Source organism: Chryseobacterium sp. CCNWLW53 (genome assembly GCF_037083525.1).
GTDB lineage: Bacteria > Bacteroidota > Bacteroidia > Flavobacteriales > Weeksellaceae > Chryseobacterium > Chryseobacterium lathyri.
Genome location: NZ_JBAOJR010000003.1, coordinates 230,687 through 288,357, shown reverse-complemented (window position 1 = coordinate 288,357; position 57,671 = coordinate 230,687). Strand labels below are relative to the sequence as shown.

General features: G+C 37.0%; 58 protein-coding genes and 1 riboswitch (2 of these 59 running past the window's edge). Of the genes, 38 read left to right on the top strand and 20 right to left on the bottom strand.

The features are described 5' to 3' along the window. Nucleotides 1–499 carry the 3' portion of a ribonuclease HII gene (locus V6R96_RS10355; protein WP_111955237.1) on the top strand. It extends 86 nt beyond the left edge of the window, so only the last 499 of its 585 coding nucleotides appear in the window; its start codon lies off the left edge, out of view; its stop codon occupies nt 497–499. A gap of 61 nt (nt 500–560) precedes the next feature. Here the strand turns inward: V6R96_RS10355 and yidC are convergent, their stop codons facing one another. From yidC to V6R96_RS10335, 4 genes are all read right to left on the bottom strand, one after another. After that, complete coding sequence (gene yidC, locus V6R96_RS10350) at nt 561–2,357, bottom strand: membrane protein insertase YidC (RefSeq protein ID WP_111955239.1); 1,797 nt, start codon at nt 2,355–2,357, stop codon at nt 561–563. A gap of 179 nt (nt 2,358–2,536) precedes the next feature. After that, a complete protein-coding gene (locus tag V6R96_RS10345; RefSeq protein WP_111955241.1) occupies nt 2,537–4,144 on the bottom strand; it encodes a CTP synthase in 1,608 nt (535 codons plus the stop codon). 324 nt (nt 4,145–4,468) lie between these two features. After that, nucleotides 4,469–5,038 carry a YceI family protein gene (locus V6R96_RS10340; protein WP_336378995.1) on the bottom strand — a complete coding sequence of 190 codons (570 nt, stop codon included), beginning with the start codon at nt 5,036–5,038 and terminating at the stop codon, nt 4,469–4,471. A 61-nt stretch (nt 5,039–5,099) separates the two neighbouring features. Then, on the bottom strand, nt 5,100–5,438 hold the full coding sequence (locus tag V6R96_RS10335; RefSeq protein ID WP_336378996.1) for a hypothetical protein: 339 nt from the start codon (nt 5,436–5,438) through the stop codon (nt 5,100–5,102). Between the two features lie 126 nt (nt 5,439–5,564). Here V6R96_RS10335 and radA point away from each other — a divergent pair, with 126 nt between their 5' ends. Continuing rightward, entirely contained in the window at nt 5,565–6,914 is a 1,350-nt protein-coding gene (gene radA / locus V6R96_RS10330; RefSeq protein WP_111955249.1) for a DNA repair protein RadA, read from the top strand. Between the two features lie 78 nt (nt 6,915–6,992). Next, complete coding sequence (locus V6R96_RS10325) at nt 6,993–7,589, top strand: ACP phosphodiesterase (protein ID WP_336378997.1); 597 nt, start codon at nt 6,993–6,995, stop codon at nt 7,587–7,589. Between the two features lie 539 nt (nt 7,590–8,128). On the opposite strand, the gene V6R96_RS10320 is transcribed toward V6R96_RS10325, so the two are convergent. Continuing rightward, on the bottom strand, nt 8,129–8,629 hold the full coding sequence (locus V6R96_RS10320) for a DUF6702 family protein (protein WP_336378998.1): 501 nt from the start codon (nt 8,627–8,629) through the stop codon (nt 8,129–8,131). A 69-nt stretch (nt 8,630–8,698) separates the two neighbouring features. Between V6R96_RS10320 and V6R96_RS10315 the strand changes: the two genes are divergently transcribed. Next, nucleotides 8,699–9,277: a HupE/UreJ family protein gene (locus V6R96_RS10315; RefSeq protein WP_111955255.1), complete on the top strand. Its 579-nt coding sequence runs from the start codon at nt 8,699–8,701 to the stop codon at nt 9,275–9,277. Between the two features lie 67 nt (nt 9,278–9,344). After that, on the top strand, nt 9,345–11,732 hold the full coding sequence (locus V6R96_RS10310; RefSeq protein WP_336378999.1) for a M1 family metallopeptidase: 2,388 nt from the start codon (nt 9,345–9,347) through the stop codon (nt 11,730–11,732). Between the two features lie 259 nt (nt 11,733–11,991). Here the strand turns inward: V6R96_RS10310 and V6R96_RS10305 are convergent, their stop codons facing one another. Further along, nucleotides 11,992–12,690, bottom strand: a complete 699-nt coding sequence (locus V6R96_RS10305; RefSeq protein ID WP_111955259.1) for a LytTR family DNA-binding domain-containing protein — start codon at nt 12,688–12,690, stop codon at nt 11,992–11,994. Next, nucleotides 12,690–13,796: a histidine kinase gene (locus V6R96_RS10300; protein ID WP_336379000.1), complete on the bottom strand. Its 1,107-nt coding sequence runs from the start codon at nt 13,794–13,796 to the stop codon at nt 12,690–12,692. The genes V6R96_RS10305 and V6R96_RS10300 overlap by 1 nt, the downstream gene beginning before the upstream one ends. Nucleotides 13,797–13,947: 151 nt before the next feature. Between V6R96_RS10300 and V6R96_RS10295 the strand changes: the two genes are divergently transcribed. From V6R96_RS10295 to V6R96_RS10255, 9 genes are all read left to right on the top strand, one after another. Continuing rightward, entirely contained in the window at nt 13,948–14,640 is a 693-nt protein-coding gene (locus V6R96_RS10295; RefSeq protein ID WP_336379001.1) for a DUF2490 domain-containing protein, read from the top strand. Nucleotides 14,641–14,658: 18 nt separating this feature from the next. After that, complete coding sequence (locus V6R96_RS10290; RefSeq protein ID WP_336379002.1) at nt 14,659–15,945, top strand: citrate:proton symporter; 1,287 nt, start codon at nt 14,659–14,661, stop codon at nt 15,943–15,945. A 224-nt stretch (nt 15,946–16,169) separates the two neighbouring features. Continuing rightward, nucleotides 16,170–17,390: a cation:dicarboxylate symporter family transporter gene (locus V6R96_RS10285; RefSeq protein WP_336389751.1), complete on the top strand. Its 1,221-nt coding sequence runs from the start codon at nt 16,170–16,172 to the stop codon at nt 17,388–17,390. An 81-nt stretch (nt 17,391–17,471) separates the two neighbouring features. Continuing rightward, nucleotides 17,472–18,191, top strand: coding sequence for a hypothetical protein (locus V6R96_RS10280; RefSeq protein ID WP_336379004.1), 720 nt, complete (start codon nt 17,472–17,474; stop codon nt 18,189–18,191). Nucleotides 18,192–18,451: 260 nt separating this feature from the next. Continuing rightward, nucleotides 18,452–18,586: a hypothetical protein gene (locus V6R96_RS10275; RefSeq protein ID WP_262510822.1), complete on the top strand. Its 135-nt coding sequence runs from the start codon at nt 18,452–18,454 to the stop codon at nt 18,584–18,586. A 173-nt stretch (nt 18,587–18,759) separates the two neighbouring features. Further along, on the top strand, nt 18,760–19,038 hold the full coding sequence (gene groES / locus V6R96_RS10270) for a co-chaperone GroES (RefSeq protein ID WP_034723531.1): 279 nt from the start codon (nt 18,760–18,762) through the stop codon (nt 19,036–19,038). 119 nt (nt 19,039–19,157) lie between these two features. Further along, nucleotides 19,158–20,783: a chaperonin GroEL gene (gene groL, locus V6R96_RS10265; RefSeq protein ID WP_336379005.1), complete on the top strand. Its 1,626-nt coding sequence runs from the start codon at nt 19,158–19,160 to the stop codon at nt 20,781–20,783. A gap of 251 nt (nt 20,784–21,034) precedes the next feature. Next, complete coding sequence (locus V6R96_RS10260; RefSeq protein ID WP_336379006.1) at nt 21,035–22,429, top strand: AAA family ATPase; 1,395 nt, start codon at nt 21,035–21,037, stop codon at nt 22,427–22,429. A 1-nt stretch (nt 22,430) separates the two neighbouring features. After that, nucleotides 22,431–23,300, top strand: a complete 870-nt coding sequence (locus V6R96_RS10255; RefSeq protein WP_336379007.1) for a DUF4435 domain-containing protein — start codon at nt 22,431–22,433, stop codon at nt 23,298–23,300. Nucleotides 23,301–23,471: 171 nt separating this feature from the next. On the opposite strand, the gene V6R96_RS10250 is transcribed toward V6R96_RS10255, so the two are convergent. Further along, nucleotides 23,472–23,780 carry a helix-turn-helix transcriptional regulator gene (locus tag V6R96_RS10250; protein ID WP_336379008.1) on the bottom strand — a complete coding sequence of 103 codons (309 nt, stop codon included), beginning with the start codon at nt 23,778–23,780 and terminating at the stop codon, nt 23,472–23,474. 502 nt (nt 23,781–24,282) lie between these two features. Between V6R96_RS10250 and V6R96_RS10245 the strand changes: the two genes are divergently transcribed. The 11 genes from V6R96_RS10245 (at nt 24,283) to V6R96_RS10195 (ending at nt 31,941) form a co-directional block, all read left to right on the top strand. Further along, nucleotides 24,283–24,807, top strand: coding sequence for a hypothetical protein (locus V6R96_RS10245; protein WP_336379009.1), 525 nt, complete (start codon nt 24,283–24,285; stop codon nt 24,805–24,807). A gap of 116 nt (nt 24,808–24,923) precedes the next feature. After that, nucleotides 24,924–25,514: a hypothetical protein gene (locus V6R96_RS10240; RefSeq protein ID WP_336379010.1), complete on the top strand. Its 591-nt coding sequence runs from the start codon at nt 24,924–24,926 to the stop codon at nt 25,512–25,514. A 23-nt stretch (nt 25,515–25,537) separates the two neighbouring features. Further along, nucleotides 25,538–26,059 carry a hypothetical protein gene (locus V6R96_RS10235; RefSeq protein ID WP_336379011.1) on the top strand — a complete coding sequence of 174 codons (522 nt, stop codon included), beginning with the start codon at nt 25,538–25,540 and terminating at the stop codon, nt 26,057–26,059. Further along, nucleotides 26,031–26,702, top strand: a complete 672-nt coding sequence (locus V6R96_RS10230) for a DUF2461 domain-containing protein (RefSeq protein ID WP_336379012.1) — start codon at nt 26,031–26,033, stop codon at nt 26,700–26,702. Before V6R96_RS10235 ends, V6R96_RS10230 begins: the two co-directional genes overlap by 29 nt. A 102-nt stretch (nt 26,703–26,804) precedes the next feature. Beyond that, nucleotides 26,805–27,323, top strand: a complete 519-nt coding sequence (locus V6R96_RS10225; RefSeq protein WP_336379013.1) for a DinB family protein — start codon at nt 26,805–26,807, stop codon at nt 27,321–27,323. A 51-nt stretch (nt 27,324–27,374) separates the two neighbouring features. After that, nucleotides 27,375–27,866 carry a tetratricopeptide repeat protein gene (locus tag V6R96_RS10220; RefSeq protein ID WP_336379014.1) on the top strand — a complete coding sequence of 164 codons (492 nt, stop codon included), beginning with the start codon at nt 27,375–27,377 and terminating at the stop codon, nt 27,864–27,866. A gap of 172 nt (nt 27,867–28,038) precedes the next feature. Next, on the top strand, nt 28,039–28,587 hold the full coding sequence (locus V6R96_RS10215) for a dihydrofolate reductase family protein (protein ID WP_336379015.1): 549 nt from the start codon (nt 28,039–28,041) through the stop codon (nt 28,585–28,587). Between the two features lie 26 nt (nt 28,588–28,613). Beyond that, on the top strand, nt 28,614–29,405 hold the full coding sequence (locus tag V6R96_RS10210) for an alpha/beta hydrolase (protein WP_336379016.1): 792 nt from the start codon (nt 28,614–28,616) through the stop codon (nt 29,403–29,405). Between the two features lie 24 nt (nt 29,406–29,429). Beyond that, nucleotides 29,430–29,783: a DUF2200 domain-containing protein gene (locus V6R96_RS10205; RefSeq protein WP_336379017.1), complete on the top strand. Its 354-nt coding sequence runs from the start codon at nt 29,430–29,432 to the stop codon at nt 29,781–29,783. Between the two features lie 156 nt (nt 29,784–29,939). After that, nucleotides 29,940–30,065, top strand: a riboswitch (FMN riboswitch). A 92-nt stretch (nt 30,066–30,157) separates the two neighbouring features. Then, nucleotides 30,158–30,805: a 3,4-dihydroxy-2-butanone-4-phosphate synthase gene (gene ribB / locus V6R96_RS10200; protein ID WP_336379018.1), complete on the top strand. Its 648-nt coding sequence runs from the start codon at nt 30,158–30,160 to the stop codon at nt 30,803–30,805. Between the two features lie 137 nt (nt 30,806–30,942). After that, nucleotides 30,943–31,941: a T9SS type A sorting domain-containing protein gene (locus V6R96_RS10195; protein WP_336379019.1), complete on the top strand. Its 999-nt coding sequence runs from the start codon at nt 30,943–30,945 to the stop codon at nt 31,939–31,941. Nucleotides 31,942–32,131: 190 nt separating this feature from the next. Here V6R96_RS10195 and V6R96_RS10190 read toward each other — a convergent pair whose 3' ends face one another. Beyond that, entirely contained in the window at nt 32,132–34,219 is a 2,088-nt protein-coding gene (locus tag V6R96_RS10190) for a TonB-dependent receptor domain-containing protein (RefSeq protein WP_336379020.1), read from the bottom strand. 259 nt (nt 34,220–34,478) lie between these two features. Here V6R96_RS10190 and V6R96_RS10185 point away from each other — a divergent pair, with 259 nt between their 5' ends. After that, nucleotides 34,479–35,231, top strand: a complete 753-nt coding sequence (locus V6R96_RS10185) for a DUF3575 domain-containing protein (RefSeq protein WP_111955301.1) — start codon at nt 34,479–34,481, stop codon at nt 35,229–35,231. A 108-nt stretch (nt 35,232–35,339) separates the two neighbouring features. Beyond that, nucleotides 35,340–36,632: an MFS transporter gene (locus V6R96_RS10180; RefSeq protein WP_336379021.1), complete on the top strand. Its 1,293-nt coding sequence runs from the start codon at nt 35,340–35,342 to the stop codon at nt 36,630–36,632. A 55-nt stretch (nt 36,633–36,687) separates the two neighbouring features. On the opposite strand, the gene V6R96_RS10175 is transcribed toward V6R96_RS10180, so the two are convergent. Continuing rightward, complete coding sequence (locus V6R96_RS10175) at nt 36,688–36,900, bottom strand: hypothetical protein (protein ID WP_034702111.1); 213 nt, start codon at nt 36,898–36,900, stop codon at nt 36,688–36,690. Nucleotides 36,901–37,296: 396 nt separating this feature from the next. Between V6R96_RS10175 and V6R96_RS10170 the strand changes: the two genes are divergently transcribed. Together V6R96_RS10170 and V6R96_RS10165 are read left to right on the top strand one after the other, a co-directional pair. Beyond that, complete coding sequence (locus V6R96_RS10170) at nt 37,297–37,908, top strand: class I SAM-dependent methyltransferase (protein WP_336379022.1); 612 nt, start codon at nt 37,297–37,299, stop codon at nt 37,906–37,908. 226 nt (nt 37,909–38,134) lie between these two features. Continuing rightward, the gene (locus V6R96_RS10165) at nt 38,135–39,919 is read left to right on the top strand and encodes a M43 family zinc metalloprotease (RefSeq protein WP_336379023.1); all 1,785 of its coding nucleotides are present in this window, start codon (nt 38,135–38,137) and stop codon (nt 39,917–39,919) included. A gap of 68 nt (nt 39,920–39,987) precedes the next feature. On the opposite strand, the gene V6R96_RS10160 is transcribed toward V6R96_RS10165, so the two are convergent. The 3 genes from V6R96_RS10160 to truA form a co-directional block, all read right to left on the bottom strand. Further along, nucleotides 39,988–41,748, bottom strand: coding sequence for an ABC transporter ATP-binding protein (locus V6R96_RS10160; protein ID WP_336379024.1), 1,761 nt, complete (start codon nt 41,746–41,748; stop codon nt 39,988–39,990). A gap of 175 nt (nt 41,749–41,923) precedes the next feature. Beyond that, the gene (locus tag V6R96_RS10155) at nt 41,924–42,265 is read right to left on the bottom strand and encodes a hypothetical protein (protein ID WP_111955309.1); all 342 of its coding nucleotides are present in this window, start codon (nt 42,263–42,265) and stop codon (nt 41,924–41,926) included. 156 nt (nt 42,266–42,421) lie between these two features. Then, nucleotides 42,422–43,177, bottom strand: a complete 756-nt coding sequence (truA, locus tag V6R96_RS10150) for a tRNA pseudouridine(38-40) synthase TruA (protein WP_223560294.1) — start codon at nt 43,175–43,177, stop codon at nt 42,422–42,424. A gap of 88 nt (nt 43,178–43,265) precedes the next feature. Between truA and lpxK the strand changes: the two genes are divergently transcribed. From lpxK to V6R96_RS10120, 6 genes are all read left to right on the top strand, one after another. Next, the gene (gene lpxK, locus V6R96_RS10145; RefSeq protein ID WP_223560295.1) at nt 43,266–44,291 is read left to right on the top strand and encodes a tetraacyldisaccharide 4'-kinase; all 1,026 of its coding nucleotides are present in this window, start codon (nt 43,266–43,268) and stop codon (nt 44,289–44,291) included. Further along, nucleotides 44,275–45,090 (top strand): purine-nucleoside phosphorylase, encoded by an 816-nt coding sequence (locus tag V6R96_RS10140; RefSeq protein ID WP_336379025.1) that lies wholly within the window; start codon nt 44,275–44,277, stop codon nt 45,088–45,090. Before lpxK ends, V6R96_RS10140 begins: the two co-directional genes overlap by 17 nt. A 103-nt stretch (nt 45,091–45,193) precedes the next feature. Then, nucleotides 45,194–45,709: a thioredoxin family protein gene (locus V6R96_RS10135; RefSeq protein ID WP_223560297.1), complete on the top strand. Its 516-nt coding sequence runs from the start codon at nt 45,194–45,196 to the stop codon at nt 45,707–45,709. Continuing rightward, nucleotides 45,709–46,164, top strand: a complete 456-nt coding sequence (locus V6R96_RS10130; RefSeq protein ID WP_111955321.1) for a GNAT family N-acetyltransferase — start codon at nt 45,709–45,711, stop codon at nt 46,162–46,164. Before V6R96_RS10135 ends, V6R96_RS10130 begins: the two co-directional genes overlap by 1 nt. Before the next feature lie 43 nt (nt 46,165–46,207). Beyond that, nucleotides 46,208–47,302 (top strand): DNA polymerase IV, encoded by a 1,095-nt coding sequence (gene dinB / locus V6R96_RS10125; RefSeq protein ID WP_111955323.1) that lies wholly within the window; start codon nt 46,208–46,210, stop codon nt 47,300–47,302. Between the two features lie 45 nt (nt 47,303–47,347). Further along, nucleotides 47,348–48,820 carry an alpha-amylase gene (locus tag V6R96_RS10120; protein WP_336379026.1) on the top strand — a complete coding sequence of 491 codons (1,473 nt, stop codon included), beginning with the start codon at nt 47,348–47,350 and terminating at the stop codon, nt 48,818–48,820. A 73-nt stretch (nt 48,821–48,893) separates the two neighbouring features. On the opposite strand, the gene V6R96_RS10115 is transcribed toward V6R96_RS10120, so the two are convergent. The 3 genes from V6R96_RS10115 to V6R96_RS10105 form a co-directional block, all read right to left on the bottom strand. Further along, the gene (locus V6R96_RS10115) at nt 48,894–49,061 is read right to left on the bottom strand and encodes a hypothetical protein (protein ID WP_223560299.1); all 168 of its coding nucleotides are present in this window, start codon (nt 49,059–49,061) and stop codon (nt 48,894–48,896) included. A gap of 122 nt (nt 49,062–49,183) precedes the next feature. Beyond that, nucleotides 49,184–50,527, bottom strand: coding sequence for a carboxylesterase family protein (locus tag V6R96_RS10110; protein ID WP_336379027.1), 1,344 nt, complete (start codon nt 50,525–50,527; stop codon nt 49,184–49,186). 214 nt (nt 50,528–50,741) lie between these two features. After that, nucleotides 50,742–51,644 carry an AraC family transcriptional regulator gene (locus V6R96_RS10105; protein ID WP_223560301.1) on the bottom strand — a complete coding sequence of 301 codons (903 nt, stop codon included), beginning with the start codon at nt 51,642–51,644 and terminating at the stop codon, nt 50,742–50,744. Nucleotides 51,645–51,777: 133 nt separating this feature from the next. Here V6R96_RS10105 and V6R96_RS10100 point away from each other — a divergent pair, with 133 nt between their 5' ends. Both V6R96_RS10100 and V6R96_RS10095 read left to right on the top strand, forming a co-directional pair. Beyond that, complete coding sequence (locus V6R96_RS10100) at nt 51,778–52,182, top strand: cupin domain-containing protein (protein WP_336379028.1); 405 nt, start codon at nt 51,778–51,780, stop codon at nt 52,180–52,182. Nucleotides 52,183–52,215: 33 nt separating this feature from the next. Next, nucleotides 52,216–53,274: an NAD(P)-dependent alcohol dehydrogenase gene (locus tag V6R96_RS10095; RefSeq protein WP_223560303.1), complete on the top strand. Its 1,059-nt coding sequence runs from the start codon at nt 52,216–52,218 to the stop codon at nt 53,272–53,274. 56 nt (nt 53,275–53,330) lie between these two features. Here the strand turns inward: V6R96_RS10095 and V6R96_RS10090 are convergent, their stop codons facing one another. Continuing rightward, nucleotides 53,331–53,690: a helix-turn-helix domain-containing protein gene (locus V6R96_RS10090; protein ID WP_336379029.1), complete on the bottom strand. Its 360-nt coding sequence runs from the start codon at nt 53,688–53,690 to the stop codon at nt 53,331–53,333. 79 nt (nt 53,691–53,769) lie between these two features. On the opposite strand from V6R96_RS10090, the gene V6R96_RS10085 reads away from it, so the two are divergent. Continuing rightward, nucleotides 53,770–54,648 carry an NAD(P)H-binding protein gene (locus V6R96_RS10085; protein WP_111955337.1) on the top strand — a complete coding sequence of 293 codons (879 nt, stop codon included), beginning with the start codon at nt 53,770–53,772 and terminating at the stop codon, nt 54,646–54,648. Nucleotides 54,649–54,761: 113 nt separating this feature from the next. On the opposite strand, the gene V6R96_RS10080 is transcribed toward V6R96_RS10085, so the two are convergent. From V6R96_RS10080 to V6R96_RS10070, 3 genes are all read right to left on the bottom strand, one after another. Continuing rightward, the gene (locus V6R96_RS10080) at nt 54,762–56,045 is read right to left on the bottom strand and encodes an ectonucleotide pyrophosphatase/phosphodiesterase (RefSeq protein ID WP_336379030.1); all 1,284 of its coding nucleotides are present in this window, start codon (nt 56,043–56,045) and stop codon (nt 54,762–54,764) included. Nucleotides 56,046–56,130: 85 nt separating this feature from the next. Beyond that, a complete protein-coding gene (locus V6R96_RS10075; protein WP_336379031.1) occupies nt 56,131–56,973 on the bottom strand; it encodes a GNAT family N-acetyltransferase in 843 nt (280 codons plus the stop codon). 141 nt (nt 56,974–57,114) lie between these two features. After that, nucleotides 57,115–57,671 carry the 3' portion of a T9SS type A sorting domain-containing protein gene (locus V6R96_RS10070; protein WP_223560308.1) on the bottom strand. 229 nt of this gene lie beyond the right edge of the window, so the window shows 557 of its 786 coding nt (coding positions 230–786); its start codon lies beyond the right edge, outside the window; the stop codon is at nt 57,115–57,117.

The window sequence follows — 57,671 nt, the reverse complement described above, 5'->3', positions numbered from 1 at the left end:
TGCAGCAGCCGTTATTCTGGATGATAGCTTTAAGCCAAATTTAGTTAATGATTCAAAGAAGCTGACATTCAAGACGAGGATGGAACTGGATAGTTATATAAAAGATAATGTAAAAAATTACGCCATTGCAGAACTGCCTCCTTCTTTTATTGATGAACACAATATTCTTAATGCGAGCATTCATGCTATGCATCGTGCATTAGATCAATTAACAATAATTCCGGAGCTGATTTTAGTAGACGGAAATAAATTCCATCCTTATAATTACATTCCTCATCAGTGCATCATACAAGGAGATGCAAAGGTTTTATCTATTGCAGCAGCTTCTATTCTTGCCAAAAACTACAGGGATCGATTGATGATTGAACTCCACGAAGAATTTCCACAATATAACTGGAACACCAACTTTGGATATGCCACCAAAGCTCATCAGCAGGCTTTAATAAAATATGGTCCGACAAAACACCACCGAAGATCATTCAGGCTGGAATATGATTAAATAGAACATAACAAAAAAGAGAAGCAAATTTTGCTTCTCTTTTTTATAATATACTGTTATTTTATTTCTTTTTTTTCTGCTGTTCCTGAATTTTTTGTTGATCCTGAGCTTTCTCCATCATTTCTCTCATTTTCTTCTGGAATTTACCTTCAGATTTTGGCTTTTCTTTATTTGCCTGTATCTGCGCATGAATTTTCTTTTCATCCAGTATCCAGTATTTAATAACAAGAATAATCAGAATATTGATCGCATTGGATACAAAATAATACCATGAAAGACCTGATGCTGACGTATTCAAGAAGAAAAGGAATGTAATAGGGAAAATATACATCAACACTTTCATATTCGGCATGCCCTCCTGTTGAGGCTGCTGCATATTTCCTGAAGTCATTACTGTGTAGATTAAAATCACAATGGTACACGCTAATGCAAAAACACTTAAATGATCTCCTAAGAAAGGAATCTTAAATGGAAGTTTAATCAAATCATCATAAGCCGTTAAATCTTTTGCAAACCAGAACCCTTTTCCTCTAAGATCTATAAAGTTCGGGAAGAAACGGAATAAGGCGTAGAAGATCGGAATCTGTACCAGAGCCGGAAGACACCCTGCCATCTGGTTTACTCCTGCCTTTCGGTAGATTTCCATAGTAGCCTGCTGCTTCTTCATTGGATCTGCATCTTTCAGCTTGGCATTTACCTCATCAATTTCAGGACGAATCACTTTCATCATCGCACTTAACTTATGCTGCTTATACATAATCGGCGATAAGATCAGCTTTACAATAATTGTCATTAAGAAGATCACCCAACCTGCTGTAAGTCCCCAACTGGCAATAAAATTATACATTGGCATAAAGAACCCACGGTTCATCCAACCGATTAAAGACCATCCTAATGGTAATATTTCATCAAAGTTTTTATCATATGATTTTAACAGAGGTAAATCAAGTGGCATAAAATACCAGGTAAAATCCTGGTTAAGCTCGCTTCCTGTCATCTGTACGAATCCTTCAAAATTAAGTTTCTTCAGGTATTCGCCTTCTTCAATAGCTTCCTGATTTCCTTTGCTTTGTGTGAAACCGCTTTTGGATTCAATTACAGAGGAGAAGAACTGCTGTTTTACACCAATCCAGTTAAGAGTTTCTTTTTCTTCCTCCATTGTTGTTCTTCCGTCATAATCATAATCTTTATAATTATTGAAGGCATATGAGAATTCTGAGTGAGACTGTTCCTGTGCTCTACCCTTCTCCAGGTTTCTTACACTGTAGTCCCAGATAAAATCTGCTTTGTTATCAGCAGTAATAGCAGCAAGCCCTTTCGTTCTTACTTTAAAATCAAGTGTATATTTTGGAAGTAATGTGTAAACAAACTGAATAACAGCACTGTTGTAATTAGCCGTCATTGTTACGGTATTTCCATTAACGGCAGGTGTAAAAACCAAATCTTTAGTATTGATTACTTTTCCTGTTTTATCTTTAAACTGAAAACCGTAGTTCGAATTCTTTTTGTCGATCAGGTAAAGAGGAAGATCCGCCTTATCTGTTTTATGGTCATATGCTTTATATTCCGAAAGCTGCACTTTAGAAACCTGTCCTCCTAAGCTTGAGAATTCCACGTTCAGTTCTTTGTTATTCAAACTGGCCGTCTGGATGGCACCAGGAGTTACATTTGGATTGATATTGCTTGCCTGAGTCTGTTTTACAGCATTTTTTACCTGCTCAACTTTCTGTTCCTGAGCTTTTAACTGCTCTTCTTTCGACTGTTTGTTCTGGAAATAGAACATGAATCCGAAAAGAACCAAACATAAAACCGCAAAACTGATCATTTGACTTTTATCGATTCCTTTGTTTTCTTGCATTTTATTTTTATATTAAAATTTTAAATTTAATCAAGCATCACAATATGCTGCTTTTTGAGCTGACAAAAATACTGTTTTTTTATCAAAACTCTATGCATTACCATGTTACTATATAATAAACTCAAGCTGAGAATAATCAGCCTGAGTTTATTTTAAGACGTTTATAGTAAATAATTACCTTATTTCTTTTCGCAAGCCTTGACAAAGGCTCTGAATAGAGGGTGCGGCGTTGCTACTGTACTTTTGTATTCAGGGTGGTACTGCACTCCTACATAGAACGGATGGTCAGGAAGCTCAAGAGCCTCTACCAGACCTGTTTCCGGATTGGTACCTGTTGCCAGGAACCCATTCTTTTCAAATTCCTGAAGATAATCACTGTTAAATTCATAACGGTGACGGTGTCTTTCTGTAATATTTTTAGTTCCATAGATATCGTATAGTTTGGAACCGTTTTTCAATGAACATTTCCAAGCTCCAAGACGCATTGTACCTCCTTTGTCTACGATATTTTTCTGTTCTTCCATGATAGAAATTACAGGATCCGGTGTAGAGGTGTCAAATTCCATTGAATTCGACTTGGTGTGGCCGAGAACATTTCTTGCAAATTCAATTGTCATGATCTGCATTCCTAGGCAAATTCCCAGCATCGGAACTTTATTTTCTCTTGCATATTGAGCTGTAAGCACTTTTCCTTCGATTCCTCTATCGCCAAAACCTGGAGCAATAAGGATTCCGTCTACCCCATTTAAAGTCTCTTTAATATTTTCAGCAGTGATATCTCCACTGTATACCCATCTTACTTTCACTTCAGTTTCAAGACTTGCCCCTGCATGTTTGAAAGCTTCAGCAATAGAAATATAAGAATCCTGCAGAGAAATATATTTTCCTACCAAGGCAATTTCTACAGTTCTTTTAGGGTTTTTGAATTTTTTAAGGAAAGTTTTCCAATCTTTCAGATCAGCTTCTTTATCATTTTTCAGATCCAGTTCTTTTAAAACTACATCATCAAAATTTTGTTTCTGAAGATACATTGGAACTTCATAGATCGTTTCAAGATCTTTACATTCAATAACATTATCCAGAGACACATTACAGAATTGAGCTAATTTCGCTCTCTGATCTTTTGGAATATTATGTTCTGTTCTACAAACCAAGACATCTGCCATAATTCCGCTTTCCATCAATTGACGAACGGAATGCTGTGAAGGTTTTGTTTTCAATTCACCGCTTGAAGCCAGATAAGGCAACAGGGTAAGGTGGATCACCATAGAATTCTTCTCACCAAGCTCCCATTTCAGCTGACGTACAGTTTCAATGTATGGAAGAGATTCAATATCTCCTACCGTTCCTCCGATCTCAGTAATGATGATATCGTAGTTCTGCTTGGAAAGCATTTTAATTCTTCTTTTGATCTCGTTGGTGATATGAGGAATTACCTGAACCGTTTTTCCCAAGAAATCTCCTTTTCTTTCTTTTTCAATAACTGTTTGGTAGATTTTCCCAGTAGTAACGTTGTTGTTTTGGGAGGTAGGAGCATCCAAATAACGCTCGTAGTGACCTAAATCCAGATCCGTTTCTGCACCATCTTCGGTTACATAGCATTCTCCGTGTTCATATGGATTCAGTGTTCCGGGGTCGATGTTGATATAAGGATCCAGTTTTTGGATCGTTACGCTAAAACCGCGTGATTTTAACAAAAGCCCCAGAGAAGCAGACACGATTCCTTTTCCCAAAGATGAAGTTACACCTCCTGTCACAAAGATGTACTTTGTATTCTTTTTACTCATTAGATTAGGTTTGTGCAAAGTTATGGGAAAAAGAGATACAAAGCAATTTTTTAAATTTTGAAAACCGAAAAACCTCCTGTATCATTTATAAATTCTGATTAAAAATTTCATCTAAATTTCATAAATGCAATGACAAAATGCGATAACCATCATGATTTCGGTATACAAATTAAAACCGAAATTCCAACAGCTGCCACCCGTATTACCTTTTGCATAAGAATGTCTTTTTACTCTGATAGGATGTTGACCAACGGAAAAATTAATGACCATAAAAAAGGCTTCCCAATCACTTGAAAAACCTTTTGAATTTAATTATTTACAAAATTATTGTTTTATCAACTCAAAATATAGACTTACTTCCACATCTTTAGCTACTCCTGCACCGGTAGGATCGTATTTAATTCCATAGTCTAAGCGGTTAACTGTGAATTTTGTCTGAAAACCCATCACCTCTTTTCCCTGCTGGTTTTTAGTGACTCCTCCGAATGTTACCGGAACACTTATTTCCTTTACAGTCTCTTTAATTTTCAGGGTTCCTTTCAGAATGTATGAATTGTTTTTATCCTTGGTAATAGAGATACTGTGAAAGCTTATTGCCGGGTATTTTTCCACATCAAAAAAATCAGCGCTTTTAAGATGTCTGTCTCTCATTTCTACTCCTGTGTTAATAGAGCTTACCTCTACTCCAAAATCGAAAACGGCATTATCTAAATTAGTGCCTTCAGTCGTTACTCTTCCTTTAAAAGAATCGAAACGTCCCTGTACAAAGCTAATCCCCATATGCTTGATATTAAAGTTTACCGAAGAATGCATAGGATCTACTGCCCATTCAGTTTGTGCGAAACCCAGAACGCTTAACAGTGTGAAAACGAAAGATAAAAATACTTTTTTCATAATAACTTAATTTTAGTTGAGTAAAGATAACACATATTGATTATCTTGTTCTTGATGTAGGTTAGTTTTTAATTTTAGATGAAATTATTTTAGAATATAACAAGTTGAAGACAAATATGATCAGAAATACAACGAGTGAATTAACATAAAGGAATAAAGCAAGAAGTCCGGCATCTGTTTTATTTGAAAAATAAGCAAAGGGGTCCGTTCCAGAAATAATTAATGTTATTAAATAAATGATTTCAAATAAAACCGCAATTTTTAAAACTGAACTATAATTCTTTCTGAAGATTAATATCGTAATAAAACTGACAATTGTTACAATAATGCATTCCACTAAAACCCCAATTGGCACCAGGGCAATTCCGTCTGATTTTTCTTTTAAAAACATAATGTCCATTCGCTGAATTGGGCATTAAGAAGACTCATCACAATAAATATGACCAAACTTCTCATTAAAATATTTTTCATGTTTGGAAATTAATTAAAATTCTGAAAGGACATTCATTTTTTTTAACTTCGCAGTATGGCAAAACTGAAAACAGCATATTTCTGTCAAAACTGCGGAACTCAATATTCCCAATGGATGGGGCAGTGCAAAAATTGTGGCGAATGGAATACCCTTGTGGAGGAAGTCGTAGAAAAAACCTCATCCAAAACTCCGCCGTTTTCAAAATCAAAACAGCACGTCATCAACATTATTGAAGTTGAGACCAGCGAAGAACCGAGAATAAAAACCCCTTCTGAGGAACTAAACCGTGTTCTGGGCGGAGGTATTGTGCTGGGTTCTGTCACACTGATCGGAGGAGAGCCCGGAATCGGAAAATCCACCCTTCTGCTTCAGCTTGCTTTAAAGATGAAGAAAAAAATCTTTTATGTTTCGGGAGAAGAAAGTGCTTCACAGATCAAGATGAGGGCAGACAGGCTGACAGATGTTCAGAATCCGAACTGTTTCCTTTTTACGGAAACTTCACTGGAAAAGATTCTCCACGAAGCCAAAAAGCTGGAACCGGATTTCATAATCATTGATTCTATCCAGACCTTACAGTCTCAGTTGATCGAAAGTTCACCCGGAACCGTTTCCCAGATCAGAGAGTGTTCGAATGAAATTATAAAATTTGCAAAAGAGAACAATACCCCCGTATTCCTGGTAGGCCATATTACAAAAGACGGCCAGATTGCCGGCCCAAAAGTGCTGGAGCATATGGTAGATGTGGTTTTAAATTTCGATGGTGACAGAAACCATCTTTTCAGACTGCTCAGGGCCAATAAAAACCGTTTTGGGTCTACTTCTGAAATTGGTATCTATGAAATGGTTTCACAGGGTTTAAAAGAAATCAGAAATCCTTCTGAGATCCTTATTACCAAGAAATTTGAAGAGCTTTCCGGCAATTCCGTGGCAGTCACTCTGGAAGGAAACCGGCCTATGCTTCTGGAGATCCAGGCATTAGTGAGTACTGCTGTTTACGGGACCCCACAGAGAAGCTCTACCGGATTTGACGCAAAAAGGCTGAATATGCTTCTGGCTGTTCTGGAAAAGCGTGCAGGATTCCAGCTTGGGGCTAAGGATGTCTTTTTAAATATTACCGGAGGCATAAAAACAGATGATCCGGCATTAGATCTTGCCGTGGTAGCCTCCATCCTGTCGTCCAACGAAGATATTGCCATTTCCGAGCATTACTGTTTTGCAGGCGAGATCGGATTAAGTGGTGAGATCCGGCCAATAGCACAGGTGGAACAGAGAATTACAGAAGCTGAAAAATTAGGTTACGAAAAAATATTCGTATCGAATCTTAATAAAATACCGAAAAGAAAATTTGGAATTAAAATTGAGGAAGTGAGCAAAATTGAAGATTTCCACGAGAGAATCTTTTAAAATATTGTAGGTTCATTAACTGATATAGCGAAGCGGATTAATTATTCACCATTCATATTTAATCTCTATCTTTAATCTATGAATTATCTTGCTCATTCCTTTCTCACCTTTTCTGACGGACAGATTGTAGGACAGTTTCTTGAAGATTTTATCCGGAACAAAGACCGCTATTCCTTTCCAAAGGACATTCAGGATGGAATTACGATACACAGGGCCGTAGATACATTTACAGATTCCCATCCCGCTATCCATGAAGCTAAAAAGATTTTCTCTCCTTTGGTCAGATTGTATGCAGGTGCTTTTGTAGATGTTGCCATGGATTATTTTGTAGCCACTGATCTTTCCCTGAATTCTTTAGCTGAATGGAAGGCACATTCCTTACGGGTATATAGAGTTCTTAATGAACATGAAGAATGGCTTCCCGAAAACTTCAAACTCATGTTGGCTAAAATGGAAAAAGATGACTGGCTGTATAATTACCGTGAAGATTGGGGCATTAAGTTCAGCATGCGTAATGTTCTCAATAAAGCAAAATACCTGAATCCTGACATTCCCGTTTTCGAAGCATTCCTGGAAAATAAACCTTTTCTTCAGGAATGTTATAACAATTTTTTTCCTGATCTTCTTGATCACGTTAAAGGAATCAATGCAATGATTCAAATGGATCATAAATAAAAAACACTTACAGGGAACGTAAGTGCTTTTTTTAACAATTTGTGTTGTTAGAATCTGCTGCCTTAATGTGATAATGGGAAATTTTCACATTGCATTAATCGTAGTATAAAAACTGTTATTTAGCACCTTCATTTTTTGACTTTCGCTTTTATTAATCCCTAACTGATCAACAAAGACTTCTTAGGGTACAAATTAGAGCATCTGTTTCATTATTAAGGTTTCCACTTATTTCTAATCAGCTTATGGCTTTTTATTTCATTTACAAATGATGATTTCAGTGAAAATTTCTTTTTAAGAAATGATTAATTAAAAAAAACAACTACACACAAATATAATTTTTTTAAAGCAAAAAACAAAATATAATAGGCATTAATTAATAAATAATACCTAATTTTGAATAATTAATAACTAAATATTAAATTTATTGAAAAATAGTCATTACAAATAATTTAAACATAGAGACCAATCAAGACTATTAATCAATAATTAGTGATTTAATACTTGTTTAAATTTATAATAGACAAAGGAAAAGTTGCCAATTAAAACTGCCTATATAAATATCGGTTGGGATAGGTAAGCTTTTCACTTTTTCTCTCACCATTCACAATCATGTGAACAATATTAATCTGATCATCAAAAAGATTGTACAGAAAACTGACCGCCGACTCCACTTTTTTAGGCGTATTAAGGGTTTCCGACTCAAGAAAAACATTCACAGATTCACTATCTTCTTCATATCCTACGTAATTTATTCTTAAAAACTTTCCGTCAGCTTTTAATTTGAAATATTCTGCACAATATTTTTCCAGAGCTTCATTAAGCCTGGCTTTATATTTTTCGTCATTAAAGTGGAAAGAGTTTCCATATTTTTTGCCTAATGCGTTTTCCAGATCATCAAGAAAAAACCGGCCTGTGACCTCAAAAGATTTGGATTTGGAATTATAATTAATTTCAACAGAACCTACATGATAAGGATGCTTCACCTTTGAAAAAGAGAATAAAAAAAATACCGGTAATAAAAACAGCCATAAATTCTTCATATGCCCTGACCTTTAAAATTTGTTCGAAATTAATCATTATTTTCGTACGCATTATATTTTTACGTTATGATGCAGGATTTTCTCTTCTATTTAAACCTTGGCTGGGAGCATATTATTTCTCTGGATGCGTTGGACCATCAATTATTTGTCCTCGCTCTGATTGCCGTATATTCTTACAGTGACTGGAAAAAAATACTGATCCTTGTGACTGCTTTTACAATAGGACATTCTATCACATTGGCATTGAGTATTCTCGATATTTTCAGAGTTCCCTCTGCCTGGGTAGAATTCTTAATTCCGCTCACGATTGTCCTTACCTCTCTGGATAATATTCTGATGAAAAACAAAAAGCAGACCCTGATGCGGACCAATTATTATCTGGCAGCCATCTTTGGGCTTATCCATGGAATGGGGTTTGCGAATACGGCAAGAGTGATGATCGCCAAAAGCCAGAGTATCGCCATACCATTATTAGGCTTTAATATCGGGCTGGAATTGGGTCAGATCGTTATTGTTTTAGGGATTCTTATCCTTTTATTTATTTTGTTGAGCATTTTTAAGGTTAACAAAAAAGACTGGGTCCTGTTCGTATCTTCCGGAGTATTCGCATTGGCTTTAAAAATGACTTTAGAAAGAATTCCTTTTTAACTTTGAAACATTTTTAATTTTTCAACGACTTATTATTATCTTTGATAACTATTAAATCAATCCGGTAATGAAATTAAAAGCAGCCCTACTTTCATTTTCTGTATTCGCATATACAGGCTTCACCGCACAAAACATTCAGAATAATCCTGGAAGTAACCACGGAAACAGATTTGAGCAGCTCGGGACTATTCTTCCCACTCCTAATATTTACAGAACGGCTTCCGGAGCTCCCGGCCAGGGATACTGGCAGAACAGGGCTGATTATGATATTACAGCCTACCTTGATGAAGATAAAAGAAATCTGAAAGGTTCAGAAACTATTACTTATCATAACAATTCCCCGGATGATCTGGATTATATCTGGCTTCAGCTGGATGAAAACGAACAGTCTACTGTAAAAAATGCCGGTTTTGCTTTCCCTTCTACTCTTCCGGCTTCTTCTAACGATCAGCAGCTGAAAGTCACCGATCTGCCTGAAAAGGACAACGGCTATGGCGTGAACCTTGAGAAGGTGACGGATGCCTCAGGAAATCCCCTGAAATATACAGTGAATAAGACAATGATGCGCATTGATTTGCCAAAAGTATTGAAAAAAGGAGAAAAACTGGTTTTCAAAATAGACTGGAATTATAACATCCCCAACAGGATTAAAATGGGCGGCCGCGGTGGCTATGAAAACTTTGCCGAAGACGGAAATGATCTGTACACCATGACACAATGGTATCCGAGAATGTGCGTATACAGTGATTTTCACGGATGGCAGAACCACCAATTCACAGGGCGTGGTGAATTTGCATTGGTATTCGGAAATTTTAAAGTTTCAATGAATGTACCCGCAGACCATATTGTGGGTGGAACCGGAGAATGTAAAAATTATGAGCAGGTTTTAACTTCGGATCAGATGGCAAGATACCGAAAGGCTGAAAATGCCGCTGAACCTATAGAAATCGTAACATTAGACGAGGCGAAAAAAGCTGAAAAAAATCATTCTAAACAGAGAAAAACATGGAGCTTTGAAGCCAGTGATGTAAGAGATTTCGCATGGACCTCATCCAGAAAATTTGTCTGGGACGGAATGCGTGTTACCATTCCAGAAAACAACAACAAAGTAATGGCAATGAGTTTCTATCCAAAAGAAGCTTATGGACTTTACAGAAAATATTCAACAAAAGCAGTTGCCCATACCATCAAAACCTATTCAGAATTCACGATTCCTTATCCATATCCTGTAGCGCAGTCTGTAGAGGCAGCCAACGGAATGGAATATCCTATGATCTGCTTCAATTTTGGCAGAACGGAAAAAGACGGGACCTATTCCGAAGGGACCAAAAATGGAATGATCGGAGTTGTGATTCACGAGGTTGGTCACAATTTTTTCCCAATGATCATCAATTCTGATGAAAGACAGTGGAGCTGGATGGATGAGGGATTGAACACCTTCACGGAATACCTTACAGAAGAAAAATGGGACAATAAATTCCCATCCAAAAGAGGCCCGGCCTGGACGATTACCGATTATATGAAGCTTCCTAAAGATCAACTGGAACCGATTATGAGTAATTCTGAAAATATTATTCAGTTTGGCCCGAATGCATACTCAAAACCGGCTACCGGATTAAATATTCTTCGTGAGACAATCATGGGAAGAGAATTATTCGATAAAGCTTTTAAAACCTATGCAAAAAGATGGGCATTCAAACACCCTGAACCTGCAGACTTCTTCCGTACTATGGAAGATGCCAGCGGTGAGGATCTCGACTGGTTCTGGAGGGGATGGTTCTACGGAACGGATCCTGTAGATATCGCTATTGATAAAGTAACTGTAGCAGTTCCGGACCTTAATACTCCTCCAAAGGAAGCTAAAGAAACAAAATATAAGGTGGAAAAACCTCTTCAGAATACTTTTGAAGATATTTCTAAAATCAGAAATAAAGAGGATAAAAACATCACATTCTACGTAGATAAAGATAAAGAGCTGCAGGATTTCTATTACCGATATGACAGAGGTCAGGAAAAATTAGATACTGAAAAAGAATACACCGTAAAAACGGAAGCAGGTATTCCTCTGGATGCTAAGGATAAAGAGAAGTTCAAAAATCTTACCGGCTATCAGATCGACTTTGTCAATAAAGGCGGACTCGTAATGCCAATCATTCTTGAATTCACTTTTGAAGACGGAACAAAACTGTATGATAAATCATCTGCACAGATCTGGAGACAGAATGAACAGAAGGTTTCCAAGACTTATTATTTTGACAAAAAAATCAAGTCGATACAGCTTGACCCGATGAGAGAAACAGCGGATATTGACACTTCCAATAATGTATGGAGCAGTAACGGTACAGATACTCAGGTTTCAAAATTCCAGCTGTTTAAACAGAAACAGGGAGAAGGCCCGGTAAGAGGAGGTGCCAGCGGAAAGGTAAATCCGATGCAGGCCGGAAAAAAATCATAACATAAAACATAAAAGGTTGTCCATATTTGAGGCAACCTTTTTTATTAAATTTAGCGGGTTAATCATTTTGGCTAAAGCCATTTTCCGCAAAATTGTTAAGCGGGCTAAAGCCCGCTCCTATTGAATTATATAATTCCGAAAAAGAAAAAGATCTGCTTAATCTGCGAGCTTTTTTAAACGCAAAGTTTCATCTATATTCCGACAATTCAAGTTTGCAAAGGGTGAATCATTAAATTGATTGATGAAGCTGTTGTTGAAATTAGTTCAGGTAAGCTTTCAAAGAATTTTTATAGGTCCTTCCAAGCGGAAGCTTCTCCCCATCTTTAAGATACACATGAGCCGTATCATACGAACTGATATGGGAAGAAAGAACAATATAAGATTTGTGAATTCTGATGAATCCCAGGTTCTGAAATTTCTCTTCAAAATTCGACATCCGGTCAAGGATCATATACTTTTTAAGATGGGTCATCAGGATGATATATTCTCCAAATCCCTGTACCCACCGTACATCATCCAAAAGGACTTTATGCATCACATAATTGGATTTGAACATAATAAAGTCTTCCTTCTTCTGCTGTTCCGCAGAGTTTTTAAACTGAAGGAAATCCTTTGCCTTGTTAATCGCTTTCCGGAATGTTTCAAAGTCTACAGGCTTTACAAGATAATGTACAACATCCAGTTCAAAAGCTTTGACTGCATACTGCGTTTCCAGAGTGAGAAATATGCATAATGGTTTATAAGGTAACTGATGTAAAAGCTCAATTCCGTTGATGTAGGGCATATTGATATCCAGAATCACCAGGTCTACCCTGTTCTGCTTAAGATATTCCAATGCTTCTTCCGGATCCTGAAAAAACTTCAGCAGATCTACATCTTCCATTTGTCCGCAATACTTTTGAATAAGCTGAAGCGCCGGATATTCATCATCTACACTTACGATCGTCAGATTAGCCATTACAATTTTATTTTTAAAATAGTCTGATAGTTGTTGTTTTCCACAGGTTCGGAGATAAAAGTAAATCTTCCTGCATAGTTTTTTTCAAGAATATTGATAACGGCTTCGTTTCCCAAACCGCTGTCATTCATATTCCCGACAAGATTCTTCTTCCTGGATATAGAATTTATGATCTCAAATAAAAGTTCCTGATTCCTTATTTTATAGCTTACATGAATATGGCTCCCCTCTTCTATTCCCACCGCTGAATGTTTCAGGGCATTCTCAAATAGAGTAAGGCATACGGAAGGCGGAACATCAATCAATTCAATGGTTTCTTCATCTTCAATCGTAAAAGCAATATTCAATACATTATTATATTTTAGCTGATACAAGCCTGCAAGAGAACGGATCGATGAAAGTTCCTGAGCCATGGAAATTTTCTCTTTACTGGTGTCATAAATTATATACTGAAGCAGTTTACTGAGCTGTAATATAGATTCTGAGGTATTTTCTGAGGGCTGGAAACTTTTGGAATAAATATTATTGAGGGTGTTCAGCAAAAAGTGGGGATTCATTTTAGATTTTAAAAGATCAAGATACAGCTGGTCTTTTTCTTCGCCAAGATCTTTAAAATCCTGTTCAATGAGGAATTTATCTTTTGTAATCCCCAGGAATGAGGCAACAAGTATGACAATTCCCTGCGCCGTATAGACATTATATAAAAATTTGGTATTGGACAGGCTTTCATTAAAATTCATATTAAAAACCGCCGGTTCCAGCAGAATTCTGAAAAGGCTGGAGACAAGAAAAGTGATCAGCGCAAAGAGAATGAACTCAGGATATTTATTGGAAAGATAAAATTCCGGGACCAGATAAAAATAGACAAGACTGTAAATTCCGACATTAAAAATAATCACAGATAAAACACTCCAGATAAGTTCCGGAACATCCAAAAAGTAGTTTTCGGTAAAAAAAGTGATGATAACGAAGATCAAAAGGAAAAAAATATGCTGAAACTTCAGTAAAAACCCCCAATGATATTCCATCAGTCTTTTCAAAACTTTTGCATTAAACAAAACCCTGAAAACCAACAATATAAATACAATATTGATAATTAAAAACATCTAAAAACCCCAATTTTCAATCTTTCAAATATACCATCTTTTTCTGCCCATCCTGCAGTTCACTGATAAAAACTGTCATTGATTGAAAAATAAATCCGCGGCTGGTTCTTATAAATATATTTGAGACATCAGGATGTTAACTCAATATTACATGAAAATTAAATTCAAATTAATCATTATTCTACTGTTTGGAATGATCCGCCTGGCAGATGCACAAAGCCGGGACAACTACAATATGTGGTTCCAGTATCTCATGTCGGCAAGGCTAACGGATAAAAGCACCTTGACCGCTCTATCCCAATACCGTTCTTTTGATTTCGCTTATGACACCAGGCTTTTTCTGGTATCTGCCTATGTAGATTACGAAGTAGCCCATGAAGTAAAGCCCGCTGCCGGATTTATGTTTCTGGTACTGGATTCCTATAAATCTGACAATACAAAGAAAGAGAGGTATGAAAAAAGGCCTTTCCAGCAGGTGACACTGGGAAGTAATATCGGGAGAACTTCGGTTTCGCACCGTTTCCGTGTAGAAGAAAGATTCATAAGCAATCCTGATGAATTCATCGTCAGGCTGCGTTATCTGATTTCACTGAGAATTCCTTTTAACAGAGCGGGAGAAAAAGAAAAACTATACGGCATTCTGAAAAATGAAATAAGAATGAATGTAGTGAAGGATGAACCGTTTGACAGTAACCGCCTAACGGCCGGCATCGGAGTTAAAGTGGGGGGAAATTCTGCTATTGAAGTGGCTTTTATCAACCAGCTGGAGACCGGATCTACAAGCAACTACGGCTATATCGGCTACAGAAACAGCTTCGACTGGAGAAAAAACAAAAATAAATAACTATAAATCAAATCATCTATGCTTACTTTCCTTGGATTTCTCATGATCCTGATCTTTATGGTCCTGATCATGAACAAAAAAATGACTCCGCTCACAGCCTTGGTCATCGTACCCGTAACCATAGCTCTTTTTGCGGGTTTCGGTCCTGAGCTGGGAGATATGATGAAAAACGGTGTAAAAGAGATCGCACTTACAGGGGTAATGCTGATCTTTGCCATTCTATATTTCAGCTTAATGATCGACACGGGACTTTTTGAGCCCTTAGTAAATATAATTTTAAAAGCTGTTGGGGACAATCCTATTAAAACCACGATAGGAACCGCCATTCTTACGGCCTTGGTATCACTGGACGGTGACGGTTCTTCCACTTATCTTATTGTGGTGGCCGCCATGCTTCCGCTTTACAAAAGACAGGGTATGAACCCGTTAATCCTGACCTGCATCATTATGCTTGCCGGGCAAATCATGAATATTCTTCCATGGGGAGGACCTACGGCAAGGGTAATGAGCTCACTGAAGCTTGGGCACACAGAAATTTTTGTCCCTATGATCCCCATTATGGCGATAGGCATCCTATGGGTGGTTTTTGTGGCTTACATTCTGGGAAGAAGAGAAAAAATAAGGATTGCAAAGCATGGGAAATTTACCAATTACAACAGCAATGATATCATTGGCGAGGCAGATCCGAAGCTCCGTCGTCCGAAACTGATCCTTATTAATCTCGCCCTTACCATCACACTTTTAGTGGTCATGATCCTGGATATTGTTCCTTTGGGCATTGCTTTTATGATTGCGTTCTGTATCGCTTCCATTATCAATTACCCTAAACTGAAAGACCAGCAGAAAATAATCTCCAAACATGCAGGAAATGCTTTATCTGTGGCAGGAATGATCTTTGGAGCCGGAATTTTTACCGGAATTCTGAATGGTTCAGGTATTATGCAGGCGATGGGAAACAGCATGATAGAAATAGTTCCTAAAAGCTGGGGAGGTTATCTGAATATTGTAACGGCACTCTTCAGTATTCCGCTTACTTTTTTCCTTTCCAATGATGCTTATTATTTTGGAATATTGCCTATTATTGTGGCTACCGGGCATCAGCTGGGGATTTCACCGGAAATTCTGGGAAGAGCGAGTCTCATTGGTCAAGGTTCACATCTTTTAAGCCCACTGGTTCCATCTACTTATCTGTTAGTATCATTGGCAGGTGTAGAATTTTCTGATCATTTGAAATATACTTTAAAATGGGCATTAGGATCCTCCATTGTGATGCTGCTGGTAGCACTGATTCTTGGAGTTATCTGATCATTAAAGATTGGAAGCCGGAAGAAGGGGGATGGAAGTTAATATTGGACGCTGTTATAAAATTAATGGGCAGATTTTAAAGATTAATAGAAACCGGCTGGAAGCTTTTATTTCCAACTTCAGTAACTTCGTTCTTCCAGCCTCACGTTTCCCTACCCTTACTATTATATTTCAGATGTAAAAAAAACAACAGATCTTTGTACGGAAAGCATAAGCATATTCAGATGAACCTTTTTGAAACAAAAAAAACATTCACAGGAAGATATTTAAAAAATCTCACCTTATATGTATTTGCCGCAATTCTCGGTGGAGTGCTTACAGGATATTATGCGCCTGAGGCAAGCATTCAGCTGGGAATGGTAAGCCGGTATTTTTTCATGATTCTGGAAATGCTCATCCTTCCCATTATTTTCATGGCGATCATGTATGGTATTTGCCAGCTGTCAGGAATCAAAAATGCGAGCAGTATTGTATGGAAAACTATTCTGTATTTTCTTATCATAAGCTCTGTAGCCATTGTTTTAGGATTTATTTTCGGTTTTGCCGTAAAACCCGGAGCCGATACGGGCATTGATCCTGCGAGGATCAGTAAATCACTTCCCAGAACATTTGAAATTGACAATACAAGTATATCCGGTATCCTGTACCTCAACAGACACGGTATTTTTCTTATCGTGTCCATTGTCGCCGGGATTTTCATGAATCTTTCCAATGCAAGAGAAAAATTCCTGAATCTATTGGACCGTGGTCTCAAGGTTTTTTATACGGTGATCAAGTATCTCTACCTTATTCTGCCCGTTATCATATTCTGCAACATTGCGTACGGAGTTTCTGTATATGGCATCAATACGCTTCTACCGCTCAGTAAAGTTGTCGCAACAGTATATCTGGCTGATATTGTCTTTATTTTTGGGATTTTAGGCATTGTCTCTTATCTGTACAAAATCCGGCTTTGGAAGTTTTTACTTGATTTAAAAGAAGAAATTATCCTTGTAGTTACCACATCATCTTCCAAAACAGCATTTCCACTCATCTTTGAAAAAATGGAATCTGAAGGCTACAGCAGAAAAATTTTAAGGTTTGTCATTCCTTTGGGATATAATTTTAATCTTTCCGGAGCCTGTATTTATATTGCCGTGACCTGCTGCTTTCTTATTCAGTTTTACAACATTTCTTTGACTGTCACCGATTATCTGTGGCTTTTCGTCATTATTTCCGTAACCTCGAAAACAGCATCAGGTGTTCCTGGCTCAGGATTTCTGGCCCTTATTTTCACTTTAAACAGGTTTGGAAAAATTCCGTTAACGGATATTGCCCTCCTTTACAGTGTAGACCGTTTTATGAATGAGGCGAGATCTGTTACCAACTTTATCAGCATTGCGGTTTCCGGGGCTGTGATTTCAAAAATAAATCAGAATCAGAAAAATAAAACCCGCTCTATTTAAGTTACTGCATACTACTTTACTGACAAGGAAAAATAAGGCTGTAACTTTTTGAAAATGAGTAACACTTATTAATAAAAAATCATGAGAACATTTCTTGTATTGTTATTAATAAGCAGTGTTAATTTATTTTCCCAAAAACTACTCACCCCAGCCAACAGCGCTATTGATCCTAAGCTGATCAAAGATGAAACATCAGAAGCGGTCTGGTATGCTGAAAATGCAGGAACAAAAATGGAAATTGGGAGCATTATTACAGAACTCAAAAAATTAAACAAAACGGATCTCCTCATCAAAACTACTGTAAAGCTGAAAAAGGCACCTGATGCTAAATGGACCGATTCTACCATCGTAAAAACTGTTAATTTCCAGCCAGTCTATCATTCGTCTTTTAATATGATGAGGGATATGGTTCTGAAATCGGGGAAGACTAAGGTAACAGGATATTATCTGGATAAAAAATCCAAAAAAAAAGACCCTATCGAAATGGATGCTGCAGATTATTTTGACAGCAGCAGCTACCCTATGCTGATCAGGTTTTCTCCCCTGAAAGAAAATTATACTGCTGACCTCTCTATTTTCGATTACAACCCGGATGCTAAGAAAGGACTTATTAAAGCCTATATACTGGATGTAAAGAAAACAGATTACAACGGAAAAAAAGTCTGGGCTGTAAAAACAACCGACGATATTAAAGATAAGACAACGATTGTTACTTATTACATAGATACCGAAACCCGGAAGATCCTGAAACAGGATATGGACCTCGGCGGTAGAAAAATGACATTGGAAACCATTCAATAATGGATCTACAAAGTTTACCGTAATGGTAAACTTTTTCTTTTTAATCTTGAGTACTGCTAAGAAGCCTATATCAGGAGCCTTCTACAAAGCAACCATTAAAACATTGAAAATCAAAATACAAACTCCATAAATAAATCTACAAACAGTGTATAATCTGATCATATTTTTTTTTATCTTTGACATACACTATCACATCAAATCGTCAAAATCCTGATTGACATTAAATGTTCAGGCATGTACAATAAAACAAAATATTATCTATGAAAAACGCTAAATCATTAAGCAGAGAGGCTCAAAAATCCATCGTTGGAGGCGCAGCCGGAATTGTTTGCTGCGAATGGAACGATCAGGGAAAATGCATCCTTTGGATCGGGCCGGGACAGCACTGCCCTTAGTTTACTAATTATTAGAGTTAAATACAAAAGCCGGAAGTTTCCGGCTTTATTTTTTTTCATTTTTCTGCCAAATTTTCACACTGGGAAATAAAATTCTGCCATTTCATCCACAGATCTCTCATGGCATACATTTAGAGAATTATAACGGAGAATTAATTAAAAATAAATATATTATGTCAGTAAACTTTAAACCATTAGCAGACAGAGTTTTGATCGAGCCGATCGCTGCAGAAACTAAAACAGCTTCAGGTATTATTATTCCGGACACCGCAAAAGAAAAACCACAGGAAGGTACAGTAGTAGCAGTAGGTCCAGGGAAAAAAGATGAGCCTACAACTGTTCAGGTAGGTGACAAAGTTCTTTATGGAAAATATTCAGGTTCTGAATTAAAATTAGACGGAAAAGATTTCTTAATCGTTAAGGAAGGTGATTTACTTGGTGTAATCGGGTAAGATTTGTAAAAAGTACGATGTACAGAGTACAACGTATTTTAACAACGTTTAATCAAATTATTTAAAAATAAAAAAGTACATTTTACATTGTACATAATAATACAATAATACAGCAAAAAATGGCAAAAGAAATAAAATTCGATATTGAATCAAGAGACGCTTTAAAAAGAGGGGTTGATGCATTGGCTAATGCAGTAAAAGTAACGTTAGGACCAAAAGGTAGAAACGTAGTGATCGAGAAATCTTTCGGTGCACCTCACGTAACTAAGGATGGTGTTTCTGTAGCGAAAGAAATCGAACTTGAAGACAGAGTAGAAAATATGGGAGCGCAGATGGTAAAAGAAGTGGCTTCCAAAACCAATGATATCGCAGGAGACGGTACTACTACCGCTACTGTATTGGCACAGGCTATCGTAAGAGAAGGTCTTAAGAACGTAGCTGCAGGTGCTAACCCAATGGATCTGAAAAGAGGGATCGACAAGGCAGTAACTGCAGTTGTTGAAAACCTTAAATCTCAGTCTAAAACAGTTGGAGATTCTACAGAAATGGTGAAGCAGGTAGCTTCAGTTTCTGCAAACAACGACGAAACTATCGGATCTCTGATCGCTGAGGCTTTCGGAAAAGTAGGTAAAGAAGGGGTAATCACTGTAGAAGAAGCTAAAGGTATTGATACAACGGTAGACGTTGTGGAAGGTATGCAGTTCGACAGAGGATACCAGTCTCCTTACTTCGTGACTAACCCTGAGAAAATGATAGCCGAAGTAGAAAACCCATACATCCTTTTGGTAGAGAAGAAAATCTCTTCCATGAAAGAATTGCTTCCGGTTCTTGAGCCGATTGCACAAGGTGGAAAATCTCTTTTAATTATTTCCGAAGAAGTGGAAGGTGAAGCTTTAGCTACTTTGGTGGTAAACAAATTAAGAGGTTCTCTTAAAATTGCTGCTGTAAAAGCTCCTGGATTCGGAGACAGAAGAAAAGCAATGTTGGAAGATATCGCGATCTTAACTGGCGGACAGGTGATTTCTGAAGAGCAAGGTTTCACTATGGAAAACATTTCTCTGGATATGCTTGGAACTGCTGAGAAAGTAACGATCGATAAAGACAACACGACTATCGTAAACGGTGGTGGTGACGAAGCTAAAATCAAAGGAAGAGTAGCTCAGATCAAAGCTCAGATGGAAACTACAACTTCTGACTACGACAGAGAAAAACTTCAGGAAAGATTGGCTAAATTAGCTGGTGGTGTTGCCGTACTTTATGTAGGTGCAGCTTCTGAAGTGGAAATGAAGGAGAAAAAAGACAGAGTAGATGATGCCCTTCACGCTACAAGAGCAGCCGTTGAAGAAGGTATCGTTGCAGGAGGTGGTGTTGCTTTAGTAAGAGCAATCTCTGCTTTGGAAAACCTTACAGGGATCAATGCTGACGAAACTACAGGGATCAGAATCGTGAAAAGAGCGATCGAAGAGCCATTAAGACAAATCGTTGCCAACGCAGGTGGTGAAGGTTCTGTAATCGTTGCTAAAGTAGCAGAAGGTACAGGAGACTTCGGATACAACGCTAAAACTGACGAGTATGTAAACATGCTTGAAGCAGGAATCATTGACCCTACGAAAGTAACAAGAGTTGCCCTTGAAAATGCAGCTTCTGTTTCAGGAATGCTTCTTACTACTGAATGTGTAATCACTGAAGTGAAAAAAGACGAACCAGCTATGCCAATGGGTGGTGGAATGCCGGGAATGATGTAACAGCGCAGCGTGTCGCTGAGACAATTTAATATATTAACCGTTCTATTCTTTAATAGGGCGGTTTTTTTGTTTGAATTATGGTTTTCCGTAAGGAAATATTGTTCAAATATTTTAAATTAGCATACAACAGCTTGAAATCAAGCGACAACTATTGATTATGAACAGTCATTATCCAATTCTTTTTATTTGGTACTATCATATAGTTTCGTAAATTTGAGAGTATAGCTACAATTTTATATAAACCGCAAATAATGATTATTAAGGAAGTAATTATAAAAAACTTACATGGATATCTAAGCAAGCATATCTCATTCAATTCTGACATTAATCTAATTGTTGGAATCAATGGTTCAGGAAAAACAAGTTTATTAAATGTCGTTAATTGGTTATTAACACCATCATTTCCAGACCTTTGCACCAATGAATTTGAAGAATTAAGTGTTCAGTTTATTAACAATAAAGAAGAATTTATTATCACTTGCAAACAATTACAGGATTCATTATCACTTGAAATATTTAATCTATCAAAAAATATTGAATATCCTAAAATTAATACTGACTTAAAAATACATCCTAGAAAAATCATAGATAGAAGTCTAAATGTTGAAGATTTAAAAGAGGAATATAGACGTTTGACCCCTGAAAGACATGAAATAGAGACTTGGAATTTAATATTTCATGATATTCCTAAACCTGTCATTATTGGTTTAGATAGAAATTTATATACTGAAGAAGGAAATGATATTTCTTATGTGGAGGAAAATGGTATAATTAGAAAAAGATTAAATTCTATAGGTAAACGTAGTCCTCTTGACAAAGTAATGAGATTATCAGGTTCGGAATACAGCCGATATAAAAATAGAATTTTAGATTTAAATCGTAGACTAAATGATAAAATTATGTTATCATCATTTGAAGATACAATTTCGATTGAGAATATAAATGAGTTATTAGATGCTCCAAGAATATCTTTAAAACAAGTACAATCCTTAGAAATTAAAGTTAAAGAATATTTTGCAGAAAACTTCAGAGATAATAGGATACAAACAGTTTCAAGAATCAAAAATAATGAAGAAACATTTAGTAAAATCGAAACCTATTTTAATAATTTGAAAAAGTTGCTCTCCCAATTCAATGAAAAAGAAAAAAAAGAAAAATTTGACATAATATACATTACTAATTTAAATCAATTTAGAAAAATAAGAGAATTAATAAAAGAATTCGAAGAATTTGAAACAAAAAGTAAAAGGTTATACGAATCATTAAAACAATACTTAGAAACAATAAACATTTTCCTAAGAGATTCAGCAAAAGAATTATATTTTGAAAAAAACACTTCAAGATTACAATTTAGAATTTTAGATAAAAACAAAAAAATTATTAAAGAAAATAGAGAGATTAAAGATTTATCATCAGGGGAAATGCAAATTTTAATCTTGTTTACATTTATTAAATTTAATAATAGATTAGGAAAATTATTTATAATTGATGAGCCTGAATTATCACTCCACCCAAAATGGCAAGAAAATTTTATTGAAGGGATAAAGAAAATTATGCCACAAGATACGCAATTGATTTTTGCAACGCATTCTCCTGCTATAGTTGGAAAAAATAAAGACTATTGTAAAATTTTAATGCCATTTTAATATGATTACGATTGAAGAAAGTATTCCTACTAAAAATGATGATTATAGATTTGCAGAAGATGTCTTTTATTTTCAATTTAATGATATCTCTTTTTACATTGAAGATGAAGACCAAGAAAATTTTTATCACAAGATTTTATGTAAATTATTCCCTAATCTCCAAATAGAAAAAATTTTCCCATTAAATGGAAAAAATAATGTAATAGACGAATGCAAATCCAATATAGGAGATAAAAAGAAAATATATATTGTTGACAAAGATTTTGATGATATACTTGGTAAAAAAGAATCTATATCTAATCTATTTTATTTAAATAGATATTCTATTGAAAATTATCTAATAGAAGAAAGCTCAATCATAGAATATATTGTCAGTGAAAAGCCAAAACTAAAAAGATCTAATATTAAGAGAAAACTGGAGTTAATCAAAATAATTGAAACTATTAAATTATCAATCAAAGAAATTATACATTTATTTTTATTAGTTCAAAAAAAATGTTCACAGCTTAAAAATATTTCATTGAGCTATGAAAGATTTTTTGATTTCAATAATGGGAATTTCCAAATAAGACAAAATCAAATAGATTCTTATATTGACTCTATAAAGAATGAGCTCAAAGCCGTTGATAAAAGATTAAAATTTGATGTTCAATTAAAAAAGCTTGTTAAAGAACATAATTTATCGTCAAATGACTGCTGTATAAATCATTATCCTGGCAAATTTATTATTAAGATGTTAAAACAAACTATTGAATCTTTATTTGGATTAAACTCTAGAAATATAGAGTCTTTTTCTTATATGATTGCTTGCAATAGTAGATTTGATTCTTTATTTTTTTTAAAAAACGAAATAGATATTTTTTTAAAATAAAAACTGATTTTGTGCTAGCAGATAATTCAATCCGAAGCCTTCTATTTCGGATTCATTATAATTCCCCATAAAATCCCCTGCTACCTCGCGATTTGTATCATGTAAAACCACATAAAAAGATTCGTACGGTAGCGAAGAAATCTTCAAGAAAATAAAAAATCCCAGCTTTCGCTAGGATTTTGTTTTATTTTTATTTTTAAATTCTTTTTGTAGATATTCAATTTCACTTTCAATATTCTTTAATTCTTTATCAGTTAGCCTCGCAAATAAAAGCAACATGTCAATTTCAAAAAAATTACAGAATTTAACAAGATTTTCTATTGTTGGATTAGTTTCAGCCCGTTCAATTCTACCAACGTGATTACTTGATAGATTAAGTTCATTTCCAAGTTGGAATTGTGAAAGGTTTTTCTTTAGCCTATGTAATTGAATAAGCTTCCCAATTTGAAATTTTAATTCTTCAATGTCCCATTTATACATTGAGTAAATTTTAGACTTTCTAAAGTTTTTCATCAACACATATATGTGTTATATTATTTTTTTTATTATATTTGTACAATAAGCTACAATAAATGTAGCTTTGCGATACTTCAAAGAAATATAGAAGCTATTGCTTAGAGTCTTGTCATAGAAAACTGGTAATTTTTAAAGCAACAAGATGATAAGTATGAAGCTCACGACCTAGGCGTGGGCTCTCTTATCTGTTGCACGGTATACCAGTACCTCTATGACGGATATTGTAGAGTCTCATGCCGTTTTTATTTTCATGCTGTTCTGTTTTTCTACAATTATCTTTTTCTAAGCCTGCTTTACAACATAAAGTATCATGATACGGTACAATGGGGTGTACAATCCATTGCGGCTTTAGGGCTTTTAGAAAAACACAAATTCAATCATATTCATTAGGGTGTATGGGCAGGAAATTCAGGCGGGCTTCCTCCTTTACGGCCAGTAAAATCGTACAGTAAAAAAATACAAACTCATGAAAAAAACCAGAACAGACCTTCAATCCCGGCTTGGGAAAGGCCGGAAGAAACATTGTGGCTTAAAGCTAATGGAAAACTATTTTAAGCTCAATGACTTGACGGCATCCAAAGAGCTGCTAAATGACATTATAAGTTATGCGGTAAAAAGAAACAGCTGGATAAAAGAACATCCGGCCGTTATCCTTCATTTTCAGCAGGCGATGCGGTCATTCATTCGTGCAGGCTATATCATAGCATTACAGGAAAAGAAAAGGACCGTCAATGCTCCGTTGGAAGATGTTTCTCCGTTGGTTCTTGGCTTGCTATCCGAGAAGGAATACCAAAATCCGCTGTTGGTATTTAGAAAAGCCTTCAAAGAATACAGCATCAAGGAATTTGATTATTTTATTTCCGGAATGGCCTATTTCTCACTGGGAATCTACAACAATCTACCGGAAAGGAATATGATAAGTCCATACATTCATCTTACCAAAATGCTGGATGCAGCGCATATTATTCTTGAAAGGAAAGGGGAAAAGTAAAGATAACCAGCTCTGCAAATAAAGTATCCGCACAAACCTTTACAATATATTTAAAACCGTTCTATTTTTCCAGAACGGTTTCTTTATTTTTACAACTACAAAAAAGTGAACAAACCATGAAGAAAATAGAACAAAAAATAGACGAAGCCTTTAAAAACACTTTTCTGCTTCCCAGGGAAAATACAGTCACCCAATTCCTGGTTGATGTTTTCAGTTCAAAATATAAATTCAGGGAAGATGATAAAAGAATTGAGGTGATCAGCTTGTATTATAATGCTTCAAGTCCTTTAAGTTCCTTAATTGTGTTGCCTAATTACGAATATTATTCTCCGGATAAAACCATTCAGATCGCAGAACTTCATTTGAAAGAGCATTCCTTTCAGGACTACTCCCCTATTGATGTTCAGGAATTATGCAAAAAGGTGCTGAGTGAAAATAATATTGATTATTCTGCCTACCTTGATCAAAATAATCATTTGGATTATGCTCATTACTGGGAAAACCAGTTCGGTTTGGAAACTGACTTCTTAATGAACTGCTGGAAAAATGCCAAAGAACAGACACAGTCCAAGATGCTGGGGTTTTTAGAGTCTTCAGACGGCGAAAGTGGCATGTTTGATCTGGATAATAATTTTGTGATTCCTTTTGATGTTGAGCTTGATGAATATCTGCGGTCACATGGTTTTATTGTTGAGAAGGAGAATTAAAAAGTATAATAATTGAACTGCATTTGAAAAAAATAATTATAATAAGCTGTATCATTTTAGTATTGATTTTTCTTAATTATCCTGTTTTTGATAGCGAAGGAATATCTTATCTTATTATTTTTACCTGTTTTGTTGCTATTTGTTTTTCAGGAGCAAAAATATATTCTCCCAGGGCTGAAAATTATGACTCTGTTGAAAAAGAAGCCGATCAACTAGAGAAATATGATGGTGATTTCCAATATACAAATGAAGGATTTTACAATAAACAGAAAAAACCGGTAGAGCTTATAAAGTGGGATGAAATTATTTCAGTATATTCATTTAGTATTCCAGTTTCAAAACATAAAAGAGAAACAGGCCTGGAAGTATTTACCTACAAAAATAGTTATGAATTCAGTAGGTCTACACCCGGAATCAAAAAGTTAACCAATGAAATGTATAATCATCTCCCAGATTGGCAATTAAATTCTCCAACTATTAGAATCAATAATCACGGACTGGAAAAAACAAAACTGTATGAAAGACACCATGAAAAAAACCTTTGAATTCCTAAAACACTTAGAAAAAAACAACAACCGTGAATGGTTTACTCAGCACAAAGCGGAATATGATTCAGTGGTAAAAGAAAACAAAGTTTTTTTTAATCAGATCTATACCGAACTTCAGGAATACGATAATTTAAAAGGAATTCATATTTTCAGGATTTACCGGGACGTACGCTTTTCCAAGGACCCTACTCCGTATAAAACCAATTTCGGGGTTGGCTATTCCCGTTCAAAGCCAATGCTGAGAGGAGGATATTATATTCAGCTGGAGCCCGGTAACAGTTTTGTAGGTGGCGGTTTCTGGGGACCTGAGGCTAAAGACCTGCTCCGTATCCGTAAAGAATTCGAGCTCAATACCACAGAAATTGAAAAGATCACTTCTGATGAAGTTTTCAAACAATACTTTGGAGAAATTAAAGGCGATGCTGTAAAAACAGCTCCGAGAGGTTTTGATAAAAATCACCCAGCCATAGATCTAATCAGGAAAAAACAATATGTAGTAATGCGGAAATTTACCGATAAAGAAGTTCTGTCTGATGGTTTCCAGAAAGAAGCGGTTTTCACCTTACTGGCCATGCGTCCTTTTTTTGATTATATGAGTGAGGTGCTTACCACAGATTTGAATGGGGAGCCTTTATTTTAAAACATAAAGAAGGTCGCTTATGAATTTTCTGTTTTCATAAAATCCGGTTAATATTTTACTTATTTTTATAACACCAAATCATTAAACAAAATATTAATCATCATGAGCTTAAAAACGTTAATTACGCACAGTGTTCAGTACAACAATTGGGTAGTCAATAAATACATCGACTGGCTTTCCACAAAGTCTGATGAGCAGCTTAACCAGGAGGTTATTTCAAGTTTTCCGACGATCTTAGCAACCCTGCATCACATCTGGCAGACCCAGCAATACTGGTGGGCTTATATTGCCGAAAACGGCGATTTTGATTTTGCTGAAATTTCAGCTGCAGTGACTAAAGAAGAGATTTTCAATGGCATAAAAAACAACTCCCAAAAGTTGATGGATTACGTGGAAACCTTATCCGAAGAAGACCTGGCAAAAAACGTAAAAATTGAATCCCAATGGTTCCAGTGTGACTTTTCAAAGTTTGAATATATCCAGCACGTGATCATTCACGGGACTTACCACCGGGGGCAGATCGTTACTATGGGACGGAATGTTGGAATAACAGATGCTCCAATGACGGATTACAACTTCTGGAATGTCTATAAAAATTCAGAAGCAACATCCGAAGCATAGCTAAATAACCTAATATCTGTAATTGTTAAATTATAAAACATCTACTAAAACATGACAGATCCTGAACTCTGGGAGGAAGAATTAACAACAATATGGAATCAGCTGGGAAAAATATCCAATGATGATTTTATAAAAAAAATAATACAGCATACGGATAAGATCTCTGATGATCATCCTGCCATTGCAGATTTTGAAAGAGCGTGTGCCTACGATTCTACAGGTTTTGAAAAACATGCAGAACCCCTTTACAGATCTGCTTTAAAATTGGGTCTTGCAGGATTGCGGAGAAGAAGAGCAAGAATTCAGCTGGCAAGTACTTTAAGGAATAATGGAAAATTCCATGAAAGCATAGAAATACTGAGAGAGGAAAAGGAAAACTATTCCGATGAGCTGGATGATGCTGTCAATGCATTTTTGGCGCTGTCGCTTTCCTCGGTCAATAATGATAAGGAAGCATTGTCTTTAGTTCTGGAATCACTATCCGCACATTTGCCGAGGTATAATAAATCGGTGTATCATTATTCAAAAGAACTCATCAAATAAACAATAGACACAAATAAGTGCAGGTTCTGTTGTAAATTTAACTGTTAAAAGCTGGAAGATCCTAAATTACTACAGCCTTAATATTCTTTGTCATTTATAACGTAAAACGTTCGGTCTTCAGAACGTTTTTCTTTATTTTTACAGGGATTCAACGATAAACCCATACTATCATATGAGAAAAATAATCCTGGACCTGGCTGTCACTTTAGATGGATTCATTGAAGGTCCCAATGGCGAAACAGATTGGTGCATCATGGATGATGACATGAATTTTGACGGATTTCTGAACAGTATCGATACTATTTTTTATGGCCGGGTAAGTTATGATTCCTGGGGAACCTATCAGCCGGAAGAAACTGCTGATTCTGAAGAAAAAGAGTTTTGGAGATCTATACATTCTAAAAATAAGTATGTTTTTTCAGGACAGGACAGAAAAGATCCGGGAGCCATTTTTATCAGCTCCGATATTGCTGAAAAGGTAGCTGAAATTAAACAACAGGATGGTAAAGATATCTGGCTGTATGGCGGAGCGGGTCTTATCAACACTTTTATTAATTCAGATCTTATTGATGTATACAGAATTTCCGTTCACCCCGTTGCTCTGGGAAGCGGAAAACCTTTGTTTGAAAACCTAAAAGAAAGGCTGGAGCTGAAACTGATTACCACAAACGTTTTCAGGTCAGGAGTGGTACAGCTTATCTACGAGCCAAAAAACCAATAAATTAAACCTCAGAAAATATATTAATCATGGAAAAATATGCACAGTCTTCGGACGGACAGAATATTCATTATAAAGAAAGCGGACAGGGAAGCCCCTCTCTCCTATTTGTACACGGGTGGCTCGGCAATGCAGAATGGTGGAACAGCCAGCAGGAGTATTTCAAGGACAGATATCATATCGTACAGATGGATCTTGCCGGGCACGGAAAATCTGATGCTTCCAGAAACGAATGGACGAGTACATTGTATGCAGATGATATCAAAGCAGTAGCTGACCAGATAGATTCTTCAGAAATCATCCTGGTAGGACATTCTATGTCAGGAGCCTATGTCCTTGAAGCTTCTTTAAAAATTCCCCAGGTAAAAGCACTTATCCTGATCGACACCGTAAAAGATCTTGACGAAGCGATCACAGAAGAAAAGGCTGAAGAGTATTTATTCGTGCATTACCGCAATGATTTTAAAAATGCCGTTGAAAATATTCTTCCTCAATATCTTTTTGCGGAAAAAACGCCATCCGAAGTGAAACGTAGTCTTCAGGATGAGTTTCTTCAAAATACTTCAGAAAAAGCTATTGATCTGCTCAGACCTTTGTACAAGAAAGATTTCAGAGAAGAGGCGTCACAAGTTCAGGTTCCGGTAAGGGCTATCAATTCCGATAACTTCCCGACCAACATAGAGAATAACCGGAAGTATTTGAAAGATTATAATTATACTGAAATAGCCGGGACAGGTCACTATCCTATGCTGGAAAATCCAAAAGAATTTAACCGTATTCTTGATGATATTCTGAAAGAAGTCAATGAGGAACGTCAATAGTAAGTGAATATTAATTAAAAAGTCATGCAGAACACCAGAATTTATACTACCGCTTTTGCCAGCGTTTATCCTCATTATATTCAAAAAGCAGAAAAGAAAGGACATACAAAATCCGAAGTTCATGAAATTATATTTTGGCTTACAGGATATGATGAAAAAAGCTTACAGGAGATTTTAGATAACAAAACAGATTTTAAAACATTCTTTGAACAGGCCCCACAGATCAATCCCAATGTTTCACTGATCAAAGGGGTTATTTGTGGATACCGCGTGGAAGACATTGAAGATGAGCTGATGCGAAATATCCGTTATCTGGATAAACTCATCGATGAATTGGCAAAGGGAAAGAAGATGGAGAAAATATTAAGGGAATCATGATTTGTGAGGTGTAATGGAAATTAGTTTTTAATGTAACAAATACGAGTAAAATCCCTTTCCGGATTCAAAAAACTTTCCGAAATTTGTAATCTGTGCGTTAAATATAATCAATGAAATAAAAATTTTAAATCAGAACATACAGTAAAACTTAGTATAAGTTTTCTTCGGGGCAGGGTGAAATTCCCTACCGGCGGTTACAGTCCGCGACTCCTTTCTTATGAAGGGACTGATCTGGTGAAATTCCGGAACCGACAGTTAAAGTCTGGATGGGAGAAGAAAATGAGATGACCAATAAGATTCCTTATGGACTCTTGTTGCGTTGTATTTCATTTCCATGTACCGAAGACTATTTTAACTTTTAAAAGTAAAATAACATGGAAAAATTATTAGAACAATTCGGAGCAAGCTCCAAAGAACGTGTAGAAAAAGCACTTCAAACACTACAACAGGGAAAAGGTATTCTTTTGGTAGATGATGAAAACCGTGAAAACGAAGGTGATATCATCTTTCCCGCCTCCACTATTACAGAACAGGATATGGCACTTCTGATCCGCGAATGCAGCGGTATCGTCTGCTTATGCATTTCTGAGGAAAAAAGCCGCCACCTCAACCTTCGTCCGATGGTGGAAAATAACAATTCAAAAAATCAAACCGCATTTACCATTTCCATTGAAGCCAGAGAAGGTGTGGAATCCGGTGTTTCTGCAAGAGACCGTGTAACAACGATCAGAACTGCTGTGGCAGCAGGTGCTCAGGCAGATCATATTGCAAGTCCCGGCCATGTTTTCCCTCTGATTGCCAGAAAAGATGGTGTATTTGCAAGACGCGGTCATACCGAAGGCAGTGTAGATCTTGTAAAAATGGCCAATCTGGGTGACGATGCCGTACTTTGTGAACTGACGAATGAAGACGGTTCTATGGCAAGACTTCCCGAAATTGTGAACTTTGCTATCGAAAAAGAGATGAGCGTCGTGACCATCGAAGACATTTATGCTTACCGTAAAATGGTAATGAGCAATTAAACGTAAACATTTTTAACGCACAAAGTCGCCTGCTGATGCTATCAGCAGGCATTTTTATTAAAAAATTAACTAAAAACAAATAAAATTATCATTTCAATACTATTTTTTGATTATTTTTAACAAAAAAAATCTTAACCATGAAAAAATCTTTACTCCTCTTATTAGGAGCTTCTGCAATGTTTTCTGCGCAGATCACGCTTACAAAAGCAGCCAATGACCCTATTTCCGGAAACGTTATCAATTACAATCATGTAACCGGAGGCGTAAACAACTCCGCAACAGGAGCTAACACTGTGTTTTCAAACGGAGGTCTTACAATGGGAGTTTCGTCAGTAACGACTTATTCTACTCCTACTTCTGCTGAAATAACAACATTTCCGGGTTCTACCATTAAAATGATAGACGGAACAACAACCATTTATTATAAAGCCTCTACAACTAAACTGGAAATTACAGGAATTGTAAATCCACAGCTTACCTTAAATTTCAGTGTAGATAATGGTACTTATAATAATTATCCTACCACTTATGGACCGGCACAAAATGATACGGCTAAAGGGACTTTCTCGTCATCTGTTGCCAACGGATTATTCAGTGGTACAATGACTGCCCAGGCTGATGCATACGGAACTCTGATTATAGGCAATCAAACATACAGTAATGTTCTTAGAGTAAAATATACACAGAACCTTAATCTATATGCATCTTTTGATGTTATTTATGCCAACCCTATCGGAACAGCTACCAATACATCCTATGCTTATTACGATGCTTCTCACAGATATGCTCTGCTAAGTTCTACAAGCGGAAATGTCAGTGTTCCATTGTTGAGTATCAACCAGACAGTAGCCACTGCCTTAGCTTTAAACGAAGCATTTCTGGCAACCAGCAATACAGTGAAAAAAGAAAACTTAGTGGTTTATCCTAACCCTGCACAGGACTTTATCGGTTTCAAAGGAAATACAGATCATTACTCCAAAGCAAATATTTACAGTCTGGATGGGAAACTGGTTAAAACATCAGATGTAAAAGCCGGAAATATTCAAATCTCAGATCTTCCACCAGCGTCTTATTTCATAGAGATCAGTGGAAAAAATGCTACAGATACAAAGAATACAAAATTTATCAAGAAATAAAAAAAAATCCCGCTCAATTGAGCGGGATTTTTTTTTAGAAAGAAGCTGGATGTTGGAGGATGGAAGCTATTTCAGCCTAAGAACAAATACAGTTCAATTTTATTCTATTTTTTAGCCAAAAATCTGGTGTAATAGTTTACACAGCGTAAGCTCCCATCTTCCAGCTCCCTGCTTCCATCCTATTTTATGATTAAAAAGTAGCTGCAGGAGCTGTTTCGTTGTTAAGCTTTCGCTGAATTTCCGTCTTTTTTCCTTTGGAGAAATCATAACTCAGTCCTAATACAAACATTGACTTATTATTCATAATCTGAGTATGAACTTTATAATCAACTAAGCTTTCCGGTAAACTTTTTGTTTTGTACTCTGAAGGCATTCCTATCCAGTACATACCTGTGGAAAACGTCCAGTTCTTGTGTTTATAGCTTACAAAAATATTATTCTGATTTTCGTTCGTGTTCATGAAAGCACCGCTAAGACTATACACCGGAATATTGAACTGATACTGAAGTGAGAAAGATTTATATTCTGAGGAAAGCGAAAAATAATTGCCTAAATAATCATTCTTAATCAAAGCGCCGGTACTGGTTTTAACTGTTTCAGAAGTAGGTGTAATCACAGCTTTTATGACAAACAGGTTATTCCCGAAAGGTTTATAAGATCCTGTAAGCTGTACTCCGTATCGCTGCCCGTTTTTCCCGTTTTCATAAGTCAGTGCATAACCTCCCAATACATCATCCTGAACATAGTACTGATTGATTACCCTGTTGGTATATCGGTAAAACAAACCTGCATTAAAATCAAAATATTTATTATTAAAAGAATAGGTCAGGTTGTTAGAAAATACCTGTTGAGATTCTAAAAAGGGATTTCCTCTTTGGACAATATTAGGCGCCAACTGCAGCACGTTACTACTCAAGGCATTACTCCATGGGCTTACCGGGTTATAGCTTGCTGTAAAACGAAGGTTGTGATTATTTTTAAGTTGATAGGCTAAAATAACCTTCGGAGTAAAAGTCCATTCATCAAAAGTATTCTCTGCACTTTTGTTGTGAATATTTGTAAGACCAGCTCCGATGCGGTAACTGAATTGATTTACCTTTCCAGCAAATTCGGTATAAAAATACTGTTCCAGATAATTGACACTGTATTGAGAATATCCGGCAAGGTTATTCAGATCATTGGAAATAGAAGACCTTGAAATACGATATCCGGATGATAGTTTTCCTGCTTTAAAATCATGAGTATGGGCAAGCTCTCCTACCAGGCTCGTTTGCTTTGCCTTTAAAACCATATCATTATCATATACCGAAAATCCTGAGCCTACAATCCATTCCCTGGCAGTTTCTGAAGTATGGGTAGTATAATGAGAACCTACTACATTAATGCTTAGTTCGTCTTTTTCACCAATCTTTTTGGAGTAATAAAGATCCAGCTTAGGAATCACATAATCCGAACCATTATTTTTAAACATCGCATGTTCTTCCTTCAGATGATCTTCACTAAAGATACTTTGCCCTACTCCTTTTGAAAATCTGCTGAAAATATCCATATTCAGTTTGACCTGAAAAGCATAATTATCGGGAACAAGTCTTGTATAACGTAAAGCAACATTCTGGAAAGTATATCCAAAATGATCTTTCCTGTTTTCATCAGAACGGTAATGCTTTCCATTCAGCTGGTAATCATAAATGCTGTTTACTCTTCTGTCATCATAATCTCTGAGGTTTAGAGAATATTCAAGTCCGAAATTATTTTTCCCTTTTGTATAATTAGCGTAAGCAGAACCATTCACAAATCCTGTATTCAAAGCTGTAGAAACATCAGCCCCGAACACATATCCTGTTTCTGTGGATCTCGTCAGAATATTAACTACAGTATCTGCCCTTGTTGCCCATCTTGCCGGCGGAATATCATAATACTCAACTTTCACAACCTCACTGGGTGCAACACTTCGTATCTGCATATCTGTAGCTTCAATCCCGTTGATAAGAAATAGTGTAGTTCCTCCTTTCGTACTTGTGATGGTATTGGAAACGGGATCCAGCTGCAGCTCAGGCAGTGTCTGAAGTAAGTCTTTTGCATACCTTGCTTTCTCCAGAGCTTCTTTATCAAAGGTATAAACGGACTTATCTGCAAACTGTTTTTTACGTTGAGCCTTTAAGATCACTTCCTGGATTTCCTTTGTACCCGCCTGTTCTATCGTATCATTTTTCGTGCTCTCCTGCGAGAACACTAAAATCCCACAAAGAAAAAGTACAGAATATATCGTTTTTTTCATATTCAGAAATAAAATTGTATTGATGAAAATAAGACAGTCAATATCCAGCATTTGTTACATGTAGTCAAGTTTCTGCAGGAAATAAAGACAACCGGTTAAGTTGCAAAGACTTGTCTGCTCCTTCATTATCCACGGAAATAAACAGCACGAATAACAATTAAATCACTAATTAAAAATTAAAAACGAAACCATATTGAATTATTATTGATTTTTTGCCCGTTTTTTGCTGCTACCTTTTTACACCACAAAATATAAAGTCATGAAAAAGCTCCTCATCTTAATCCCTTTTTTGCTGCTTTCAGAAGCAGGCGCACAGGAACTACAGGCTGTTCCCACGGAGAAAATGAACATTATTAAGACCAACGTTACAGCTTATGCATTCAGAAATATCAACCTGTCTTATGAAAGGGCCATCAACCAGTGGTTCTCTCTCAATATAGGTTTTGGAACAATGACGCAGGGAAAAGTACCTTTCATTAATGCATTTTTGAAAGACGAGGACGAAAAAAGGTTCCAAAATCTAAGAGTCAAGGCAACCAACTTCACCATCGAACCCAGATTTTACATTGGGAAAGGCTATGGCAGAGGATTTTACTTTGCACCTTATTACCGGTATTCAGATGTTTCGTCCAATAGCTTTGACTTCTATTACGATTATGATGCTATCGACGGAAATACCTACCAGATTCCTCTCAAAGGCCAGGGAAGCACCAGCGGAAACAGCGGTGGCCTGATGGTTGGCGTACAGTTCTTCCTTACCAGAAGCCAAAACCTGGTTCTTGATTTCTGGATTGCAGGCGCCCATTATGGAAGCGGAAAAGGTGACTTCACCATGACCAGCAATTATGTGCTGACTCCTGAAATGCAGGCACAGCTTAAACAGGAAATTGAAAATCTTGATATCCCTTTTGTAGATTATACCGTAGAAACGAATGCCAATGGAGCAAAAATAAAAGTGGACGGACCATGGGCAGGCTTCAGAAGTGGATTATCGATTGGATATAGGTTTTAAAAATGATATTTACGTTATTAAACCGTTCTTAAAAGAGCGGTTTATTTTTTTTTGCAAAATTTGTATCTTGCTTTTCTTTATACTTCTTTATTATCTACAAATACATCTATGAATTCATCATCCATAACTACTGCCCAAAGAATCAAAGCTATTGTGGGCGGATCTATCGGAAACCTTGTCGAATGGTACGACTGGTATGCCTATGCTGCTTTTGCCATTTATTTTTCTCATTCATTTTTTCCGGATTCGGATCTTAATGCACAATTAATGAATACAGCGGGAATCTTTGCCGTAGGATTTTTAATGAGACCGATCGGAGGCTGGATATTCGGAAGTATTGCCGATAAGATTGGAAGAAAAAAAGCGATGACCTTTTCTGTCTTGTTGATGTCTTTCGGATCGCTTCTTATTGCCCTTACCCCAACCTATAAAACGATTGGGATTCTGGCACCTGCACTGTTGCTGCTTGCAAGATTACTGCAGGGATTAAGCGTTGGCGGAGAATATGGTGTTTCTGCAACCTACCTCAGTGAAATGGCATCAGAAAACCGGAGAGGCTTTTATTCAAGCTTTCAGTATGTAACGCTTATAGGTGGACAGCTGATTGCATTAGGCATTCAGTTGATTCTTCAGAAACTTCTTCTAACGGAGACCCAACTTGAAGAATGGGGCTGGAGAATTCCATTCGTGATCGGAGCCTTACTTTCTGTTATTGCTTTATATTTAAGAGCCAATCTTCATGAAACTGAAGCGTTTGAAAACAAGAAAGAAATCAGTGAAAAGAAAAAAGGAACAGTTACCGAGCTGCTCAAACATCCCAAAGCTTTGCTTACTGTCATAGGACTTACTTTAGGCGGAACCCTGGCTTTTTACACCTATACCACTTATATGCAGAAATTTTTGGTGAATACGGTACATCTTACCAAAGAGCAGTCTACCCTTATTTCTTTTATTTCATTATTTATATTTGCCTGCCTGCAGCCTGTTTTCGGAGCAATATCGGACAGGATCGGAAGAAGACCGCTTCTTTTAGGTTTTGGAATTCTGGGTACACTGTTTACAGTTCCACTTCTTACAGCCTTAAGCACAACCACCTCGATGTGGACTGCATTCTTCCTTATTATGGCTGCCCTAATCATTGTCAGCGGTTACACTTCAATCAATGCCGTTGTAAAAGCAGAGCTTTTCCCTTCTGAGATCAGAGCGCTGGGAGTGGGACTTCCTTATGCCCTTACGGTAGCTATTTTTGGAGGGACTGCAGAATATATAGCCCTGTGGTTTAAAAAAGCCGGAACGGAAGAATATTTCTACTGGTATATTACCGGATGTATATTATTCTCGCTGATCGTTTACGCCGGAATGAAGGACACCAAAAAAACCTCGACACTGGATAAAGATTAATAATCAGCCATAAAAAACGGGCGCCGCAGATTCTCTGCGGCGCCCGGTCTATATTTTAATGGTAAGCCTTTTTAAATTTCTCCACCATACTGTCCAGATTATGACGTTGGACATACACACTCTTCACTTCCTGGTATCTTGGTGATTTATAAAAAACCTCATGGAAATCCATACTTCCGTTTCCCACCTTCACTACTTTCTGTACGTCGATATTCAGTTTTTTCAGCTCGTCTTTAAAGACTTTAAATTCATCTTGTATATTGCTCATTTATATTTTTGGGTTTTTAATTAAAAATTAATTTTATCCTTAACACCCTTCAATTATCTGGGGCAGGCTATAAATTTGTAATAAAAATAGTGAATTTTTCAATATAATCATCAGTCAACCTCTACTTTTTTACTTAAATTAATGATTTTATATGGATTTTACATTTTTTCATGATTGTAAAATAATTTCAGCTTTTAAAATTTTCCAGAAAACACATTTGAAAAGCCTATCAATTCAGGAAAAATTACCAATTTGTCATTTGACTGATATATACATGTACGGTTTTACTCCAAATTCAAAATCACAAGCAAACGAGACAAAAGTTAATGGATTAATTTATAAATTCGAGGAAAGAAAGAAGCTACTAAAAGGGTAACGATCAAAAAACATATTAAAATGAATGATATCAACAAGGAACACTGGGAAAACGTATATGCGACTAAAAACCCGGATCAGGTAAGCTGGACCCAGAAAAAACCACAAACATCTCTTGATTTTATTCATTCTTTCGGTTTGGAAAAAAACGCCAGCATCATTGATATAGGAGGTGGAGACAGTAACCTTGTTGATTATCTTCTCGAGGAAGGCTATGAAAATATTTCCGTCCTTGATATTTCCGTCAAAGCTCTGGAAAGGGCCAGAAAAAGGTTAGGAGAAAAAGGTGATAAAATAACCTGGATCACTTCAGACATTACAGCATTTGAGCCCCGGGAAACTTATAATATCTGGCATGACAGGGCTGCTTTCCATTTTTTAACGACTCCACAGCAGGTTTCCCAATATATTAAAACAGCAGGTAAATGTGTAACCGGGTTTATAATTTTAGGGACTTTTTCGAAAGAAGGTCCTGCAAAATGCAGCGGACTGGATATTCAGCAATACGATGCCGAATCGTTGCCAGCAAAGTTTGAAGCAGATTTTGAAAAAATAAAATGCCTTACAGAAAATCATATAACACCTTTTGGTACAGTACAGAATTTTGTTTTCTGCAGTTTTAAAAAAACTTAGGATGTTGATTTTAAAGAGTCAGTCAGTAAAATGATTTCTCTTTTAAAATTTTATTATAAACAGACGTACTTGTAAGCCTGATCTATTTTTACATTTATATTAATTATTCTATTTTACTGTTTTCCTCAATGAGAATTAACAATATTTAGCCAAATATAATAGAAAATATAGTTTTTTGTTATTTATTTTATTATTTTTATTACACCACAATTTAATAATATAATATATGAAAAAACTACTATTAATCATTGTTTCGGGCTTAGCCTGTTCAAATTTTTATTCACAGAAGTTAGAATTCCAGGAGTGCGGGACTGATGAATTGATGCGAAAACATTATGAAAGACATCCGGAAGAGAAAGCTCAGGATGATGCTTTTAACCTGGAATTATCCAAGCTGATCAAAAGCGGAAAATTATCCAGCACATTAAACAAAAACCAGGTCTATGAAATTCCTGTTGTTGTTCATGTGGTAGGTGACGGAAGTGCCGTTGGGACAGTCAATAACAAATCTGATGCTGATATTATAGCATGGGTGAATTATACGAACGGAGTATTTTCCGGAAGTACGACCAGCGGAATGTCAGGTACCAGTGCTATATTGCCTGTAAAATTTGTTTTTGCCAAGGTCAATCCAAGCTGTAATCCTACCAACGGGATCAACAGAATCAATGCGTCTCATCTTCCAAAGTATGTGAGCGGAGGGGTAAATAATGATAATACAACGAATGCTGTAACCGCTTCTGAGATCACTGCTCTGGGAATGTGGGATACCAGTAAATATTACAATATATACGTTGTTAAGAAACTGGCATCCAATGCAGGGACTTTGAACGGATTTGCCTATTATCCCGGAGGCAGCAATGATTATTCTTTTATGTCTACAAGTGCCTCGGCAGTGAATGCACAGACGTTGGCCCATGAATTTGGACACGCGCTTGGCCTTCGCCACACACATGAAGGTTACAGTGAATCTACCGGAGCCTGCCCTACGAATACAGACTGTACTCTTCAGGGAGACCTGGTATGTGATACTGAACCCATGAAAAGCCTTTATCATTCGTCTGTTCCTTATACCTGCCAGACAGGACAGATTAATCCGTGTACCAGCCAGATATATGCGGGCGGTGAAAGAAATGTTATGGCTTACACATTCTGTTTCAGGAATTTATTTACCCAGGGACAGTCTGATAGGGCTACTGCACAGCTTCTGCAGTACAGACAATCGCTGATCAATTCTCCGGTAGCCTCTTCAACTACGCCTAACAACAGTTCTGTTTTAACCACAGCATGCACTCCAACCTCTATGACGAATCCCGGAAACTTTAATATCGGTGTTACTTCTGTAAAATTCGGAAACATCAATAACTACTCTACCAATTACAAACAGGCTTCCAATAATTTCTATGAAAACTTTACTGGAAATTACTGCTCTGGGATTTCAAAAACTACAATTCCGTCGAATACCGCAACGGTACTTACGGTTGCACCGGGAACCAGCAATCCACATATTATTAAAGCTTATATAGATTACAATAATGACGGACAATTTAATGAGACCACAGAACTTGTACTTAATCAAAGTGCAATAAGCAGCGGTTCTGTTGCCACTGCATCAGTAATTCCTCCTGCAGGTGCGGTCACTAATACGCCATTAAGAATGAGAGTTATCGGTGAATTTAACGGAACAGCCGTTACGGCCTGCTACACTCCAAAATATGGGCAGGTAGAGGATTATTCTGTGATCATTACACCTCAGAATTTATTGGCTGCTGAAAGTGTAAACAAATCAAGCATGACACAAATTATCAAGGATGAGGGTTTTGTACAGGTAAAAAGTGATCTTAAAATTTCCACCGTTCATATCTATGATGCTTCCGGAAGACTTTTGACCAGCAGAACAGACATAAAATCCTCTGAATTCAGATTTCCTGTCAATGTAAAAAATACCGTCATCACGGTAACAACAGTTTTGGAAAACGGGAAAGTAATCAATAAGAAATTAAAATTTTAAAGACACATTTCAAATATAAAAAAGAGAGCCCAGAGCTCTCTTTTTAAGTTTTATAAAATAAGGTTAATCTATGATTTTTGCTTTTCTTCTTCCAGTTCTACTTCATGTCTCAATTGGGCTTTGTAAAGTGTTGAGTAATATCCGTTACGGTCAAGAAGTTCCAGATGCTTTCCTTCTTCTACAATTTTACCATGCTCCATGACAATAATTTTGTCTGCCTTTTCAATGGTAGAAAGCCTGTGGGCAATAATGATAGAAGTTCTGTTCCTGGTAATTTTTTCTGTTGCTCTCTGGATCAGCTTTTCACTTTCATGGTCTATGGAAGAAGTGGCTTCATCCAGAATAAGGATTTTAGGGTCTGATAAATAAGCTCTCAGGAAGGATAAGAGCTGCCTCTGACCTAATGAAATAGAAGAACCTCTCTCACTTACCACAAAATCATATCCGCCCGGAAGCTGCTCAATAAACTGATCTACTTCAATTTCTTTTGCTCCGGCTTTTATTTTTTCTAAAGTAATGCTTTCATCTCCAAACGCAAGGTTTTCGAAAATGCTCCCGTGAAAAAGAAATACATCCTGAAGAACAACTCCGATATGACTTCTCAAGTTATAAAGCTCATAGTCTTTTACATCCACATCATCAATTATAATCTTCCCGGAATTAATATCATAAAGCCTTGTGATAAGACTGATAATGGTAGATTTTCCAGCACCGGTCGCCCCTACAATAGCAACGGTCTCTCCCGGATTTACTTTAAAATCAATTCCTTTCAATACTTCCTGTTTCTCATCATAAGCAAAATGTACATTCTCAAATTCAATTTTGCCGTCAAAATGATCCTTCTTTACGGTTCCTGTATTCGGCATGGCATAATCTTCATCCATGACACCCAATACCCTTTCTGCCCCTACAATACCTCTCTGGATATTATTGAAACGGTCTGCAATCTGCCTCAACGGGCGGATCAGCATGGAAATATACTGGATAAATGCAATAACAACTCCTGCACTGATTGTGATATAACCACCATAAAACAGGATAAATCCGATAAATAAAGAAGATATAAGCTCTACAACCGGAAAAAATAATGAGAAGATGAATACTGTTCTCAGTAAGGCACTTTTCAGGGTAATATTAATGTCATCGAATTTTTTAAATTCTGCATCCTGTCTGTTGAAGACCTGAATAATTGACATTCCAGCCAATCTTTCCTGAACAAAAGAATTCTGATTGGCCGTCCACGTTCTTTCATCCCCAAATGCTTTTTTCAGTCTTTTCTGGAAAAATCTGGTAATCATAACCATTAAAGGCAGGATTGCCAATGTGATATAGCTCAGATGCACATTGGTATTGAACATCATGATCAGAACAAATGCAATTCTGAGAATATCCCCGAAAACCATAAGAAAACCGTCCGTATACACTGTAGCAATAGTCTCTACATCACCTACAGCACGGGTTACAAGCTGACCGATAGGCGTTTTATCAAAAAATGATGTCCTGAAATAGATCAGCTTTGCATAAAGCCTTTCGCGAATATCACGGATAACATTCTGCGAAATAAAATTTGAAAAGTAAACTAAGAAAAAGTTTAAAATAGTTTCTGCAAAGACCAAACCTACCAGAATATAGATATGCTTCATCATCAAGGCATTATCCTTTAGTTTAGTGATATCATTATCGACCACCTCCATGGTAAGATAAGGTCTGTAGGTAGAAACTACGGACAGTAAGACAGAAATAATTAAAGTAAGGATGAACCAGGACCGGAATTTCATTCCTATAAAGAACAGCCTCTTAACAATTCCCCAGGTATCTTGTTTTTTCATTGTACGAGTTGAAGAAAGAATTTAAAATTCTATGCAAAAATAAGACTTTAAAATTTGACAGCCTTTAGAAGTTGATCAAATCGTCATAGAAAATTTCAGATAAAGGTTATTTACAATATGAATATATTAAGCCGGATCTTATCTTAAGTACTTCTGAAATACTTTAATAAACCCATTATAAATTCTTATCTCCAATCTTTTCAATTTCCAGAGAAGGTTTATTCACATGCTCTTTCACAAATTTCCTTTCGAGAAGCTGATAAACCCCATATACGACTGCAATTGAAATGATCCAGCTAATCATATTGATCAGGGAGAAACCTGTATAGTTCATATTATCTACAGCGTCAGGGTCTGTAAGTCCTTTATAAACCCCATAAGAAAAACCAAAGAGCAGCTGGGTTCCAAAATACACTCCAATGGCTAAAAGGCCATAATGCCATTTTGTTTTCCCGAACTTTTCAGCAAGCTGTGCATAATACCTGTAAGCTCCGATAAGAATAAAAATTGATAACATAATTTGTGTTTTATATATTTAACATTCAGAATACCCTATTTTATGAAAATAATGCAATAATTTTCACAGAATAGTTACTGATTGCTAAAATAACTTTTTTTTCAATACTGTAAAACAAAAGAACATCCGTAAAATCACTGAAATTTTGTCACTGGATTAAAATTCGTATCCTACATCTACAAGGAATAATCCATGGCCCGGAGCTGAAGTTCCGGCAGCATTACGGTTTTTATCTTCAATAATTTTACGCAGGTCTTCGGGTTTTATTTTACCACTTCCAATTTCTACCATAGTTCCCACAATGGCACGGACCATATTTCTGAGAAAACGATTAGCTGAAACCGTAAACTTAAGTTCAGTTCCTTCCTGTTCCCATTCTGCCTTATAGATTTTGCAGATATTGGTTTTATTATCGGTTTTTAATTTGGCAAAGCTTGTAAAATCCTCATATTCAAATAAAATTTTACAGGCTTCATTCATTTTATGGATATCAAGCTGCCTTTTCCAGTGCTGCCATGCCGATTCCTGGGTAAAAGGATTTTTCGCCAGGGAAATATAATATTCGTAGGTTCTGTACGTAGCATCAAAACGGGCATGAAAATCATCTTTAACCTTAAAAATCCGCTTTATAGAAATATCGGGAGGTAAGAAACTGTTTAATTTATAAGGAAGATTCATTTCATCCACAGGTTGTTCCGTATCAAAATGGGCAAATATTTTTTTAGCATGAACGCCTGTATCTGTCCTTCCGGCACCTGTCGTTTTGACTTCTTCTCTTAATATCGTGGAAAGTGCTTTTTCCAGTTCCTCCTGTACAGAAACGGCATCCGGTTGTATCTGATAACCGAAATAATTTTTTCCGTTGTAAGAAAATTCAATAAAGTATCTCAATGTAGTATAATAACTCAACAAAAATACTTTAATTTAATGAAATATTTGTTGAAAAGTCTTTGAGAATATTACTTAAAATCCTTATGAAAATTCCTATTTTTGCAGACGTATGAAAAGATGGTACCTTTATCCTTTTTCCCTCGGTTATCATTTGGTAACGGGTATCCGAAACACAATGTATGATCTGGGCGTTTTTAAGGCGACAAAATTCAAAACTCCGATAATCAATGTCGGTAATCTTTCTGTGGGCGGAAGCGGAAAATCGCCTATGGTGATGTATCTTGCCCAATACCTGTCCAAACACTACAGAACAGGGGTTCTTTCACGCGGTTATGGCAGACTGACGAAAGGCTATGAAGTGACGAATTATGAAAGCAACTATAAAATTGTAGGTGATGAAGCCATGCAGCTTTTTGAACGTTTCAAAAACCGATTCGTCATTGCTGTTTCAGAAGAACGAGTTCCCGGAGCCAAAAAGGTAATTGGAGATATGGATCTCGACGTTCTTGTTCTGGACGATGCCATGCAGCATAGAGCCATCAAAGCAGGATTCAATATCCTGATGACAGATTTTAACGATCCTTACTTTAAAGACCATCTGCTTCCGGCCGGAGATTTAAGAGAATCCAGAAACGGAGCCAAAAGAGCAGACATCATCATGGTCAGCAAATGTCCCGATGAACTTACTGAAGAAACCAAACGCTATTATATTTCAAGGATCAGACCTTCTTATAACCAAAAAGTATTCTTTTCATCCATTGGTTATGACGAAAATGTGTACGGAAAAGATAAAATGCTTCCGGATAATAACCTGAACTATTATGACATCCTTCTGATTACAGGAATTGCTAACCCCAAGCCGCTTCTGGAGCATCTGGCTAAATTTTCGCAGCGGGTTAAACATTTAAAATTCAGAGACCATCATAATTTTACGGATGACGACATCAAAAATATCACTGCAGAATATAAAAAATTAGGCGAATACAAGCTGATCCTGACCACGGAGAAAGATTATGTACGTCTGAAAACTTTTGACTATCTTAGAGACATTGTTTACTACTGGCCTATTAATGTTATCATTGATAAAAAGGAAGAATTCAACCAAATCATCTTAGATTATGTTAGAAAAAATTAAGCAGACCGCCGATTTTATCAAAAGTACAATCAAAGAAATCCCCGATTTTGCTATTGTTTTGGGATCCGGACTGGGAAAACTGCAGGATGAAGTGGAAGCCCTCCATATTTTGGAATATCCTGAGATTCCCAATTTTCCTCAGACCACTGTAGTTGGGCACGGAGGAAAATTAATTTACGGAATTCTTAATGGCAAAAAGGTTCTGATGATGAGCGGCCGTTTTCATTATTATGAAGGCCACTCCATGGAGACTGTAACTTTCCCGATAAGGGTTTTCCATCTGTTAGGTGTTAAAAACCTCATCCTCTCCAATGCCTGTGGCGGTGTAAATCCCGCTTACAAAGTTGCCGATATCGTTATTTTAAAAGACCATATCAATATGATGCCTGAACATCCGCTTCGTGGTAAAAATATTGAATCGTTCGGACCGCGTTTCGTGGATATGAGCGAACCTTATAACAAAAAAATGATCGCAGCTGCCGAAAAAGCTGCCGCCGAAAACAATATTAAAATCCACCAGGGAGTGTACGTAGCACTACAGGGACCAACTTTTGAAACTCCTGCAGAATATGGCATGATCAAAGCCATCGGTGGTGATATGGTAGGAATGAGCACTGTTCCGGAAGTAATTGTTGCCAGACATATGGGAATGGATGTTTTCTGCATTTCCGTAATTACAGACCTTGGCGGACCGGATATTGCCTTTGCCGTTTCTCACGAAGAAGTTCTGAATGCCGCCAATAAAGCCATGCCGAATGTGATCGCTGTGGTAAAAGGCGTGATCAAAGACTATCAATAGATCTTTATAGAAATTTTCAATCTCATAAATTTTTCCTAATTCATAAGAAATCAATCTCCAATTACGTTTCATTGCTTAGATTTGTATAAATGAAATTGAAAGAATGAAAAAGTTAGCATTCATTTTTATGATCGGTGTTTTCGGGTTAAGCTATGCACAGCAGCAACCGAAAGTACTTAAAACCTCTTTCTCCAAAGAAGCTTTAATACAGAAGCTGGAAGATGAGGAAGGAAAAAATATTACTATTCAGCAGATCCTTGATGAACATAAAGGAAAAGTTTTAGTGATTGATTTCTGGGCCGGATGGTGTAGAGACTGCTTAAAAGCACTTCCAAAAGCTGAAGAGCTTGAAAAAAACAATCCGAATGTAGATTTCGTATTCCTTTCCCTGGAAAGATCAAAAGAAGGTTTTGACAAAAGCCTCGACAGGTTCAATATGAAAGATAAGGATAATTACTGGTTTGCTTCAGGCTGGAAAAATGATTTTAACAATTATATTGATCTGAACTGGATCCCTAGATATATGGTCATAGACCAGAAATCGTCTATCGCGAAATATTACGCTATTTCGCCTGAAGATCCGGAAATACAGGAAACCATTAACCGTCTTTTACAATAATGATCACAAGAGAAGCCACAGAACAGGATCTGAAAGTCCTTTTTGAATTTGAACAGGGAATCGTTACCGCAGAAAGGCCATTCAACAGTACTCTTATTGATGGAGAAATTCATTATTATGATCTGCTTAAACTGATACAGGCTGAAGATGCATTTGTACTCGTAGCTGAAGAAAATGATGAAATCGTAGCATCTGGATATGCAAGGATTAAAAAACCGGATGCCAATTATTATAATTTCGACCGCTATGCTTATCTGGGCTTTATGTATGTAAAACCCGAACACAGAGGAAAAGGAGTCAACAAATTAATTCTTGATGAACTGATGAGTTGGGCAAAGTCTAAAGATATTTCAGAGGTCAGGCTCGATGTTTATTCCCAAAATGAATCCGCTGTAAAAGCCTATGAAAAAGCTGGATTCCAGTCATTACTCACTACGATGAGGATGAAAATATAATCAGAACTCAATTCAAAAATAAATGAATCCATATCTTTGCGGTATGGATTCTTCTTTTCCCACCCGTAAGATTATTCATGTCGATATGGATGCATTTTATGCTTCTGTGGAACAGCATGACAATCCCTCACTTAAAGGGAAGCCTATTGCTGTAGGAGGAGAGCACCGGGGTGTGGTTGCAGCAGCGAGTTATGAGGCAAGAAAATACGGAGTCCGTTCTGCAATGCCCAGTAAAACAGCTAAAGAAAAATGCCCTCATATTATTTTTGTGCCTCCACGCTTTGCACGTTACAAAGAAATATCACGACAGATCCGCGAAATATTCCATGAATATACCGATCTGGTAGAACCTTTGTCACTGGACGAAGCATATCTTGATGTCACTGAAAATAAAAAAGATATAGAATCTGCCAATCAGATTGCCAGAGAGATCCGCCAGAAAATATTTGAGCAAACGGGACTGACAGCTTCTGCAGGAATTTCTGTAAATAAATTTCTTGCAAAAGTAGCCTCTGACATCAATAAACCGAACGGCCAGAAAACCATTCATCCCGATAGAATTGAAGATTTTCTTGAGAAACTTCCGGTTGAAAAATTTTACGGTGTAGGTAAAGTAACCGCCAACAAAATGTTCAGCCTGGGAATTTACAAAGGAAAAGATTTAAAGAAAAAAACTCTGGAAGAATTGGTAAGGCTTTTTGGAAAATCCGGAACGTACTATTACAATGCAGTACGTGGCATTCACCATTCTGAGGTAAAGCCACACCGGATCCAGAAAAGTGTTGCCGTGGAGAGAACTTTTTTTGAGGATCTTTTTGATGACCAATCGATTAATGAAAAACTAGAACATCTAAGCCAGGAACTTCACCAGAGACTGCAAAAGAATAATATTCTGGGAAGAGCCTTAACTTTAAAGATCAAGTATAAAGATTTCTCGCTTTTTACAAGAAGCTTTACAAAAGAAGAGTATTTCACTTCTCCTGAACAGTATTTCAGCACCGGGAAAAAACTTTGGGAACTAAGGCCGTTTGATAAGCCTGTAAGATTGCTGGGGTTATCTCTCTCCCACCTCAACACCGAGGAAAAAAAACAGGTTTCTATTCAACTAAAAATTCCGTTTGAAGAATTTGAGAATTAACAGGTAAAAAATTTTCACTACCTTGTAATAACCAAATTACAGCCTATGAACCCGACAATGATTCAATTTTTCCACTGGTACTCGGAAGGGAATGGAAAATTATGGAAAGAAGCAGAAAAGCAGGCCGCATATCTGGCGAAGTTAGGAATTACTTCAGTATGGTTTCCCCCTGCCTACAAAGGAACAAACGGAGGTTATTCTGTAGGATATGATGCTTATGACCTGTATGACCTCGGAGAGTTTGACCAGAAAGGAAGCACACCAACCAAATATGGCACCAGGAATGATTATATCAAAGCTATTAAAGCTTTAAAAAAACAAAATATAGAGGTAATTGTAGATATTGTACTGGGGCATAAAGCCGGCGGGGATGAGCTGGAAAAATTTAAAGCCGTAAAGGTAGATGAAAACAACAGGGAAAAGGTTATTTCCGAAGTTATTGAGATAGAATCTTACACTAAATTCACATTTCCCGGAAGAAATAAAAAATATTCTGATTTTGAATGGAACTTCACTTGTTTCAGCGGTGTGGATTATGCCGAAGGTATGGATTCCCATATCTTTAAAATACAGTCTGAATACGGAAACGACTGGGAAGAGATGATTGACGATGAGAAAGGGAATTATGATTACCTGATGTACAACGACATCGAGCACCGGAATCCTTTTGTGCGTGAGGAGCTCAACGGCTGGGCAGAATGGTATTTCAACCTGACCGATTTTGACGGAGTAAGACTGGATGCTTTAAAACATATTTCATTTGATTTTTATAAGGAATGGCTGACCATGCTCCGCTCCAATTCCGGAAAAAACATTTTTGCAGTCGGAGAATACTGGGCCCCGGGACAGCTTAATCTTCTGCAGAAATATATTGAGGTAACAGAAGGATGCATGAGCCTTTTTGACAGCTCGCTGCAGAATAATTTCCATACTGCATCTAGTGAAGGCAGCTCCTATGATCTCCGCAGGATTTTTGACCAAACTCTTACCGAAGCAGATCCTATGCACTCTGTAAGCCTTGTGGATAATCATGACACACAGCCTCTTCAGGATCTTGAAGCTCCGGTACAATCATGGTTCAAGCCGATAGCTTATGCGTTAATTCTGCTTCGCGAGAATGGATATCCCTGTGTTTTTTATCCCGATCTTTATGGCGCCCATTACGTTGATACAGGCAGAGATGGTAATAGCCATGAGATTTTCCTGCCGAAAGTGGATGGTATAGAAGAGCTTCTGATAGCAAGAAAGGAACATGCGTACGGAACACAGAAGGATTATTTTGAAGATACCAACTGTCTGGGCTGGACACGTGAAGGTGATGATGAACATTCCGGATGTGCCGTAGTTCTCAGCAATAAAGATGACTACAGCAAACCTATGGAAATGGGAAAACAGTATGCAGGCAAAAGTTTTAAAGATTTACTTAAAAGATCTGAGGAAACGGTAATCATTGATGAAAATGGATGGGGAGATTTCCCGGTTCCTGCAGGAAATGTAAGTGTATGGGTCTCTGAGTAGGCTTTGCAATATATATAAAAGGCATACATAACCTACAGTCATGTATGCCTTATTAGTTTTACTGACAAAATGATTAGCAGTAGATATACCGGCAATTCTGTATATTAATGGCCCATTCGCAGCAATAGCCATCCTCGTTGGAGGTACAGCATACACCGTTCCGGATGATCCCTTCTCCTTTTAGATTCTTAAGTTCACTTCTGTCAAGTTTTCGTACGTTAGCAAAAAGTTTTGTTTTCATAATTAATAGATTTTTTGGTTTGGTTAGCCTAATATACTTAAAACATCATAATATACCAAATACGAATTACCAAAAGACTATCTATTTCATAAGCTAAATACTCCATTGCGCTTTCCTTCCAATTACTTAAAATTTAATTTCCTGATTTTTAAGATTTCCGGCCTTTCCGAATCGTCAGAAATATGACTGCTTCTTGCAAATTCTGCCCAGAGCGCTCTGAGTTTTTTACCATTCTCGTCAATGTACTTCCATGGAATATCTTTTACCATTTCAGAGGATTTCCAAGCCTGTTCATTTCCGAAAATCAGCGGAAGATCAATACAGTGCGGAGCCCCGATAGGGCTGTTTTCTGGTCTGGAATGAATTCTAAATAAATAAACGTTCCCCCCTGCCTTTGCATAGTTTTCCGCAAAGACCTTTGCCGGAGTCCCATAAATAAGTTCAGTCGTCTTTTCAACGGCTTTATCCAAAACCCTCAATCCAAAACCTTTCCCGAAATATTTATTTAAAGCATCGGAAGTTTTAAGGTAAAATGCGGTTTCATCATTATTCAGACCAATCAGGACATCGTACTTCCGTGCGTTTGCCTTCCATTTCTCTATAGATTCCTCTTCTTTGCATAAGGGCGGAAATCCATACTGAATACCGAAAGGCATAGCGGCCTTCAAGCCATATTTAATGACGGACGGCACATGTTTCTTGTATTCATCCATCATTTTAAAAACATCTGTTTCGTATTTCAGTCCTTCGGTTTTCTTTAGAAATTCGGCGGACATTTTTTGTCTTTTATAACGTAATCCCAATGGGGCGCTCTGAATAATCACTCTTTGAAACAGGCCCTCTACCCCTTCGGAAATCATAAGATGGGCAATAGCATCACCACCTGAAGATTGACCTAAAAGAGTAATATTTTTAGGATCTCCTCCAAATTCTGAAATGTAGGCATTGATCCATTTTAATGCTTCTATGATATCGAACAGCCCCAAATTAGGCGGCCTTTCATCACCTCCCAGAAATCCGAAAAGCCCGAGTCTGTAGGAAACGGTAACAACAATAATCTGCTGTTCCCGCACCCAGTCACTGGGGTCAGAGGTAGGAAGATCACCACATCCGATTTCATGGGAACCTCCATGGATCCAGACTACAACAGGAAGCTTTTCACTATCTGTAATGCTGCCGGGACGGAAGACTGAAAGATACTGTGTAGATTCATCAGGAGCAAAGTTTTCAATATGAGTAGGGCCAATCATTTTTTCTACTAACGGACTAATGGCCTGCGGACAAACGGGAGTCTTATCCGGGAAAATAATTTCTGAAGGTGAAGGCTGCTCTGCAACAGGTTTTTGAAATCTTTCAGAACGGGCATACCGGATGCTTCTGGCTCTGATAACACCGTTGTTCTTTAATGCAATAACTTTCCCGAAAGAAGTCTGAAAAATGTGGGTTGTGGTCTGCTCAACGGTCATTTTAAAAACTTTGAAAAATTTTATCCTATTAAAATTAATTCAGTTTTTTGAAATGAGAAAACTTTCAATTGATTTTAACGTTAAAAAACGCCGACTTATACAGTTAATCTATAAAGTAATTTAAAAAGGGCACTAATTTTAAACACTAATTTCCACAAACAATTCAAAGTAAAAAATTGTAATGAAGTATTAGTGTTACTTGCGTTTAAAATGATCAGTTCAATGTTTTGTATTCACTGGGAGAAACACCAACTTTAGCTTTGAATAATCTTGTAAAATGCTGTGGATATTTAAATCCAAGATCATAAGAAATCTCACTGATTGATTTTGATGGATTCAGTATCTGTTCTTTGGCTACCTCGATCAGCTTATTATGGATAAATTCCTGCGCGGAAACCCCCAATTCTTTTTTGATCAGGTCACCGAAGTAATTAGCAGATAGGTTCAGCTTTTCTGCAAAGTAATTAACCATCGGGAAGCCAATATTTTTAGGATTATCCGATTTAAAATAATCATCCACCAGATTTTCAAATTTCCCGATAACGCCCTGATTGACATGGTCTCTTGTGATAAACTGACGATCATAGAACCGCATACAGTAATTTAAAAACAACTCAATATTGTTGACGATTAACGATTTGCTGTGCTTATCGATAGACTGTTCGAGCTCAAGTTTTATATTTTTAAAACATTCAAGAACAATTTCCCTTTCTTTTTCTGAAAGATGCAGAGCTTCGTGCACGTCATAGGAAAAGAAGCTATAATCTGTAATATTCTTGCCAAGATTGGTTCCTTTGATAAGGTCCGGGTGAAACAGCAATGCATATCCGCCCGGCTGTATAGATTTTCCGTCGTTAGTAACTCCGCTCACCTGCCCCGGAGCAATAAAAACCAGCGTACCTTCCTGATAGTCGTAGCTGTGCTTTCCGTAATGCATATCGCCACAGATTACATCTTTCAGAAAAACGGTGTAAAAAGTATAGGTTCTTTTGTACTGGCATATAGGATCGGATTTTGCAAAATCTACCACACTTACCAGCGGATGCAGCGTTTCATGATTTACCATTTTATTGTAATCTGAAATACTGTTTACTTTTTCAACTTCCTGATCTTCCATTGACTATCTTTTTTAAGCTTATTCAAAATTACCACTTTCCTGCGGACCTTTTTATGGTGTCTGTAAAATTGGTAAGTATTCCGGTAATCTGTATAAGTTATGTTTACTTAAAAGTGTCGACTTTTGTACTGTTATGGAAACATTTAATACAAATATCTTCCCGAAAGGAGAAAAAGCGCCGGAAGCTTATTTTTCTGGAGGAACCGCATGGGTCCAGATTTTAAAACCTAATGCAGATGATCTGAACTGCCAGATCGGAAATGTTATTTTTGAACCCGGATGCAGAAATAACTGGCATTCTCACGGTGGTGGCCAGATTTTAATTGTAACTTCAGGAACAGGTTTTTATCAGGAAAAAGGAAAGCCTTCACAGGTTTTACATCCTGGAGATGTAGTCAATATTCTCCCTGGTATTATCCACTGGCATGGTGCGTCTGCAGACAGTGAATTCACGCATATTGCCATCAATCCCAATACTCAAAACGGTATTGTGGAGTGGCTGGAACCTGTAAGTGATGACGAATACAATAATTTATAACTGAACTTAATATAACTTAAATTAAATAAACCAATGAGTACAATCACAGTAAAAGCCTATGGGGCCGAGTCTACTACGGCAGACCTGAAAGAAATGACTATTGAGAGAAGGGAAACAACACCTAAAGATGTAGAGATTGAAATCCTATACTGCGGGGTTTGTCATTCTGATCTTCATACGGCAAGAAACGACTGGGGCGGATCTTTGTATCCTGTAGTTCCGGGACATGAAATTGTCGGAAGAATTACTAATGTGGGAAGTGAAGTTTCTAAATTTAAAGTAGGCGACCTGGCTGCTGTGGGATGCATGGTAGATTCATGTGGACACTGCAACAGCTGTAAAGAAGATCTGGAGCAATACTGCTTAAATGGATTCACAGGAACCTATAACGGAAAAGACAAACATTTGGGGGGCCATACTTTTGGCGGATATTCTCAGAAAGTAGTGGTAGACGAACATTTTGTTTTAAGCGTACCTGAAAATTTGGACCTGGCTGCCGTAGCACCCCTTTTATGTGCAGGTATTACCACCTGGTCTCCATTGAGACACTGGAATGTTGGACCGAACTCTAAAGTGGCGGTTGTTGGATTAGGCGGACTAGGACATATGGCCATTAAATTAGCAAAAGGATTAGGTGCAGAAGTGACTTTATTCTCAAGAACTCCGGGAAAAACGGATGATGCCAAGCAGCTGGGAGCTGATCATGTTGTAATTTCTACTGATGATTCGCAGATGGATACGGTAAAAGGAAAGTTTGATCTGATCATCGATACGGTTCCTTATGAGCACGATATCAATCCTTATATGCAAACGCTTACTCTGAACGGGACTTTGGTTCTTGTAGGATTTGTAGGTGAATTTCAGGAAACTGAAGTGAGTACAAGACCTATGATCTTCCAACGCCGTTCTGTTGCAGGTTCATTAATCGGTGGTATAGCTGAAACTCAGGAATTACTGGATTTCTGTGGAAAACATAATATTGTATCAGATATTGAGCTGATCAAAATTCAGGATATCAATCAGGCATATGAAAGAATGATCAAAAGTGATGTGAAATACCGTTTCGTTATTGATATGAAGTCTTTGTCATAATTTCAAGATTCAAAATAAAAAAAGACTCTTCACTGAAGGGTCTTTTTTATTGATGTTTAATATGCTTTTTTCATATCCTGAAAAGCCCAGTCTGCCATTGCATCGATAACAGGAGCCAGCTTGAGGCCTGCTTTACTGAGTTCATATGTGACATGCGGAGGAACCACAGGCTTTGCTGTTCTGATAACCAGTCCATCAGCTTCTAATTGCTTCAGATGCTGAATCAGCATTTTTTCTGTCACCTCAGGAATGGCCCTTTTTAATTCGCTGTATCTCTTCTCTCCCGTTGAAAGATTGAATAGAATAATAGGTTTCCAAAAACCGCCTATCTTTTCCATTACATACATTACAGGGCACTGTTCCAAGATATTTTTCCTGTTCTGCTGGATGGTAGAACTTTCTTTAATTGCTGTCATGATACATACTTTAGGGTAAGTACTTGTATAAAAGTAAGTACAAATATAACTTTGTATAAAGAAATAAACAACATTTAATATGAAAATTATTGTAACAGGTTCTTTAGGGAACACCGCAAAACCGTTAGCACAGCAATTAATTGCAGAAGGACACGACGTTACTGTAATCAGTAGCAGCGAAGCAAAGAAAAGTGAAATTGAATCTTTAGGAGCGAAAGCTGCCATCGGTTCTATTACTGATGTCAATTTTTTAGTTAAAACATTTGAAGGTGCTGATGCCGTATTTGCAATGACTCCCCCGATTATAGGTGAGACGAATATTGTCGAAAATACAGTGAATGCAGGAAAAAATTATGCTGAAGCCATTGCCAGAACAGGAGTAAAAAGACTTGTCATGCTAAGCAGCGTGGGAGCTGATTCTCCGGTTGAAAATGGTCCCATTAAAGGACTTCACCATATTGAAAAACTATACAACGAGCTGGAAAATACTTCTGTTACTTTGCTAAGAGCAGGTTATTTCTACATTAATTTCTTCAATGATATTCCATTGATTAAAAATGCAGGGATTATCGGCGGAAATTATCCTGGAAATATAGATATTCCATTGGTGCATCCCACTGATATTGCTAAGGCTGCAGCTGAAGAACTGGTAAAAAATACAGCAGGCAAAAATATCCGTTATGTGGTAAGCGATTCGCGACCGCCTGCAGATTTTGCAAAGGTTTTAGGAGCCGCTGTTGGGAATACGGAATTACCCTGGGTAGAATTTACAGATGAGCAGTCTTTTGAAGGAATGGTGCAGGCAGGTCTTCCAAAGGAAATGGCTGAGCTTTATGTTGAAATGGGAAAAGGAATGAGAACCGGTGTTGTTCAGAAGGATTTTACTGAACAGGGATCTCCGGTTAATGGCTCAGTAAAACTTGAGGATTTTGCCCGTGAATTTGCTGATCAATTTTAAGTTTGATTTTTTCTGAGACTAAAAAAATATGTAAACAGTTTCGGCGCACCTGCGGTGCGCCGAAACTGTTATTTTAAATCAAATCCTGAATGATTTGTATAGTAAAGCTCAACTTATTTCTTCTCCTTCAGAGTTTTCTTTAAAACCTTCAGTTTCCCATCAATAGGCTGATCTGTTTTCAATCCTAAGATTTCAGTGACTAAAGGATAAACATTAATATTGGCAAATTCATTGATTACCAGATTATTTTTAAATTCAGGTCCCCAGGCATAGAATGTTGCCTTCATTTCAGGGACAACTTTCGGATTATAGCCGTGCTTTCCTACGGATGTTTTCTTTCCTTTTTCTAAGAATATTTTTGGAGCTTTTGGAATCAGAAGAATCTGTCCTATCCTGTCATATCTGTCATCTTTGGTCGAAAAGTGAAGATATTTGGGCAGTTTTTTGTCCAGATATACTTCATAATCATCTGTTTTGTTTGCTTTAAGTTCTTTATAAACGACTTTAACCTCATCAGGATTTTTGACATATACTCTAAGTAAGGTCTGGGAATTGTAAAAATCGAATCTGTTTTTATCAAGAAGCATAACCGGAATTTCCAATGGAGCTCCGCCATCCACTTTTATCATTCCATGATCGGAAACAAAAATAAAGTTGACATTATTAAGTCCAAGGTTATTAACTTTCTGAACAAGCTCACCAATTGCACCGTCAATTAAATGAACAGCATTTTCTGTTTCCTGGCTATCCGGTCCGTAATGATGGCCGCTTCCGTCAACTTCCGGGAAATACAGAGATATAAAATGTGGTCTTTTCTCTTCAGGAAGCTTCAGCCAGTTCACGACCTTATCTACTTTTTCGGAAGGCTTAAATTTTTCATGATATGGATAATAATAGGAAGGTCTCATTCCTCCTGCATCGCTTGCAGAGCCAACCCACATAAGGGATGCAGAAACCATTCCCTGCTTTTCAGCCAATGCCCAAAGCGGGGTTCCTCCATACCAGCTTCCGTCTTCAGCATTCTTCTTATTGCTCATTGCATAGGGCTCTTTTCTTTTGTAATCATAAAAGAAATTATCGATCAGCCCATGATGGGAAGGGTAAAGTCCTGTGATCAGGCTCCAGTGATTGGGAAACGTAATGCTTGGATAGCTTGGGATCATTGCATCGGCCTGGACCCCATTAGCGGCTAGCTTCAGAAGATTTTCGGCATTATATTTTTTAGCGTAATCATACCTAAAACCATCGGCAGAGATCATGATCACATAAGGTTTTGTCCGGGCTTCAGCACTGTTGGTACGGCCGGAAATAACTACCTGGGCCGTATCCATATGTGTTTCCTGAGCACAAATAGCTAAAGAAAAAAACAGTAACAAAATTTGTATTCCTCGCTTCATTATTAAAATTTTCGGCAAAGTTACGGTCTATACTGCTCCCGGAAAAGTTTATAAGATTAAAAGTATATTAAAACAGATTAAAATTTTAAATATCCCTCTTCATTTCAAACTGGGACACCCAATTTTTAAGTCCGGCTGCATGTAGAAAAGCAGAAGTATTTGCAGAAGTATCATCTACATTGTTTACAGAGATGGCCTGTCCTCCATTCATCTTCTCTATTGTACTCAAAAGCTTTGTGCCGATCCCCTGTCTTCTTGAATATTGATCAACAGCAATCTGATAAACTTTCTTAACGGCAGGATTGTAAATGACATATCCTTTAAGCTGCTCATCTTTATACGCTCCTAAAATTGTACAGCTTTGACGAATATTCTCAAGTACTTTTATTGAGCTTTGCCATGACGGCTGTATATCCCAGAAAGACTGTAAGTTTTCCCACTGTAAGTTTTCAATCTCTTTTATCGAAATATTGATATCCTTTTCTTCAAGATTAATAATTCCGTTAAAACACAACAGCTTCCGTACGATTTTGAAGCCTAAATTTTCGTACGCTCTGATAGCAGAATTATTACCTTCGATTACTTCCAGGGTTAGCACATCGGTTTTTATTTCTTTGAGTGTGGGAATAATATAATCATACATTTTTCTTACCAACCCCTGGCCTCTGTATTCAGGGATGATGCCGGTTCCTCCATTATATGCTATGTGCTTTCCATTTTCCTTTTTTTCAGCATTAAGGATAAATCCTACCAGCCTTCCTGATTCAAATGTTCCTACAGACAGATTCATATCAATTTTATCCGCTATAATTTTCAATTCAAGCTGTTCTAATGACAGGTGAAAGGGAACAATATAATCTGAAAAGGATTTGTTAAAAACAGATAAAAGCTCATCTGTCGTCATATTCTTTAAATTTCTGATCTCCATAGCTTATTTTTTATCCGAAAACCATCAAAGGTATAAAAACGTTCAGTTCTATATAGAAATAAGGCATACAATTTTTAATGCAGGTTAATAGAAAATGCCTCCAGTATCAGAGGCATTTTGATGAGTTATTTTTATAAATGATTATTCTTTAATCAGTTTTTCATAAGAAAGGTTTCCATCTTTCAGAGTGATCTCAAGATAATAAATACCAGGCTTCAGATCTCTGACATTAATGCTTTCTCCTTCAGGTTTTACAGATCTTACTTTTCTTCCTGCTGATTCATAAATATCAATAGATTTTATTTTATCTACATTTTTGATACTTACGGTTTCTTTTGCAGGATTTGGATAAAGAACAACTTTTTTGTTTAACATTTCAGTATCATTTACTCCTAATACGGAAGTAAAAGATGCAGTAGCATATCCTACGTTGGCTGTTCCGCCATGAGGGCCCACTGTATTAGTTGCAGAAGCAGGTCTTGGTCCTGCAAAACTTATAGAATTGGTAGTTGCATAGGGCATTTGATAGTCATTAGGATCTGAATTGGTCAAAGCCCTTGTTAAAATTAGTGTTCTTACAGTTCCAGCAACAACATCACTTACTATTGTCCAGTCTTGTGAACCGTCTAATGGAGGCTGCACGAATCCTGTAAAATTTCTATCCGTAAGTTTTGGAGTTGTAACCGCAGAATAAACCA

Bases quoted from the DNA above. Each gene is read 5' to 3' on its own strand.
- yidC (WP_111955239.1), bottom strand. From the start codon at position 2,357: ATGCAAGAAAACAAAGGAATCGATAAAAGTCAAATGATCAGTTTTGCG.
- V6R96_RS10345 (WP_111955241.1), bottom strand. From the start codon at position 4,144: ATGAGTAAAAAGAATACAAAGTACATCTTTGTGACAGGAGGTGTAACT.
- V6R96_RS10340 (WP_336378995.1), bottom strand. From the start codon at position 5,038: ATGAAAAAAGTATTTTTATCTTTCGTTTTCACACTGTTAAGCGTTCTG.
- V6R96_RS10335 (WP_336378996.1), bottom strand. From the start codon at position 5,438: ATGGACATTATGTTTTTAAAAGAAAAATCAGACGGAATTGCCCTGGTG.
- radA (WP_111955249.1), top strand. From the start codon at position 5,565: ATGGCAAAACTGAAAACAGCATATTTCTGTCAAAACTGCGGAACTCAA.
- V6R96_RS10325 (WP_336378997.1), top strand. From the start codon at position 6,993: ATGAATTATCTTGCTCATTCCTTTCTCACCTTTTCTGACGGACAGATT.
- V6R96_RS10320 (WP_336378998.1), bottom strand. From the start codon at position 8,629: ATGAAGAATTTATGGCTGTTTTTATTACCGGTATTTTTTTTATTCTCT.
- V6R96_RS10315 (WP_111955255.1), top strand. From the start codon at position 8,699: ATGCAGGATTTTCTCTTCTATTTAAACCTTGGCTGGGAGCATATTATT.
- V6R96_RS10310 (WP_336378999.1), top strand. From the start codon at position 9,345: ATGAAATTAAAAGCAGCCCTACTTTCATTTTCTGTATTCGCATATACA.
- V6R96_RS10305 (WP_111955259.1), bottom strand. From the start codon at position 12,690: ATGGCTAATCTGACGATCGTAAGTGTAGATGATGAATATCCGGCGCTT.
- V6R96_RS10300 (WP_336379000.1), bottom strand. From the start codon at position 13,796: ATGTTTTTAATTATCAATATTGTATTTATATTGTTGGTTTTCAGGGTT.
- V6R96_RS10295 (WP_336379001.1), top strand. From the start codon at position 13,948: ATGAAAATTAAATTCAAATTAATCATTATTCTACTGTTTGGAATGATC.
- V6R96_RS10290 (WP_336379002.1), top strand. From the start codon at position 14,659: ATGCTTACTTTCCTTGGATTTCTCATGATCCTGATCTTTATGGTCCTG.
- V6R96_RS10285 (WP_336389751.1), top strand. From the start codon at position 16,170: ATGAACCTTTTTGAAACAAAAAAAACATTCACAGGAAGATATTTAAAA.
- V6R96_RS10280 (WP_336379004.1), top strand. From the start codon at position 17,472: ATGAGAACATTTCTTGTATTGTTATTAATAAGCAGTGTTAATTTATTT.
- V6R96_RS10275 (WP_262510822.1), top strand. From the start codon at position 18,452: ATGAAAAACGCTAAATCATTAAGCAGAGAGGCTCAAAAATCCATCGTT.
- groES (WP_034723531.1), top strand. From the start codon at position 18,760: ATGTCAGTAAACTTTAAACCATTAGCAGACAGAGTTTTGATCGAGCCG.
- groL (WP_336379005.1), top strand. From the start codon at position 19,158: ATGGCAAAAGAAATAAAATTCGATATTGAATCAAGAGACGCTTTAAAA.
- V6R96_RS10260 (WP_336379006.1), top strand. From the start codon at position 21,035: ATGATTATTAAGGAAGTAATTATAAAAAACTTACATGGATATCTAAGC.
- V6R96_RS10255 (WP_336379007.1), top strand. From the start codon at position 22,431: ATGATTACGATTGAAGAAAGTATTCCTACTAAAAATGATGATTATAGA.
- V6R96_RS10250 (WP_336379008.1), bottom strand. From the start codon at position 23,780: ATGTATAAATGGGACATTGAAGAATTAAAATTTCAAATTGGGAAGCTT.
- V6R96_RS10245 (WP_336379009.1), top strand. From the start codon at position 24,283: ATGAAAAAAACCAGAACAGACCTTCAATCCCGGCTTGGGAAAGGCCGG.
- V6R96_RS10240 (WP_336379010.1), top strand. From the start codon at position 24,924: ATGAAGAAAATAGAACAAAAAATAGACGAAGCCTTTAAAAACACTTTT.
- V6R96_RS10230 (WP_336379012.1), top strand. From the start codon at position 26,031: ATGAAAGACACCATGAAAAAAACCTTTGAATTCCTAAAACACTTAGAA.
- V6R96_RS10225 (WP_336379013.1), top strand. From the start codon at position 26,805: ATGAGCTTAAAAACGTTAATTACGCACAGTGTTCAGTACAACAATTGG.
- V6R96_RS10220 (WP_336379014.1), top strand. From the start codon at position 27,375: ATGACAGATCCTGAACTCTGGGAGGAAGAATTAACAACAATATGGAAT.
- V6R96_RS10215 (WP_336379015.1), top strand. From the start codon at position 28,039: ATGAGAAAAATAATCCTGGACCTGGCTGTCACTTTAGATGGATTCATT.
- V6R96_RS10210 (WP_336379016.1), top strand. From the start codon at position 28,614: ATGGAAAAATATGCACAGTCTTCGGACGGACAGAATATTCATTATAAA.
- V6R96_RS10205 (WP_336379017.1), top strand. From the start codon at position 29,430: ATGCAGAACACCAGAATTTATACTACCGCTTTTGCCAGCGTTTATCCT.
- ribB (WP_336379018.1), top strand. From the start codon at position 30,158: ATGGAAAAATTATTAGAACAATTCGGAGCAAGCTCCAAAGAACGTGTA.
- V6R96_RS10195 (WP_336379019.1), top strand. From the start codon at position 30,943: ATGAAAAAATCTTTACTCCTCTTATTAGGAGCTTCTGCAATGTTTTCT.
- V6R96_RS10190 (WP_336379020.1), bottom strand. From the start codon at position 34,219: ATGAAAAAAACGATATATTCTGTACTTTTTCTTTGTGGGATTTTAGTG.
- V6R96_RS10185 (WP_111955301.1), top strand. From the start codon at position 34,479: ATGAAAAAGCTCCTCATCTTAATCCCTTTTTTGCTGCTTTCAGAAGCA.
- V6R96_RS10180 (WP_336379021.1), top strand. From the start codon at position 35,340: ATGAATTCATCATCCATAACTACTGCCCAAAGAATCAAAGCTATTGTG.
- V6R96_RS10175 (WP_034702111.1), bottom strand. From the start codon at position 36,900: ATGAGCAATATACAAGATGAATTTAAAGTCTTTAAAGACGAGCTGAAA.
- V6R96_RS10170 (WP_336379022.1), top strand. From the start codon at position 37,297: ATGAATGATATCAACAAGGAACACTGGGAAAACGTATATGCGACTAAA.
- V6R96_RS10165 (WP_336379023.1), top strand. From the start codon at position 38,135: ATGAAAAAACTACTATTAATCATTGTTTCGGGCTTAGCCTGTTCAAAT.
- V6R96_RS10160 (WP_336379024.1), bottom strand. From the start codon at position 41,748: ATGAAAAAACAAGATACCTGGGGAATTGTTAAGAGGCTGTTCTTTATA.
- V6R96_RS10155 (WP_111955309.1), bottom strand. From the start codon at position 42,265: ATGTTATCAATTTTTATTCTTATCGGAGCTTACAGGTATTATGCACAG.
- lpxK (WP_223560295.1), top strand. From the start codon at position 43,266: ATGAAAAGATGGTACCTTTATCCTTTTTCCCTCGGTTATCATTTGGTA.
- V6R96_RS10140 (WP_336379025.1), top strand. From the start codon at position 44,275: ATGTTAGAAAAAATTAAGCAGACCGCCGATTTTATCAAAAGTACAATC.
- V6R96_RS10135 (WP_223560297.1), top strand. From the start codon at position 45,194: ATGAAAAAGTTAGCATTCATTTTTATGATCGGTGTTTTCGGGTTAAGC.
- V6R96_RS10130 (WP_111955321.1), top strand. From the start codon at position 45,709: ATGATCACAAGAGAAGCCACAGAACAGGATCTGAAAGTCCTTTTTGAA.
- dinB (WP_111955323.1), top strand. From the start codon at position 46,208: ATGGATTCTTCTTTTCCCACCCGTAAGATTATTCATGTCGATATGGAT.
- V6R96_RS10120 (WP_336379026.1), top strand. From the start codon at position 47,348: ATGAACCCGACAATGATTCAATTTTTCCACTGGTACTCGGAAGGGAAT.
- V6R96_RS10115 (WP_223560299.1), bottom strand. From the start codon at position 49,061: ATGAAAACAAAACTTTTTGCTAACGTACGAAAACTTGACAGAAGTGAA.
- V6R96_RS10110 (WP_336379027.1), bottom strand. From the start codon at position 50,527: ATGACCGTTGAGCAGACCACAACCCACATTTTTCAGACTTCTTTCGGG.
- V6R96_RS10105 (WP_223560301.1), bottom strand. From the start codon at position 51,644: ATGGAAGATCAGGAAGTTGAAAAAGTAAACAGTATTTCAGATTACAAT.
- V6R96_RS10100 (WP_336379028.1), top strand. From the start codon at position 51,778: ATGGAAACATTTAATACAAATATCTTCCCGAAAGGAGAAAAAGCGCCG.
- V6R96_RS10095 (WP_223560303.1), top strand. From the start codon at position 52,216: ATGAGTACAATCACAGTAAAAGCCTATGGGGCCGAGTCTACTACGGCA.
- V6R96_RS10090 (WP_336379029.1), bottom strand. From the start codon at position 53,690: ATGACAGCAATTAAAGAAAGTTCTACCATCCAGCAGAACAGGAAAAAT.
- V6R96_RS10085 (WP_111955337.1), top strand. From the start codon at position 53,770: ATGAAAATTATTGTAACAGGTTCTTTAGGGAACACCGCAAAACCGTTA.
- V6R96_RS10080 (WP_336379030.1), bottom strand. From the start codon at position 56,045: ATGAAGCGAGGAATACAAATTTTGTTACTGTTTTTTTCTTTAGCTATT.
- V6R96_RS10075 (WP_336379031.1), bottom strand. From the start codon at position 56,973: ATGGAGATCAGAAATTTAAAGAATATGACGACAGATGAGCTTTTATCT.